Below are 57,671 nucleotides of genomic sequence, written 5' to 3'. Positions count from 1 at the left end.
ACCAAGGAAGATGCGATGTCCTTTTGCGGCCCAACGGGAAGCCAGGGCTCCGCCTACGTTTCCGCTACCAATAATGGCAATGTTCATGGATTGACTGAGTTGGAAGATGACAAAGTTGGCAAGGATAACATTTCCTTCATATTACTATCTTAATAGAAAGTAATAGTCAAAAAGGATAGTAACAGGCACCTGCAACCTGTTTTTCTCAGAACCAGCGAAGCAACAAGTCGGCAAGCCGACGCTTGAGGCGCGAGTAGGGCGGATAGAACAAGCGAATACCGGTCCAGCCGATCCGCTGTTTCAAAATGGAGCGCTGGTTGCTGAACGTCAAAAAGCCGGCATGTCCGTGTGCGCGACCGAGTCCGCTTCCCTGAAGACCACCGAAGGGTAATCCGGGATGCAGGAAGTGAACGGCGCAATCGTTCCACAACAAAGCTCCCGACCTCCGTTCATCCCGGATCAATTCAAGGTTGGTGCGGCTGCGGGTGAACGCGTAGACTGCAAGCGGAATGTCCTGACCTCCCGATTCCAACAAAGCCGTTTCCAGCGATTCGAATGGTTCCACCGGCAGTATCGGCCCGAAAATTTCTTCCTGCCGGATGCGCATGCTTGACGCTGTTCCGGTGATGATGGTCGGGGCCATGAATCGCTGTTCCGGGCGTGATATTCCGCCGAGTCGAAGCACCGCACCGGACGCGAGGGCGTCATTCAGGAGTTTATGCAGGCGTTCGGCATGTTGCCGGTGGATGAGTCGGCCATAGTCCGGGGATTGTTCGATCTGCTGGGAATCGCCAAAGAGCGCCGTCACCTGTTCACGCAGGATATTCAGGAATGGATCGAAGACCCTTGCATCTACCAAAACGTGGTCCGGGGCAACACAGGCTTGCCCGCAGTTGAAAAATTTGGCAGCGACGATCTTTCTTGCTGCATCTTCCAGGTCGGCATCCGCGCAAACGATCACCGGACATTGTCCGCCGAGTTCCAGGGTTACGGATGCGTTTAACTGAGCTGCTGCAGCGTGCACGATCTTGCCCACCCGGGCGCTTCCGGTAAAGAACACATGATCGAACGGCAGGGTCAATAACTGCTCGGAGACGGTGTGATCACCTTCCTTTACACAAACAAGATCGGCAGGGAAGACGGCCGCGACCATTTGTGTCAGCAGTCGTCCGGTAGCGGGGGCGAACTCGGAAGGTTTCAGTATGGTTGCATTGCCGGCTGCCAGAGCACTGATAAGCGGTCCGACCATCAATAGGAATGGGAAGTTCCACGGGCCGATCAATAAACAAACCCCTTTCGGTTCCTGACAACTCCAGGCACGTGTCCCGATCATGGAGAGTGGCGTACCCACCGGTTGATCGGCCATCCATTCGGGCAAGCGGGACCTCGCATGCCGGATCTCACCCAGTACTCCGTATGCTTCGGTCAGGTCGCTCTCCATTGCCGGTTTACCAAGGTCGTCGGAAAGCGCCTTTCGGATAACCGGAAGATTTTCGAGGATCCATTCTTCCAGCGCTGACAGGTACTTTAATCGGACAGTGATAGGTTTTCGCCTGTAGTTACGGGCGCCCGAACGAAACACTTCGAATTCTCCGGTAGTCAGCGGCATCGAAACCAAAGGTAAGCTTTGCGGGGAGCAGTACTGCCGGATGGAAGGTCGTAAAACGATTTCTTCAACTTTATCCGGACTCAGCCGGTTTGTGATAACTTTACCCAGCTAAATCCACGACTATGCCAATCGGTTCCATTGTGTTTATCTTCTTCGGTGCCATCATCGTTTTTTCCGGACTGCTGACCGTCAATCAGGGTACGATTGCCGTCATCACCCTGTTCGGTAAGTATCAACGCATTCTCGCGCCGGGTTTGCGGTTCAAGATTCCGATCATTGAAAAGGTGTATCGCCGCGTCAGCATCCAGAACCGTTCGGTGGAGATGGAGTTTCAGGCCGTTACCGCGGATCAGGCGAATGTCTATTTCAAGAGCATGTTGCTCTATTCGGTCATGGATTCCAACGAGGAGACGATCAAGAAAGTGGCGTTCAAGTTCATCAGTGAGAAGGACCTGATGCAGGCGATGGTGCGGACGATCGAAGGCAATATCCGTTCGTACGTGGCAACCAAGAAGCAGGCGGAGATCCTGGGTCAGCGTCGCGAGATCGTTGAATACGTAAAAGCCGGCATCGATCATACGCTGGAAGAGTGGGGGTATCATTTGCAGGATCTTCAGATCAACGACATCACCTTCGATCAGGCGGTTATGGAGAGTATGAGTAAGGTGGTGGCCAGCAATAACCTCAAAGCCGCGGCGGAGAACGAAGGCCAGGCGTTGTTGATCACCAAGACCAAAGCGGCGGAGGCGGAGGGCAATGCGATCAAGATCGCGGCGGAAGCGGAGCGCGAAGCAGCACGGCTTCGTGGTCAGGGAGTGGCCCTGTTCCGGGAAGAGGTCGCACGCGGCATGAGCCAGGCAGCGGAGCAGATGAAGCAGGCGAATCTGGATACGAATGTGATCCTGTTCTCCATGTGGACGGAGGCGATCAAGAATTTCGCGGAATACGGAAAAGGCAATGTGATCTTTCTGGATGGATCCAGTGATGGCATGCAACGGACCATGCAACAGATCATGGGCATGGTGAAGGCCAGGGAATAAACTTTTCTCCGGTTTGTAAATGAATTGTCAGGCAGAGGAAATCGGTCGGAGTTTTATTGTGTAATTCCACGATGTGTGGGGCGAACAAGATGCCGATTTTACGCTATGGTTTATTGTGAAATGGGCTGACTGCTCTATTTAAAAGCGATTTTTTTTCGAATTAAGCCCCTTGTCAATTTCATTCGGTGGAATGGTGAGTAAATCCTAGTTTAGTAGGATCTAAAACCCAAAACCAATGAACACAAAAGTATTACTTGCTGCAATCGTTGGCGGAGTCGTCGCTTTTTTATTGGGATGGTTGCTTTTCGGAATTCTCCTCGCGGATTTCATGGACAAGAACATGATCCACTACGAGGGGTTGATGAAGGGGGAAGGCGAGATGAACCTGGCACTCATGTTCGTCAGCAACCTGTGTGTTGCATTCCTGCTGGCCTGGCTGGGTAATCGAACAGGTGTTGATACCCCGGTGGCAGGATTGAAGCTCGCTGCTGTTGTAGGATTCTTCTTCTACCTCAGTGTCGACCTGTCGTTCATGTCGATGATGAACTTGTTCACATCGCCGGTAGGATTGGTAGTCGATGTTGTTTCCAATACCGTCTGGGCTTCCGGAATCGGAGCGGCGGTGGGCTTCATGCTCGGTCGCGGAAAACAATCGGCTTCCTAAAAGATCACGTTTGGATGATGCGCTCGGACCAACCGGTTCGGGACAGGAATGGTATTGCCTGAAATGAAAAAAGCCGGCCAATTTGGCCGGCTAAAAACCAGGTAAAAAGAAAATTTCACCGTTTGAATGGAAACCATCGCTGCGACCCGAGGTTTCCTGTCGAGTCACGGAACTTGGAGGTGGATTGAGCTGAACTGCCCGTGACTGCAACCTGGTGATTCAAATGTACTGCTGTGTCCTCCGAAGGGGGATGGACACTGAACGGGCGGCAGCTTTTTCGGATAAGTGGTGGCAGTTGATGTACGGCCGGCCGGCTCTTCAATTCGGTTTTCCGAGCTTTTTCCAGTCTTCCTGGAAAACGACGTTCGGATCGAACAAGGGGTCGTTGCTCAGGATATAGGTTCCGTCGCTTTTACTCCAGGCTTCATTGTAACCTGCAGTGAGTTCCAGCTTGTCTCCCGTAGCGGGATCGGTCCATTGCTCGACACCGCGCAATACCCGGCCCGATTCCTCCATGATCCGGTCCTGGCTCTGTTGCGTAGATTCCCAGGTTTCCATCCGCATTCGACTGATGTCTTCGTTGGCCTGCCGGGTGATCTCCGCGCGTTTGGCATTCTCGCGTTGTTCAACTTTTGCGATGTTGCTGAAGGTTTGTTGAACGGCCGCTTGCCATTCGGGATTGATTCGGAGGCTCGACAACATGGTGCTGAGGATCTTTTCAGCCTCGGCCATCTTTTCTTTCGAACCCCTGACCAGGATGCGTTGTTCGGACGAGCATTGGTAACCGGCACTGTAGCCACCGGTGAGGTAATTGGGGAAACTGCTGATCACCTGATTCACCGAGCATAGCGCCTTACCGAGGCTGCCATCGGGATACCGGAGGTCTGCGATGACAGCCGTCGGTCGATAATTGACGGCCTGGACACCCGCTGCACGCAGGAGTTCCGTGCCTTTCCTCGCCTGTGCTTCCATCAACGGTTGAAGCGTCTCGTTCGTCTTGAGTGAAACGACCTCGGGATCTCCGATCTCATGCAGGAACACATTCCGGAGGTAGTCGCCCGCGTCGAGCGGCTGCTGGTAATCGCATCGCTTGAAGCCACTCGCAGCATTGTTTTGCATCGCCTGCAGCATGGTCGGATCGTCGTTCCATTCCCAACTGCGGGTAGGGAAGAAGTCGATGGAAATCGCGCCATCCCCCGAAGTGAAGTGAACCCGGTTATTCACCACTTCCTGCATGCAAGTGTGTCCGACCCTCCAGGTGATACCACCCTCGGTTTTCCATCCCTTGGGTACCAGCAGTGAGTAAGCGGTGACCGGCTGTCCGAACCCCTGTTCATCCCGGATCCTGACGCGTTCAAGAATGGTGTAGTCTTTACCCTCGATCCATTCTTTTTTTCCTTCGGAGAATTCCTCGGCAGTACCGGGTGAATCGGGAGCTTTGCATGCCGATAGTTGGAGGAAGATGGCGCCGGCCAGGATGAAACGGTAATACATGTTGAATAGCTGGGAAGCTGGAAATGGTGAATGCATACAAAATAGAATTCCGCGCTTTCTCAGCCAAATCGACTGTGAGAATCCTGAAAAAGGAAGACTTCATCATATTTAAATACCTGTAAATCAATTTTATAACATGGTTAGGATGAAAAAATGACAATCATCATCTTGTTTAGAATGATTCTAAATAGATATTTGCCCTCCCTAATCCCTTAGCTCTATATAATGAATCGTTCGATCGCGCTGCTTCTGTTTTTATTGGGGTTTTCTCATTGTACCCTTGCTCAGTTCATGACCCGGGAGGATTCGCTGAATGCCGGACTATCGCCGAACAGCCGTAGTGTCATTTTATCTGCCTACGGTGAAGCCAAGTATGCATATCATGCTGACAACGGAACAGCGCAGGCCAATCTCACACGCAACATTCTCTTCGTCGGTTATCGGTTCAATCCGAAGATCTCGTTCTTCTCCGAACTTGAGTTGGAAGACGCGAAAGTAGACGGAAGTGGAGGGGAGATCTCGCTGGAGCAGGCTGTACTGAAATTCGATCTCAACCGGAACCATTACCTGCTGGCGGGTTTGTTCATTCCCCGCATCGGGATCATCAACGAGAACCATTTGCCTACTACCTTCAACGGCAACGACCGGCACGAAGTGGAGACGCGTATTCTTCCGTCTACCTGGAGAGAGATCGGCGTAGGTTACTATGGCATGAGTGACCGTATCCCCGGTTTGAACTGGAGCCTCGGTATCATGAACGGTTTGGATGCATCCGGAATAAGCGGTTCAAATGGTATTCGGGATGCCCGCTTTGAAGGTAGAAGAGCCACCGGGTCCAATCTTGGAACGACCGCTTCGCTTCTTTATTACTACCGAAACTTCAGGTTCCAGCTAAGCGGATACTACGGGGGAACGGTAGGACTACCAGCCCGTTCGGCGGATAGTCTCGGACTCGACAGTGGCCCGTTCGGCACGCCGGTCGCGTTGGGTGAGTTCAATCTGCAATACCGCCGGAGCGGATGGACGATCAAAGCCCTCGCTTCTACGGTCTCCGTACCGGATGCAGATCGTTTGAATACCGCATTCGCGAAGAATGTGGCCAGCTCGATGTATGGTTACTTTGTCGAGGCGGGGTATAACCTGCTGGAACGTTCGAAGAAACAAAACAAGCAGCGACAGTTGATCGTCTTTTCCCGCTACGAAGGTTTGGATCAGATGGCCAGTGTACCGGATAACGGAATCCGCGATGAGCTATATCATTTGCAATTCCTGATCATGGGGTTGACCTATCAGCCGACCGGTGGGGTAGCCATCAAATTCGATTGGAAGCACGTCACCTCCGGCGAGCCGGAACCTACCTTGAATTTTAATCCTTCTCCAACCGCGCCGGGAATCGAACGGGTCAACGATTTCCTGCAACTCGGGCTGGCCTACAGTTTCTGATATGAGCAGTCGCCGGAACTTCATCAAGACATCCTGTCTCGCCTGCGCGCAGTTCGCGGGCCTGACGGCCGTGCTTGCCAGCCTGCAGTCGTGTTCGTCCATTCGCATTCTGGAAGCCGGTATTTCCGGAGGTTCCATAGATGTTCCGTTCAGTTCCTTTGAACCGGAGGAGCACCTGAAGATCGTACGGGTACCCCAGCAGGTTTATGACATCTTGCTGGTCCGTCAACCCGGACAAACGGCTACCGCGCTCTTGTTGCAGTGTACGCATGAAGATACCCGCCTCGTGGCAACCAACTCGGGCCTGTACTGCAACCTGCACGGCAGTTCCTTTTCGCTGAGCGGAGATGTGAAGGCTGGTCCGGCGATCCGCCGACTGAAGCAATTCCCCGTTACCGAGCATACCGACCATTATACGATACAGTTCAATTCCTAACCACCCCCAAACCGTGAAACGATATTTCCTCCCTGCTATCGTTTTGCTGGGCCTGCTGGGCTCCTGCAAGAAAAGCGATGATACAACACCCGGAGACTCCGGGATGACGAACGAACAATTGGAGTCCGCCATCCTGTCGGATTTTTCCAGTCATGTCGCTCGTGCGAATTACAACGAGTTGGAGCAATTGCTCGACCAACTGCATACCGACGCGCTGGCGTTGCAGCAGACCACGGATGCAACGAATCTGACAGCCGCACGATCCGCCTGGCGGGCAGCACGGGCCGCCTGGGAAAAGAGCGAAGCTTTTCTTTTCGGACCTGTCTCTACCGAGAATATTGATCCTTCAACCGATACCTGGCCGGTCGATTACCTTTCCCTCGATTCATTGTTATCCTCTACGCTGGATTTCACTCCGGCCAACATTCATGCATTGGGCGATGAATTGAAAGGCTATCATCCGGCCGAGTATCTGTTGTGGGGTACCAATGGCGATAAGCAGGCAGGTCAGTTCACTACGCGTGAGTTGGAATTCCTGGTCGCTTTGACAGCCGACCTGAAAGACAAAGGCACAGCCCTGCGTTCCAGTTGGGACGCTTCTCAATCGGGTAATTACGGTGAGGTCTTTTCCAGTGCGGGAAGCGGCAGTACGGTCTATGCTTCCCGACGTGCCGCATTCGAGGAATTGGTGAACGGCATCACCGGAATCTGCGACGAAGTCGCCAACGGGAAGATCGCGGAACCGTTCCTGGCTCAGGATCCCAGTCTGGAAGAATCTCCATACAGCAACAACAGCCTGATCGATTTCACCAATAACATGATCGGTGTTCGAAATGTCTACCGTGGTGATTTCAACGCCGACGGCAAAGGGTTGCAGGATTATCTGCAGGCGAACAACCTGTCGCTGCACAATACGATCACGGCCCAGATCGACCAGGCGATCGCATCTTTGAATGCGATCACGGTTCCGTTCGGTGAAGCGATCATTTCCCAACCGACCCAGGTTCAGTTGGCCATTGATCAGATCAATACCCTCAAGACCACGCTGGAGGACCAGTTGTTACCGTACTTGCAACAGAACATCGTTCGATGAGTAGCGTTGACAGGCGGAACTTATTCGGGGCGCTCCTGGTATTCGGCTTCGTTGCCGTTCTCGTAAGTTGTCGGAAAGCCGAGCCCTGGGAGGAGGAAGCGTTCGATGAGCGTTTGAGCGGAGGCGCCCAAACAGTCTTCACCGAAGGGGTGGGAGCATTTTCACAGGCCTTTCCCACGCTTTCCGGATGGCGCGAAGAGTTCCACGAACTGGGCGACCAGCACTTCGAAGCAACTTTTGTCGCTGCGCCAGCTCCTTTGTTTCAGGGATTGGGTACCATCTACAACAGTAATTCCTGTTTCAACTGCCACATCAACGACGGTCGTGGAAAGCCGATCCAGCAATCGGAGCCGATGACCAGCATGTTGTTCCGCACCAGTGTGCCGGGCAGGGATCCGCACGGCGGTCCCTTGGCTGCGCCGGGTTTTGGCGGGCAGTTACAGGACAAAGCGATCTTCGGCGTAGCGGCGGAGGCCGGTGTGCAAGTCATGTGGGAGGAAACGCCTTTCGTGTTTGCCGACGGAGACACCGTACAATTGCGCAGACCGGTCTGGACACTGGTATCGCCCTATACCGGCTTGCCGGCAGGGTTCATGTTATCGCCAAGAGTCGCACCTCCGGTCCACGGCCTGGGACTGCTGGAACAAATTGCCGGTAGTGAATTGCTGGCGCTTGAAGACGAGTCGGATCTTGATGGTGATGGAATCTCGGGCCATGCCAACCGGGTCTTTGACGCGGTAACCAGGCAACAAACGATCGGCCGCTTCGGTTGGAAAGCGGAGGCGCCCAACCTGGAACAACAGGTAGCCGGTGCATACAACGAAGACATGGGGATTACGAACAAGGTGTTCCCGGTTGAAAGCAGCTATGGCCAGCCTCAATTCGACGGACGAAGCGATGAGCCGGAAGTACCGGACAGCATTTTCAATTCGGTGGTGTTCTATGTAAAAACACTGGCCGTGCCGGCGCGCAGGAATGTGACGGATCCGGTGGTTCGTCGTGGGAAGGAATTATTCAACGCGGCTAATTGCAGCGGCTGTCATCGCACCAGTTTCACTACGCGAACGGATATGTATTTCCCGGAAGCTTCCGGACAAAAGATCCATCCTTACACGGATTTGCTGTTGCACGATATGGGGCCGGGTCTGAGCGACGACCGGCCGACTTATTCTGCATCCGGTAGCGAGTGGAGAACCCCACCCTTATGGGGCATCGGTCTCACGCAGGTTGTGAACGGACATAATAACTTCCTCCATGACGGCAGGGCACGAAGCCTGATGGAAGCCATCCTCTGGCACGGAGGTGAAGCAAGCCGATCGGTGGATTTCGTTCGAAACCTTGGCAAGGAAGATCGGGAAGCGTTGCTGGCTTTTTTGAAAAGTCTGTGATTCGGAACTAGTAACTGGTAACTGGTAATTAGACTGGAAAAAACGATCGAAGATTCGTGATCCCGGGGCGACTCGAACGCCCAACCGGCTGCTTAGAAGGCAGCTGCTCTATCCAGTTGAGCTACGGGACCAATTAATTTTCTGTGTTTTGTTTACTACCTCAACCGTCCCGGTAGAACCGGGATGCTCTATCCAGTTGAGCTACGGGACCAATTAATTTTCTGTGTTTTGTTTACTACCTCAACCGTCCCGGTAGAACCGGGATGCTCTATCCAGTTGAGCTACGGGACCAATTAATTTTCTGTGTTTTGTTTACTACCTCAACCGTCCCGGTAGAACCGGGATGCTCTATCCAGTTGAGCTACGGGACCAATTAATTTTCTGTGTTTTGTTTACTACCTCAACCGTCCCGGTAGAACCGGGATGCTCTATCCAGTTGAGCTACGGGACCAATTAATTTTCTGTGTTTTGTTTACTACCTCAACCGTCCCGGTAGAACCGGGATGCTCTATCCAGTTGAGCTACGGGACCAATTAATTTTCTGTGTTTTGTTTACTACCTCAACCGTCCCGGTAGAACCGGGATGCTCTATCCAGTTGAGCTACGGGACCAATTAATTTTCTGTGTTTTGTTTACTGCCTCAACCGTCCCGGTAGAACCGGGATGCTCTATCCAGTTGAGCTACGGGACCAATTAATTTTCTGTGTTTTGTTTACTGCCTCAACCGTCCCGGTAGAACCGGGATGCTCTATCCAGTTGAGCTACGGGACCAATTAATTTTCTGTGTTTTGTTTACTGCCTCAACCGTCCCGGTAGAACCGGGATGCTCTATCCAGTTGAGCTACGGGACCAATTAATTTTCTGTGTTTTGTTTACTGCCTCAACCGTCCCGGTAGAACCGGGATGCTCTATCCAGTTGAGCTACGGGACCAATTAGCTATCCAGATGAGCTACGGGAACAGGTAGCTATCCAGTTGAGCTACGGAACCAAATTGTTCCCTTTGGGAAGAAGTCGGGGCGGCAGGATTCGAACCTGCGACCTCCTGGTCCCAAACCAGGCGCGATGACCGGACTACGCTACGCCCCGAACTAAACTATTCCGGGTTTCAAGTCAAGGAGTTGGAGTTGCCGTTCAACCGAAGGGTGAATCGAAATGGGAAGAAGGATACTTTCCCCGAACAACTCGAAACCCGAAACCCGAAACCCGGAACTTGTCTTGCGGTGAGGGTGGGATTCGAACCCACGGTACGCTTTAACACGTACGACAGTTTAGCAAACTGCTCCTTTCGGCCTCTCAGGCACCTCACCCCCTTAAAGGGACGGCAAAAATAAGCAATAGCCCTTTTTTTGCCAATTTTTTTCGTGCCTTGTATCAATACCAGAAGGCTGATTTCCAGATGGTCGTGTTTCCGACCTGATCGGTGGCGGTTATTTCTACCGGATGTTCCCTGTTTTGAGTAAGGTGGGCGATGTCCGCGATCAGGAGATCATTCTTGGCATCATACTCGAACAAATGCCATTTGCCGTCGATCATCCCGCGGTAGGATTTGATTCCGGATAACGCATCTTTCATCTTGTACTGGACGATGAGACCACGGGATGTGTTCAGGTCGGCTGGAACATATTCTTTGGAAACAACCGGAGGAACCGTGTCCAGCATCACACCATAATTCCCGAACTTTTTGGTCCGGGCGGTCACAAAATCGTTTTCCCAGTAGCTCGCAAGTGCCAGCGGACGTTTGTCGTCGTCCATGCGCACGACGACCGCCTTGCTTTTAAGCGAGTCGGCTACAGACACATTGGGTTTTATGGCAACGGTGATCGGTAACCCCAATGCGACCTGATCGTTCCCGATACGAAACTGGGAGGAGATGAGGGTCTCGTTCTTGCTTTCATGGTCCGTATAGAAGAAGTTATCGAAAACCGCACCGTTCGGAATCGTCACGTCCAGATTGGCCTTGTGAACGGCGATCCCTTTCTGATTGGAAACCAGGACGGAGCCCTCCGGGCGAGGCAGGTAAGGATTGTTGAATAGGGTAGAATAGGCGATTACCTGGAACTCGATCTGCGAGGCGTTACCGGCGAAGTCGCGTGCAATGAATTTCAGATCGTGAGCGGCATCGTCACCAAAGATGCTGTAACCGGTCGCGTTGGTGTCGCTGTAAATGAGCGAAAAGTGGTTCCCGGGCAGGCGATGGCAGCGTTCGATGGTATAACCATCGCGAACTTTGGAGAGATAGTCGATGTGCGCGTTCACGTACCGTTGCTCGTCAAAGTCGAGCCGGTCCATCCGCCACTGATAGGCGAGTTGTCCGTCTACGTAGAACTCGGCTGTGTAGATCCCCAGGGTCGCGGCAGAACCATCGATCTGGTCAACGGTTTCGAAACCGAATGCGATGCTGCCGGATGCCTGGATGAAGTCGGCCGTATTGAGGATGTACAATCCTTCCGTCGGAAGGATTTCATAGGTGATGGCGGTATCGCATTTGTCGAGCATGCCCGCTTCACGTACCGGGAAGATCCGAAGATTCTTGAGGACCGGCGCGATGTTGTCAGGCACATTCCAGCCGAATAGCAGGGGGTTGATGGGTTGTTCGGTCACCTCGTCGCGGATCTCAAAGTGAAGATGGGGGCCGGAGGTATTCCCTGTATTTCCCGAGAGGGCAATGATCTGGCCTTTCTTTACCTTCAATTCATTCTTCTTTGGGAAGAGTTCGACTTCGTAGACTTCGTTCTTGTCCTGTTGTTTTCGAACCAGGGAGGCGACCGGCTCTTCGAATGATTTTAGATGCCCGTAAACGGTCACAAAACCGTTCGGGTGGGTGATATACAGGGCTTTACCAAAGCCGCGGCTATCCACTTTGATCCTGGAGATCCAACCATCGGCGGAAGCTTTGACCGGCCATCCTTCCATTTCACCGGTTCCGAGATCGATGCCGGTATGAAAGTGATCGGGCCGGATCTCTCCAAATGTTCCAACGACCACCAGGTCGCTGTCGAGGGGCGGAGAGAAGTAATTTTTCGGGTAATCGGTCTGGCCGTACGTGCAGGTAGAGGCGCTCAAGAAGAGCAGGGTGGCCGAAATGAAGCGTCGGAACATGAAACAAAGAACGGGAATTCCTGACGTTCGATGGGATGGAAATGAGATGAAATCACGCCTTGCTGCCCCATTTCTTTACTTTGCCTGAGCATCCTCATCTGGCTGATTTTCTGAACAATCGCTGTTCATAATTTATGTGATAATTCAGGAGGAATCCGTACTTTCGGGGCTTATCTTCCAAGAAACGTTTGTCATGACCCAACCGAACGACGTTCAGCACCAGGTCGGCGAGCTCGAGAACCGCATCCATAAATTCATACATTTGCACGATACCCTTCGTGCACAATGTCAGGAACTGCTGTCCGAGAATCGACGGTTGCAGTTGGAGTTGGACGAAGAGCGGGCAAAAAGCAGGCGTGTGGAAGAAGGGTACCGGAACCTGCAGGACGTTGAGCAACAAGCGGCACGTCAGCGGGTGGCGGGTATTAAACGCAAGATCGGTGACATCATCGGCGAGATTGACCGCAATCTTACCCTGATCGATGTCCAACAGCATAAGTGAATCAACCCTCCATGGGAGAATTACTGTCGGTCAAAGTTTCCATTGGTAATCGCACCTATCCACTCCGGATCACCCGGGAGGAGCACGAGCGCGTGACCCAGGCTGCCGAGCTGATCAATAAGCGGATGAAAGAGTTCGAAGAACTCTACGCCGTGAAGGATAAGCAGGACCTGCTGGCCATGTGCGCATTGCAGTTTGCGAATGAATCAATGGGTCATCATACAGCCTCGGCCTCGTCAGGAAAAGACGAAGTTGGCGACCGGATTGAGTATTTGACGCTTTTGGTGGACGAATATCTGTCCAAAGAAGCGCCATCCCAATAAAGGGTATCGTTCTTTGAAGTCGAATCGGTGTGAACCGGTCGTCCTGTCGAAGTGATTCGCCGGATCGTCCCTTGCACCGAGTCGGGATAATATCCCGCATCAGTTCCGATTCACTTATAAAAACTCAACACTTCAATACCATTGGAGCCCAACTCAGTGGTTAGTATGGCAGGCTGCACTCCCGCTTCGCGGGAATCCTCCGGGACAGCAGAAACCAGAGAAACCAGGAGGTTCCAACCCTGTATCGCGGGGTTTTCTATGAGTTCCGGGACAGATGCGGGTTTTTTATTGACCATCGGGTAACCGGTGGAATTGTCAACCAGCGGCATAAGCCGCCTCAACATAAGTAAGCACCTATATGGATAGCCAAATCATCATTCTGATTGCCGAAGGACTGGTAGCCATGATCATCGGGTTTCTGGTTTCACGATATGTCATGGCCAGGACCATGAAGTCGAAGGAGACCGCCGCCGAATCAAAGGCCCAGTCGATCATCAAGGAAGCCGAACTGGAAGCGGAAGTCATCAAGAAGAACAAGATTCTCGAGGCCAAGGAACGATTCATTCAACTTAAAGCCGAACACGAAAAATCCATCGGCGAAAAGGATAAAAACATCGCTGCGGCTGAGAATCGCATCAAACAAAAGGAGTCGCAGTTGGCCCAAAAGGTCGAGCAGACCCAGAAGAAGCAACAGGAGTACGATACGCTCCAGGCCAATCTGAAGAACCAGTTGCAGATCCTTGAGGGTAAAAAAGAAGAACTGGCCAAGTTGCACCAGCGCCAGGTCGAACAACTGGAAAAGATCAGTGGACTGAGTGTTGATCAGGCCAAAAGCCAACTTGTCGAAGCCCTGAAGGCGGAGGCCAAGACGGAAGCCATGTCGTCCATCAAGGACATCATGGAAGAGGCCAAACTTACCGCGAATAAAGAAGCAAAGCGGATCGTCATTCAAACCATTCAGCGCGTTGCAACCGAACACGCCGTGGAGAATGCCGTTACGGTATTTCCGATTGAGAACGACGAAGTGAAAGGCCGTGTCATCGGCCGGGAAGGCCGGAACATCCGGGCCCTGGAGGCAGCTACCGGTGTGGAGATCATCGTCGACGATACGCCGGAGACGATCATTCTCTCTTGTTTCGACCCCGTACGCCGGGAGATCGCCCGCCTAGCGCTTCACCAACTGGTTTCCGATGGCCGGATTCACCCCGCGCGTATCGAGGAAGTCGTCGCCAAGGTAAAACGTCAACTGGAAGAAGAGATCGTGGAAGTTGGTAAGCGAACCACCATCGATCTCGGTATTCACGGACTTGCCCCGGAACTGATCCGGATGGTGGGCCGCATGAAGTACCGTTCTTCCTATGGTCAGAACCTGCTCCAGCACAGCCGCGAAGTCGCCAACTTGTGCGCAACCATGGCGGCGGAACTCGGATTGAACGCCAAGCTGGCCAAGCGTGCCGGCCTCTTGCACGATATCGGCAAAGTTCCGGACGACGAACCGGAATTGCCACACGCGATCCTCGGCATGAAACTCGCCGAGAAATACAAGGAGAACCCGGAGGTTTGCAACGCCATCGGTGCTCACCACGATGAAATCGAAATGAACAGCCTGATCTCGCCGATCGTCCAGGTGTGTGACGCCATTTCCGGTTCCCGTCCGGGTGCGCGACGCGAGGTGGTGGAATCCTACATCAAACGCCTGAAAGAGATGGAGGCGCTTGCCTTGTCGTACCCCGGAGTAGAGAAGACCTTCGCCATCCAGGCCGGTCGCGAACTCCGCGTTATTGTCCAAAGCGAGAAGCTCAGCGATAAGCAATCGGAGGTTTTGTCGTTCGATATCGCTAATCGCATCCAGAACGAAATGACCTATCCCGGCCAGGTCAAAGTAACCGTCATCCGGGAGACCCGTTCGGTTAATTACGCCAAGTAATACGATAACTTTGACTGGTAACCCTCGACCCTTCGGGCGCGGAGGTTACCAGTTTCATTTTACGCCGCCGCTCTCCCCATGAACCAGGAACCATTCGACCTGATCCTCGAACCGAGGCGCAGTGCTGGAAACTACTGGCGCGACCTGTGGCAGTATCGGGGCCTTTTCTATTTCCTTTCCTGGCGTGATATCCTGGTCCGTTACAAGCAAACAGTCATCGGTATCGCCTGGAGCGTGATCCGGCCCTTGTTGACCATGATCGTCTTCACGATCGTATTCGGAAGGCTGGCGCAACTACCGAATGAAGGCGTTCCGTACATCTTGTTGGTGTGCGCGGCCATGTTACCCTGGCAATTCTTCGCCAACGCTTTTACGGAATCGAGTCAGTCGTTGATTGCCAATGCTCCCATGTTGACGAAAGTCTATTTCCCCCGCCTGATCATTCCGGCCAGTGCAGTGGTGGTGGCGCTCGTGGACTTTTTCATTTCCCTGCTGATCTTGCTGGGACTCATGGTGTGGTACCGGTTTGTGCCGGGCTGGCAGGTCGTCTGGTTGCCAGCTTTTCTACTCATGGCCATCCTGGTTACCATGGGCGCAGGATTTTTTATCGCCGCCTTGAATGTCAAGTACCGTGACTTCCGATACATCGTACCGTTCATTGTTCAGTTCGGCTTGTATGTGTCGCCGGTCGGTTTTAGCAGCAACGTCATTCCCGCCGATTGGCGCTGGCTGTACGCCTTGAATCCGATGGTGGGAGTAATCGACGGATTTCGCTGGTGTCTGCTGGGAGGGAGTTTCCGGCTGGAACCCACCAGTTTTGCAATCTCCATAGCCCTTACCATCCTGCTCTTCGTTTTCGGCTTGTTTTATTTCCGCCGGATGGAGCGATCCTTCGCCGACGTAGTCTAAACCATGTCTGTCGCCATTCGAGCTGAGCACCTTACCAAACGGTATGTCCTGCGCCACCAGGTTCGGGAACCCTATACCGCATTGCGGGATGTATTAGCTCGTAAAGCCCGACAGGCCGGTAAGGCGCTACTGGGGCGGAACGAGCAAATCATCACGGAAGATTTTCATGCGCTGAACGATGTGAGTTTCGATATTCTGCAAGGGCAACGGGTCGGCATCATCGGTCGCAACGGAGCAGGAAAGTCGACCTTGTTAAAGATCATCAGCCGCATCACCGAACCATCCGAAGGCCGCTTGTTCATCAAAGGCCGTGTGGCGAGTTTGCTGGAAGTAGGGACCGGCTTTCATCCTGAACTGACAGGCCGTGAGAACATCTTCCTGAACGGTTCCATACTGGGCATGACGAAAGCGGAGATCTCCCGGAAGTTCGACGAGATCGTCGCCTTCTCGGAAGTGGAACGCTTTCTGGATACGCCTGTGAAACGTTATTCTTCGGGTATGTATGTCCGGCTGGCATTTGCTGTTGCTGCGCATCTCGAGCCGGAGATCCTCCTGGTCGATGAAGTGTTAGCGGTAGGAGATGCGGAGTTTCAAAAAAAGTGTCTTGGGAAAATGCGGGATGTAGCGCAGTCGGGGAGGACCATCCTGTTTGTGAGCCACAACATGGCCGCGATCCAGAACCTCTGTGATACGGCGATCTATTTGCGAAACGGACAATTGGTAGAGATGGGAGAGAAGGATCGGGTGATCGCGACATATCTCCGCTCGACCGCTGATCTGCATTCCATCCAACTGGCCGATCGAAAGGACCGGACCGGAAGCGGCGCTGTCAGATTCGATTCGATCGAACTCTGTGATGAACACGGCCAGCCTGCCAGTGCCTTGCAATCCGGTAAGGCGGGATCGATCCGGCTGCGTTTGAAGAAGTCGCCAGCTGTTTCGGTGATCCGCAACCTCCACATCGCGGTCGGTATCGACGACGAGATCGGACAACGGATCACGAACCTCAACAATGAACTGACGGGAAACTACTTTTCTGAAAGTTCCGTCAACGAACCGGTCATCGACATCCTGATGGACAAAGTGCCCTTTCGGCATGGCCAATATGCCATAACCTTGTACGCGACAGTGAACAACGAAGTGGCCGACTGGATCGGAAATGCCGGCACGATTCCGGTTGAGCCGGGTGATTTTTTCGGGTCCGGGAAATTATTGCCGGACGGGCAGGGAAATTTCTATGTAGGACACCGTTTCAAACTACACTGATCGTGCTTTATTCACTCCGACTTTATCTACGGCAGATCAGCCGCTACCGCCAGCAGGGTGCTGGTGCGGATGACCTTCGTTTTTATAAGCAGTGGATCAATTCACAGGGTGGCTCCTCCATGGAATCGCGGCTCCCGTGGCTTTCCTTTCGAGCCATTGAGTTGTTGGAATCCAGGATCAAACCGGAACATCACGTTTTCGAGTTCGGCGGAGGCGGATCGACCTTGTTTTTTCTCGATCGTGTTGCTTCGGTCGTTACCGCGGAGCATGATACGGTCTGGTTTGACAAGTTGAAATCATCGATCGATCCGACATTGGGAAAGCGATGGACGGCCTTGGCAAATCCTCCAGAAGCCGGAGACCTTGTGAAACATCCCGATCCATCGTTACCGGAACATTATCATAGCAGCGATTCGAATTATCGGGGAATGAATTTCAGAAACTACGCCTCTTCGATCGATGCTTTCCCAGCGGAGCGATTTGATTGGATCCTTGTTGACGGCAGGGCGCGTCCATCCTGCCTGTTGCATGCGGTTTCGAAGTTGAAGCGAGGCGGATATCTGATCCTGGATAATTTCGAACGAGCTACTTATCACCCCGCCGCACGCGAAATTTCGAAAATGAGTTTCCGGCTCGTGCTGGACCGGCAAGGCCCATGTCCGTTCACACCGGACTTTACACGAACTGCTATTTGGCAGAAAGTTGATGTCTGATCTGGCACCCATCCTGATTTTCTGCTTTGATCGTCCGGATCACCTTCGACGCGTGTTGGAGAGTATCACCAGAAACCCGGAGTCGGCTTCTTCGCATTTGATATTACGGATGGATGGTGCACCGGCAGGAGCCTCGCCGGATCGATTGGCTCGTATGGATTCCGTTCGCCAACTCCTGCGGGAACGTGCGTGGTGCAAGTCGGTGGAAATTCACGAATCCGAGCGAAACATGGGCTTGGCAGGATCGGTGATGGAAGGGGTAAGTGATGCCGTGGCCCGATTTGGACGGGTGATTGTCCTGGAGGACGACCTGGAGTGCTCTCCATTTTTTTTGCAATTCATGAACAGGGCACTGGACGTATATGCGGATGATCATCGTGTAATCAGTATCAGCGGTTACATCTATCCGATCAAGGCGACTTTACCGGAGACGTTTTTTCTCCGCGGCGCCGATTGTTGGGGCTGGGCTACCTGGAAAAGAGGCTGGGATCTGTTTCGTTCGGATGGAAATGCCTTGTTGTCCGAACTACAGTCACGCCAGCTATCTGCCGCTTTCGACTTTGATGGTTCCTATCCCTACACGGAAATGCTGACCGATCAGGTAAATGGGAAGAACGATTCCTGGGCGATCCGGTGGTATGCTTCAGCTTTTCTCTTGGGAAAGTTGTCGCTTTACCCTGGCCGATCGCTGGTGCAGAACCTCGGTATCGATGGTTCCGGTACTCACAGTGGTCGATCTGATCGCTGGCAGGTGCCACTGGCTGAGTCTGCCATAGCGGTTGAACGGAAGGAATCTGTGGAAGACCCGTTCGTAGTAGAACGGCTGCAGGATTATTTCCGGGCGTTAAATCAGCCGGATCCCTTTTGGAAACGTGTTGTTCGCAGACTTCGACGAATGATCTAAGCATGTTACGCTCCAGGATCCGAGACCTCTTGCCGGCATTCGTCATGCGCTGGTATCGCCACCGGCGGTGGAAGCAAGGTCTTTGGCCCAAATCCGAATGGAGGGGCGACTATCCTTCATGGGCCAGTGCCGAAGCTGATTCACAAGGCTACGAGAACGCCATGATCCTGGAGCGGGTCACCGCAGCCACTCGTGCAGTGCAGGAAGGTAGGGCAGCTTTTGAACGGGATGCAGTCACATTTCCTGAGCGTGCCTTTGATCCGGCGGTGCTGGCTGCTTTGCAGGCGATGGTTGCTGAATCCGGAGGGACTATCGAGCTGATTGATTTTGGTGGTTCACTGGGCAGCTTATACTATCAATATCGGCCTTTGCTGAACGGCGTAAAAGAACTCCGCTGGGTCGTGGTGGAACAACCGCATTTTGTGGAGCGCGGTAAGTCCATTACGCCTCCGGGTGAGTTGTCGTTCACACATTCCCTTTCGGAGATTCCGGGAGGGGAGGTTAACCGCGTATTATTGCTCGGAAGCGTTCTGTCCTATCTGCCAGACCCCTGGGAATTCATCCGGGAAGCACAAGTCTACCGTTTTCGTTTCATCCTGATCGACCGGACAGCCTGTATACGAGGTCGGCCGACGCGTCTGACCGTTCAGTATGTGCCGGAAACAGTTTATCCGGCCAGTTATCCCGCATGGCTTTTCCGGGAGACTGATCTTAAAAATGCGTTCAAATCGGATTATCAATTGCGGAGCGATTCAGTGTCGCCCTTTTCATCCCTGCGTATCCAGGAGGATGGCGCGGAAGTGGAGTGGAAGTCCTTCTTCTTTGAACGAAAGCGTTAATTTGCAAAGCGATGTCGGCTCATTGGAACTTCTGCACCTTATTCAATACCGCCTATCTGTCACGTGGGCTGGCGCTCCACGCATCGTTGAGTAGCGTCTGCCGGTCTTATCATTTATTCGTTTTCGCGTTCGACGACAACTGTTATGAGTATCTGAAGAACAGCGGACTTCCGAATCTGACGGTCATTTCACTTCGGGAGTTTGAAGATGAGCAATTGTTATCCATCAAAGGCTCACGTACCGCAACGGAATATTGCTGGACCTGCACGGCCTCGACAATACTTTATTCGATCGAGCGGTTCGGATTGGATCATTGTACTTATCTGGATGCTGACATGGAATTCTATTCCGATCCTGCTTCGTTGTTTTCGGAATGGCAGCATGCATCCGTCATGATCACCGAGCACCGGTATACTCCCGAATACGACCAATCCGCCGTGAGCGGTCGTTATTGCGTTCAGTTCATGGCCTTCCGGAACGATACGCGCGGCATGCAAGTCTTGCGTGATTGGAGAAATGATTGCATCAAGTGGTGTTATGCCCGTGTGGAGGATGGAAAGTTCGGTGATCAAAAGTATCTGGACTCCTGGCAGGAGCGCTACGAAGGTGTGCATGTATTACAGCATCCGGGTGGAGGTGTCGCTCCCTGGAATGTTCAGCAGTATGATGTCTCCATCCAGGACGGTGTTTTAATGGTTACCCATGCGACAGGCTCGTCCCCGGTTCCACTGGTGTTTTACCATTACCACGGACTGCGTTTTTACGAGGCAGGATTGGTCATGCTTGCCGGCGAGCTGTATGAAATCGATGGATCGGTTGTTCGTCACCTCTATGCGCCTTATGTCGGTCGTTTGTTGTCGTTGGGTAATCAGGTTAAAAGCCTCCATCCGTCCTGGGATCCCTTCGGAGTGAGTGGCCGGTCTCCAAAGCCCCCGTTGAGCCCGTGGATACTCTTTTTGTATTATTTTAACGACCTTCGTCGCTCTATTCGTAATATCGACGGAAAACTAATCAGGTGGAGGAAAAGGCATCAACATGTCTATCATAGCCGTCAGTTTATCCGTTGACCCCGTATGGCTCGTCTGATCGATCTCAAAACCTTCACTGACACGCGCGGTAACCTGACGGTCATCGAAAAGGTGATCCCATTTGATATTAAACGCATCTTTTATATCTACGGGGTAGACGACAGCAGACGGGGAGGTCATCGGCATCGGAAAACTCTGCAAGCCGCAATCTGCATCCAGGGAGCCTGTACGATCTATAACCACGACGGGTCTGCGGAACAGGTATTCCGGTTGGATCGTCCCGATAAATGTCTGATCCTGGAACCGGCGGACTGGCATACGATGTACGAGTTCACGCCCGACGCCATCCTGATGGTACTGGCATCCGAGTTTTTCGATCAGGCCGACTACATTTTCGAACCCTATCCTGCGGTGTCATGATCGAATACGAGAACCTGAGAAAGGCCAACGCTCCGTTCTTCGAGGAATATCGGGCGGTCTTTGAAAAGACCCTGCAGAGCGGTTGGTACATACTCGGCGAGCAGGTCAAATCGTTCGAGGCGGAGTTCGCAGGCTATTGCAGTGTGCAGCATACGGTAGGCGTCGCGAATGGATTGGATGCTATGATCCTTGCCTTGCGTTCCTATAATTTTTCTCCGGGAGATGAGGTTCTGGTTCCATCGAATACGTACATCGCATCCATACTGGCGATTCTGCATGCGGGCTTGAAGCCGGTATTGGTCGAACCCCGCTTGTCCACCTACAATATCAATCCGGAAAACATCCGCGAAAAGATCAGCAAGCGTACCCGTGCCGTGTTGGTGGTACACCTCTACGGGAAGTTGTGTGAAATGGATGCCATCCTTTCCATCGCCCGGGAGTATGGTCTGGCCGTAGTTGAAGATTGTGCCCAGGCCCATGGAGCGAGCTTACGTGGGAAACGGGCCGGGAGCTTCGGTGATTTCGGGGCCTTTAGTTTTTATCCGACCAAGAACCTCGGAGCACTCGCCGATGCCGGAGCCGTCACGACCGATGATCCGAAGAAAGCGGAAGCGATCCGCACACTTCGGAATTACGGTTCTGAAAAGAAGTATTATAACAGCATAGTCGGTTACAATTCGCGGTTGGATGAGCTGCAGGCGGCTTTTCTACGAGTCAAACTCGCTGCATTGGACAAGATCAATGCGCATAAACGCAAACTGGCTGCCATCTATCAGGCGGAATTATCCGATGCTTATGTTAAGCCCGTGAAGCAGGAGGATTACCTGGATGTCTTTCATATTTATGCTATTCGACATCCCAAGCGTGACCAGTTGCGGACCTTTCTGTCGGAGAACGGTATACATACCGAAGTGCATTATCCGGTCGCTCCCAACCGGCAATTGGCAATGCGCGGGATCCTGGATATGACCGATACCCCGATCGCACAGGAAATACACGAAACCATACTCAGCCTGCCGATCTCTTTCTTCCACACGGAAGATGACATTCGGCAGGTTGTCGGGGTGATGAACCGCTTTTGACATGAAGCGTCTTTCGGTCATAACGGTCAACCTGAACAATGCCCGTGGATTGCGGAAAACGTTGCAAAGCGTGATCACCCAGTCGTGGAACGATCGTGAAATCATCGTGATCGATGGCGGCTCGAACGATGAAAGTTTGGCGGTGATCGAAGAGTTCCGTTCGCACTTGTCTTTCGTCCACAGTGGGAAAGACGCTGGCGTCTACGATGCACAGAACAAGGGGATCGCACTCGCCTCCGGCGAATATTGTCTTTTTCTGAATTCGGGTGATTATCTGGCCTCACCCGATGTTTTAAGCGCGGTTTTCAGCCGTCGACGGGATGAGGATATCTTGTACGGCAACATGATCATTTATTATGGAAATGGGAAGACCCGCCTGGGCCGTATGCCGCGAAGAATCACCCTGGAGCAGATGATCGGAGATACGCTTTGGCACCCGGTGAGTTTTATCCGCAGGACCTTGTTTGAGAAGTATGGTAAGTATGACCTCAGCTTCAGGGTGGTGGCGGATTATCATTTTTTTCTCCGGGTGCTCCTGGTGGAGCAGGTGAGCTATTACCATACTGGTGTCACCGTTTCAGTGTTTGATACTTCCGGCATGAGTTCTCAGGGGAAGTATCGTGCCCAACAACTGGAAGAACGACGCCGGGCACAGGAGTTGTACTTTAAGCCGGAAGTGATCGACCGGGCATTGCATCGGTATCGTCGCAAGTTTCTGTTGAACCGCGTCTTGCGCAGGATAGGATTGAACTGATCATGGGACCGAAACAACCGGAAATCTCCATCATCATTCCTTGCTATACCTATGGAAGGTATCTGCCGGAAACGTTGAAGTCGCTCCTGGATCAGACTTTTTCTGATTGGGAATGTGTTCTGGTCGCCAATGGTTCTGATGCGTTGACACTGCAGGTTATTCAGGTCTTTGTCGATAAGGACTCCCGATTTCGCAAACTGTCCACGCAGAACCACGGGCCATCCGCGGCAAGAAACGAAGGGATTCAAGCATCGCGCGGACGCTATATTCAGTTGTTGGATGCCGATGATATACTGGAGAACCGGAAGTTCGAGGTTCAATCTTCCTATTTACATGCGCATCCGGAAACCGGCGTGGTGTATGGTGAAGTGCGTTACTTTACTGACGGAGCACCGGAACAATGGAGAAGGTCGCTGCACCTTCCGGATCGGGAATGGATGCCAAAGGTTTCCGGAAAGGGAAGCCTATTGGTGAATACATTGCTTCGGTACAATATTATGACCATCCATGCACCGCTCGTTCGACGGGAAATGATGGATATGGTCGGCTGTATGGATGAGGCATTGTCGGGGTTTGAGGATTGGGACCTCTGGTTACGAATGGCCATGTCAGGCGTGCAATTCACTTTCCTTCCGGTCGCCGGGTCGCTTTCGCTCGTCAGAACGCATCCTGGCAGCCTCAACCAGGACCGATCGACCATGCGGCAGTACTTGTTGCGTGTGTGGGAGAAAGCCCTGGAATCCGGACAGTTGAATTTGAAGCAGCGTGTTTACGTATGGTCAAGAATGGAAGAAGAGTTCGGTGAAATGGTGCTGGCAAGAAGGACCGGTCAGGCCATGCTTTCTCCCCGAAGCCGGCTTGTCTTATGGGCAGGCGTACCGTTCATTTATCCGGTAGTGAAGTTGGGTCGTTATTTGCGTAACCTGTCAAAGTCTTGAAAATGGCCGAGGCGCAACGACAGCTCTTAAGTATCGTTATAGTCAGCTACAATGTACGCGAGCTTTTGGAAGCCTGCCTCCGCAGCCTTCCCATGGGTGGTGTGGAAGAGCCTGAAGTATGGGTGGTGGACAATGCATCCACCGACGGAAGTGTTGAGATGGTTCGTCATTTGTTTCCGACGGTGAACCTGATCGTGAATCAGGATAATGCAGGATTCCCGAAAGGGAACAACCAGGCGATCGGTCGATGTTCCGGTAAGTTTATTTTGCTGCTGAATCCCGACACAGTAGTGAAGCAGGACGCTTTCAAGATCCTGATCAGCTACCTCGAGGACCATCCGGAGGCCGGACTCGTTGGACCGAAGTTGCTGAATGCGGATGGAAGTCATCAGTATTCGGTGATGCCTTTCCTGCGTCCGCTGGAGATTATCCTGGAAACTTTCTTTTTACATGGTTGGTACCGAAGTAAGAGGGATCACAGGATGCAGGGTGATCAAGCGCCACGACCGGTGGATGCCTTGAGCGGCGCGGCTATTTTGTTACGCCGGGAGGTCTTCGACCGAATCGGACTGCTGGATGAACAACTCTTCTGGACCGAGGACATGGAATTCTGTTTACGTGCTCACCAGGCGAGAATAGGTGTCGCCTATATGCCCGAGGCGGAAATTGTTCACCACAGTGGAGCCAGTGGTAAGAAAAACCAACGGGTCATGGTCTCCAACCAGGTGTTATCCAAAATCCGCTATTTCTCCCGCAATCACCCGGCATTGGTCTTTTGGACCTGTTGGTTCTTTCGGCTCCTGCACATAATCAGTCGGTTGCTCATCTTACTGCCATTGTCCATCTTTGCTTTGCGCTACCGGGAAAAGCTGGATGCCTATGCGTTTACGTTGAAGCGTTTTATCCGGGGCGATTATTGACCGTGGCACCCGATGCGTTGATCCTACTGGTGAATTATCGTCATGAAGACGAGGTAGTGACCTTTATCCGGGAACAGTTACTTCAGCAAGAACAGGTCGAGTTGACCATCGTAGTATGTGATAACGGAAGTACGGATAGCGATGGTTTCAGGAAGCAATTATCGGCTTGGAAGCAGGTTCATTATTTTTCAGCCGGAACCAACCTGGGATATTTTGGCGGTGCTGCAGCTGGTTTGAAATACTTTACGCAAACGATAGGCGAGCTTCCTTCCTGGACCATCGTTTGCAATACCGACGTGGAACTTCCCGGACGTGATTTCTTGTACCGGTTATTTTCGCTATCCCGGGGCGCATTGGTGGCGGCTCCCGCGGTTCATTCGACCTTGAGCGGGCATCAACAAAATCCTTTCCGGGAGCAACGGGTATCCTTATCCTACCTGAAGTTTATGCGTGCCATTTATTCTTTCTATCCACTGTATTTTCTTTACCAGCTATTGGCCTATGTGAAGCGATTCTTTCGGAGAGCGCGTACTGCAGAGGGCGTGACGCGTAATGTCTATGCAGTGCATGGGACCTTTTTCGCTTTTCATCGAACATTTTTCGCTCAGGGCGGCTCCCTGCAGTACGGATCATTTCTATTCGGCGAGGAACTTTTTGTCGCCGAACAGCTTGCCGGCATGCAGTCGGCCTGCCGGTATGTTCCGGAATTGCAGATCGAACACCGGGAACACGCTTCCACCGGTCGTTTCAAGTCACCGGGAATGGTGAAGTACATGAAGGAAAGCACCGACTACCTGATCCGGGAGGTATACCGTGGATAAGACACCCTTTGTCAGCATCATCATTCCGTGCAGGAACGAAGGCCGCTTCATCGGAAAAGTGCTGGAGAATATCCTTTCCCAGGATTATCCGGCTTCGCACCTGGAAGTACTCATCGCCGACGGCAGGAGTGAAGACGATACCCGACAGCAGGTGGAAGGATTTGCACGACGCTATCCCTTCATTCATCTGCTGGATAATCCTGCACGCGTAGTGCCACACGCGCTTAATGCCTGTATACGGCGGAGCAGGGGCGAAGTGATCCTGCGCATGGATGCGCACGCGATCTACCCGAACGACTACGTGAGCCGGTTGGTCAGGGCCCTGCTCGAAAACCGGGTTCAAAATGTCGGCGGTGTATGGGTAACGGAACCAGGATCGGATACGCCAATGGCCGAGGCCATCGCGCTTGCTTCAGCGCACCGATTCGGGATCGGAAATGCCGACTATCGGCTGGGTGGCGGCACTCCGCGACTGGTAGATACCGTCCCGTTCGGTTGTTTTCCGCGACCGCTTTTTGAGGAGATCGGATTGTTTGACGAGGAGTTGGTCCGAAATCAGGACGATGAATTCAATGGAAGAATCATCCGTTCCGGAGGTAAGATACTTTTACTGCCGGACCTTAAGATCCGGTATTTCGCCCGTGAACGTCTGTCCAAGATCCGCCGGATGTTCTACCAGTACGGTTTATTCAAACCGCTTGTCAACCGGAAACTCGGAAAACCGGCGACTGTCCGTCAGCTCTTTCCTCCATTGCTGGTGGCCGGAATCATGTTGCCTCCCGCGATCGCATACTGGATTCCAATGATCGGGTTGTGCTGGCTGGGAGGATTAATGGCTTACTTAATGATGGTCGTTTATTTTTCCCTTCGGCTCTCAAATGGGAACGGCTATTTGCTGGGGGCGCTCATTCGGGTCTTCCCAACCATTCACCTGAGCTATGGAATAGGGTATTGGATCGGTATCATACGATTCCTGATCTTCCGGAAAAATCAACATGGAAAAGTACACGATCCGGGAATCAGTCGTTGATAGCCCCACATTCAGCAATATGAAACAGGATACACCGACGGTACAGCCTATACCCAACGCTCCCTGGCGCCGGCTGAAACTCTGGGCTTTGCCGTTGCTGGCGCTGACCCTGCCGTTCGGACATGGCGCCGTCACGGTCGCGATGATCCTTTTCCTGTTAACAACGATTCTGAATAGCAATGCTCAGCCGTGGATAAAGGAATTTCGGTTGTGGTACTTACTGCCAGTCGCCTTTCTGGTGTTGCATGTAGTAGGCATGGCTTACTCCGACAATCGCTCGTTCGGGCTCTTTGACATCCAGGTAAAATCGGGGCTGTTGATTCTGCCGATTTGTGTGATGATGCACGGCAGGTTATCAGCGCAGGATTGGCAACGATTCGTACGCGCCTTTCTTGCCGGGCTGCTCTTGGCATTCGTCGCTTGTCTCCTTCCTGCAATCCGTACCTGGAGTGCCACCGGGTCGCTGCATGGATTTTTTTATCAGGATTTCAGTCGGTTCCTGCATCCTTCGTATTTCGCCTGGTATGCCGACACGGCCGTCTTGCTACTCTGGCTGAACCGTGCGGATCCGATCTTGAAAGGCGCCTTGCGAAGAAGTCTGCTGCTCATGCTCTCACTCCTGGTCTTCCTCTGTAACAGTAAGGCTGGATTTGCAGGATGGTTTTTTGTGACCGCGTTGGGAGCCCTGGTAACTGGTCTTAAGACCAAATCGTTCCGTCTCTTCGTTGTGTCCTTGTTACATATCCTCATTTTCGGACTCGCAATATGGAAAGTCATCCCGCCGGAGGAGAATCGGGTAATGGCCATGCAGCAGAACCTCTCCCAGGATACGATTTCCGGAAGCGACGGACGATCGACCTCGGCGCGATTGCATGTTTGGTCGGCTGCTTGGTCACTGATTCAGGAAGCTCCGGTGACCGGCTATGGAACCGGCGACGTAAAAGATGTGCTGCTGAAGCGATATGCGGAACGAGGCCTGATCTCCGCGGTCGAGAAGAAACTCAATGCGCACAACCAGTTCTTGCAATCATGGGTTGCGCTTGGCCTTTCCGGTGTTTTGCTGCTATTGGCCATGCTGGCAGGTGCAACCTGGCGGTTTCGAAGGGATCCCCTCTTTGCCGGATTTCTGCTACTGACCTTCTTCAATTTCCTGGTGGAAAGCATGCTTGAAATACAGGCTGGCGTGGTCTTTTGGGCGCTTTTTTATTCCGTATTTTTGAACCTCCAATCTCCTGAAGGTTCGTATGAAGATCATCAACCTGGTAGGCGCCCGTCCCCAGTTCATTAAAGCCGCCATGCTGAGCCGCGCGCTGCGTCGGCAACGTGGAGTGGAGGAGATCATGGTTCATACCGGGCAACATTACGACGCCTCCATGTCGGATGATATCCTGAAGGAATTGGAGTTTCCGGTCATAGCCCATAACCTGGGGATCAATCGACTTTCACACGGAGCAATGACCGGCAGAATGATCGAGTCGCTGGAGCAGGTATTTCGACAGGAACGCCCGGATGCGCTCATCGTGTATGGTGATACGAACAGTACCCTGGCTGGTGCGGTTGCCGCCGTCAAACTGGGTATCCGGATCGCCCACGTGGAAGCCGGCATGCGTTGTAACAATCTTCACGTACCGGAGGAAGCCAACCGGGTTGTTGCCGACCGTTTGTCGGAATGGTTATTTACCTCCTCCGACCATGCGCGACAGAACCTGATCCGCGAAGGCTACGATAATCTTCCGGTGCAATTGATCCATTCCGGCGATGTGATGTTGGACGCGTTCCGGCATTTCCAGCCGATCGCGCAGGAACGTATTTCCTGGCCCCAAGAGATGCCACAGGGGGACTTTGTCTTGTGTACGGTTCACCGGGAAGCGACTACCGAGCACCCGGGCAGACTGCGGGAAGTGTTTGAAGCGATCGAGCGTGTGCATCAGCGCATCCCGGTAGTGCTTCCGCTTCATCCGCGTACCCGCGAGCGTATCGGAGCACTGGGCATCAAGACTTCCGCCATTTTAACGGAACCTGCATCTTATCTGCAAATGCTCGTGTTATTGGATCGTTGCGCTTTGGTCATGACGGATTCAGGAGGGTTGCAGAAAGAAGCGTTCTTCAGTAAGAAGCCTTGTGTGACACTTCGGCCGGAAACCGAATGGATCGAACTGGTCGAACATGGTTACAATAAAGTGGTTGGCACCGATCCGCAATGGATCGTCAATCATGTGTTCTGGATGTTGGACAATCCGCCGGAGTTCCGGCATCATTTTTATGGGGATGGTCATGCTGCCGATCTGATCGCGGCTCAGTTGATCAAGCCTTCCATTCATTCCGTCAGAAAAGATCAACCCGCCAACCTTGCATGATACCCTTTTCACCACCCCGGATCGACCAGGCGATCGTTGATGAAGTCGTGGCTGCGCTGCGGTCAGGCTGGATAACAACCGGCCCCCGCACGAAACGTTTTGAGCAGGAGCTGGCCGCTTATTGCAAAGTGCCGGCTGTGCTCTGTTTGAATTCTGCCACGGCCGGCCTGGAATTGATGCTCCGTTGGTTCGGCGTCGGTCCTGGCGATGAAGTCATTCTTCCTGCTTATACCTATAGTGCCACTGCCAATGTGGTCGTACACTGCGGAGCGACACCGGTCTTTACCGATGTGCGCGATGATTTCAATATGGACCCGGAGGCGGTGGCAGTCGCGATCAACGAGCGGACCAAAGTGATCATGCCAGTCGATTTCGGCGGATGGCCGTGCGATTACCGCGCGCTGAACGAGCTTGTTCGGCAACCCGATGTTCGCGCGAAGTTCAGGCCGAACTCAAACGTGCAAGCGACACTCGGAAGAATACTCGTCTTATCGGATTCCGCTCATTCACTTGGTGCTTGGTATCACGGACAGCGAGCCGGGTCTCTCACGGATTGCTCGGTCTTCTCCTTTCATGCGGTGAAGAATCTCACGACGGCAGAGGGGGGAGCGGTTGCACTGAATCTTCCTGTGGGATTCGACAATGCGGCCATCTACCAGGAACTTTGTGTCAAGTCCCTGCACGGACAAAACAAAGATGCGCTGGCGAAAATGCAGAAGGGCAACTGGCGATACGACATTGTCGAAGCCGGTTATAAAATGAACATGACCGATCTGCTTGCTGCGATCGGTCTCGTGGAGTTGGCCCGGTACGACCGCGAAACGCTTCCCAAACGGAAAGCGATTTGCGAGGCATATCGGCGCGAACTGGGAGTTTATTCCTGGGCGGAGCTGCCCCTGCAAGCTGACCCGGATTGCGAATCGTCCTATCACTTGTTTCCCCTTCGAATTCGTGGAATCGATGAAGCGACCCGCGACCGGATCATCCAGCGCATCGCCCAGGAGGATGTTTCCGTTAACGTGCATTTCATCCCGGTTCCAATGATGAGTTTCTACCGGGGGATGGGATACGATATCCGGAATTATCCGAATACCTTTCGGAACTATGAGCGGGAAATCTCGCTTCCCGTCTTCTATGATCTTACGGATGAACAACGCTCGACTGTGGTCGAGGTTGTCGCCAGAGCCGTTACGGCCGAACTCGACCTGGCAGTACTACCTAAAACCTGATATCACCCGACTATGACCGCAAGTCACATCAAGTCATGGATTCGCTCCATTTCTGTAGCATCAGTCTTCTTCTGGCTCCTGCTCAGCCTGCACATCAGCGCCCAGCCCCCAAAACCGGGCGATCGCGTCCGGGCTAAGCAGATCCTGGAATGGATGAAAGCGGGAGAGTATGGCAAAGTGATCGATCAACTCGACAGTTCCGCCGCCGCGAAACTGGACACCGCTAAGTTGTCCTCGGTGTGGAACAACATGCTACGGAACGCGGGTCCTTTCCGCGAAGTGCAATCCACGACCGATGAGCAGCAACCTGGCTATACCATGGTCATTCAGCGCTGTCTCTTCGGTGAGAAATCGATCGACTTCAAGTTGGTTTTTGGCGGAAACGGGAAAGTCAAAGGTCTTTTCTTCCTCCCTGCCGATTCAAAGGAGCGATACAAACTGCCTGCTTACTATGACAGCACAAAGGTCTCGGAGCGGTCGGTTATCATTGAAAACGGACCGTACAGGTTGCCCGGAACACTGACGTATCCGAGCAAAGGAAAATTTTTTGCAGCCGTGGTGCTGGTGCACGGTTCAGGACCCAATGATCGTGACGAGTCAGTGGGGGGCACGAAAATTTTCAAAGACCTGGCCTTGGGTTTGGCGACCAAAGGTGTTGCCGTATTGCGGTACGAGAAACGCACCCGAATCTACCGGGATAAGTTTACCAGCCGTTCCGATTACACAGTCGAGGAAGAAACCATACAGGACGCCGTCGCCGCTGCCGAGTGGCTGCAACGGGATTCCCTGATCAATCCCGACAGGGTGTATGTCTTAGGACACAGTCTGGGGGCGCATCTGCTGCCGAGGATTGCTTCCGGAATGCGAAAGAAGTCGGCCGGATATATTGCCTTGTGTCCGAATGCCCGCCGACTGGAAGAGCTGTTCGTGGATCAGGCGAAGTACATCGTTGCGCTGGATGGGAAGCAGGAAAAGTACCAGCAACTGCTCGACAGCCTGGAACGCGAGGCCGGTATCATCAAAGGACTTCATGCGGATTCAAAAGATACGCTGGCGCATCTATCGTTGCCGGCCAGTTACTGGATCGATCTGAACAGGTACGATGCGTTCACCGCCTTTCGTGAAATGAAGGGACCCTTGTACATCATGCAGGGTGGACGGGATTATCAGGTAACGACGGATGACTACAAGCTCTGGGAGGAGAAGCTGAACGGGAGAAAGCCTACCGCGATGAAATTGTATCCTCAACTCAACCACTTCTTCATCACCGGCGAAGGGAAGAGCAAGCCGGCTGAATACAATAAGAGCGCGAACTTTTCTGAAACGGTGTTGAATGACATCTATAATTGGATCAGTAAGGATGTTTATTGAGGAACCGGTATGTTCCATCGTTTCCTGATCCGGTTTGCCGACATCCTGTTTTCCGGCTTAGGTCTGGTTGTTCTGGCGCCCTTGCTGGTCCTGCTGTCGGTTTGGGTGCGGCTGGGTTCCAGGGGCGCGATCATCTTCCGACAGCAACGTATCGGGAAGGACGCAGTGCCTTTTACGTTACTGAAGTTCCGGACGATGTATCCCGATGCCGACAAGAAAGGATTGATCACGGTTGGCTCGCATGACCCGCGCATCACCCCGGCGGGGAAGTTTCTGCGAAAATGGAAACTCGATGAATTGCCACAATTGTGGAACGTGTTTCGCGGCGACATGAGTCTGGTCGGTCCCCGTCCGGAAGTTGAACGCTATGTCGCCCTGTACACAGCGGAACAACGGGAAGTGCTGCGCGTAAGACCGGGCATCACCGACAAAGCTTCCATCGTCTATGCTGATGAAAACGAACGACTCAGCAAGGCCGGAGATCCCGAAGCTCATTACCGGGAATTCATCCTGCCGGACAAGATCCGCTTGAATATGGAATTCATCCGCAAACCGACTTTTGGCCATTATCTCCGGATCCTGTGGATGACTTTTACCCATCTCTTTTTTCGATCATCCGCCGGTCAGTAGAGCCTTCATTATCAGATGAAAAACAACCAACCGCGGAAACAAAATGCCGATGGCAGTAGTTTAAGGATGCAGAATCTGGGATGAATTCAGTGTAATTCTTCCATTTTCCGCTTAAAAACGTTAAATTTGCATTCCACCGGAATTGTCCGGATTTTCTAAAGGGAAATTTTTTACCACCTATACAATGCGTATCAAGATCTCTTTTCTCAAGGTGCATGGAAGCAGTGGTACCGTTCCGCTTCACCACCAAAAGATCATCTCCGCTTTCATGGATGAAGTGATTCGTGAAATGCCGATCAGTTCGCCCTTCTACAATTTCTCTTCCCTGAAGGGAACATCGAAAGTGCAGAACGGACAGATCCGGTTCCTGTCTTCCAAAGTCTCGCTGGTGCTATCCGCACCCGACAAAGAGTTTGCGGAAGAATGGGTGCGCCGGATATTTGAGCGACGCCTCGTGTCGTTCGCTAAACTGACCCTGGTACCCAAGGCCTCGGAGGTCATCCCGGATCCTGACTTCAACCAGGTGATGAAGTACGTGTGTATTTCGCCCATGGTTCCGCAGGGACCGTTCGAGAGCGACCCGGAGGGAAACATTCCGGATCCTTTGGATCCCAGGGAGCAGGACTTCTCCGATGCTTTCTATGATGTACTGATGGAAAACATGGAGCGGGCCGGATTCACGCCGCAGCAACTGCATGACTTCGCCGAATTCGAGATCACGCCGGACCCGGGATACATTCAGAAGATCCTGAATACGCACAAGAAGTTCGCGCGTATCTATAAGAACAACGACAGTTTGCCGATCTTCGGTTACCTGCTGCCGTTCGCATTGCACGCGCATCCGCAAGTGCAAAAGTTCGTCTGGGATTGCGGCATCGGCATGTACACCAACCAGGGTTATGGCATGGTGGATGTCGTCGGTGGCCTGTCGCAACGTATGGCGGAAGAAGAAGATACCAGCATGAATTTCGGTTCGGGCGACTCCGAACAGTAGGAATTATTCATTCGATCTAAATAGGCGGGAACCAGGTTATGAGTCTCGCCTATTTTTATTCGAACAAACAATTTAATTCATCTTGTCTGATACTTTTGCGAATTTAATAGCTAGTTGTTCGCCGTCAACAGTTACTACAAGTGTGTATATGCCTAATTCGAGATTTTGAACAGGTATATTCTCATCTCTAACAATTTCATTGAATTGATAATTTTGATATAGCTTTGAGAACCACACCCTTCCAAAAGAATCATAAATTTGGGCAATTGCTGAACCCTCTTTTTTGAAGAAGATTTGTAAGGTTGCAGGAAAGTATGCGGCAGCAGTTGGATAAAAATCGATTGCGAAGTTGCCACATACGGTTCCACTTGTCCAACTCCCAAAGATTAACCCGCCCCAATGTTCTGCCGCGCAATCATTTCGGTAGGTTAAATTATCACAACCGCAAACTGGGTTAAAGGTTCGGCCGCATGGGAAATATGAATCGGGAATTCTTAACGAGTCCTTGCAATAAACGAAGCTCTGCTGGGCATCGCTCAGAAAGGGCGCCAGCGCCAGCAGGAAGAGGAGGTACCACCTTTTCATCGGTTTCGTAAAGATAATCACTATTCAGGCCCGGGGCAATGTGCTCCGGTGGCAAATTCAGTTGCTTGAACTTCCTTGCGCACCTCTACCTGTCCGGCGATGACCGTGGTCTGCTGGTCGGGAATTTTATCGCGGACCATGTTAAGGGCCGCCGGAAAGACGAGTATCCGGATAACATCCGAAAGGGAATAGAGTTGCACCGTGCGATTGACGGATTTACGGATGCTCATCCGATTGCCGGCGAATCCAGACGACGGCTGTACCCAACCTACGGCAAATACAGCGGGGTGATCATCGATCTCTATTATGATCATTTCCTGGCCGCTTCCTTCGACGCTTACTCCGACCGGAAGCTCAACGAATATGCGCAGTGGGTCTATGCGGTGTTGCAGGAGGAGGAACGATGGCTGCCCGAGACGGTCAGACAGTTCCTGCCGTTCATGATCGAACGAAACTGGCTGCTGAGTTATTCGAGCGTCGAGGGGATCGGCAGAACCCTGGCTGGTTTGTCAAAACGTGTCCGCTTTGAGAACCGGATGGATGAGGCCGTCCATGAATTGCGCGCCGATTATGCGGCGTTTCAAGAGGAGTTCGGACGCTTTTTTCCTGAGTTGATTACCTTTGCAACCAGCCGGTCCTGATCCATGCTGCTCTATGTGAAAGTGAAGCCGAATCAGCGGATCGACCGGGTCGAATGGGTATCCGGCGAGTGGGTCGTCCGACTGGCCGCCCCGGCCATTGACGGAAAGGCAAACGATCAGCTTGTTCGTTACCTGGCAGAGGTTTTAAAGCTTCCAAAATCAGCCATTCTGCTGAAAAAAGGGCATACTGCCCGGATCAAATGCCTCGAAATCCCCCTGGAACCCGAGGAGGTAAGGAGGAAGTTGGAAGCGGTGGCAGCTGGAGCTTAGCCCGGAATGCACACGAAATTGTGAATATTCGACTCAGGCCGAAAGCCCGGAATCCCGCAAGGGACGGTACTTTTAGGCGTTTAAAGCCCGGTGGACGGGCTTTTTTAATACTGGAATAACCGATTAAGGATATGGCAGAAAAGCAAAAACCGGAACACGGCTACACGGAGGACAGCATTCGCTCGCTTGACTGGAAAGAGCACATCCGCACCCGCCCCGGTATGTACATCGGTAAGTTGGGCGATGGCTCGGCGAAAGACGACGGCATTTACGTACTCCTGAAGGAAGTCATCGATAACTGTATCGACGAGTTCGTCATGGGTTACGGCAAAACGATCGAAGTATCCATCGAGGATGGACATGTCGATGTTCGTGACTTCGGACGCGGTATTCCTTTGGGCAAAGTGGTGGAGTGCGTATCGAAGATCAACACCGGCGGCAAGTACGATTCCAAAGCGTTTCAAAAAAGCGTTGGCTTGAATGGCGTCGGTACCAAGGCGGTCAATGCCCTTTCGAGCGGCTTTCGGGTGCAGGCGATTCGTGATGGTCGTACGAAGGTGGCGGAATTCAGCGCCGGCAATCTCCTGAAAGAAGAACGCGAGAAAGCGTGCGATGAGAAGAACGGTACGCGCATCTCCTTTGCGCCCGATGCTTCCATCTTCCGCAACTATCGTTATAACCACGAGTATGTGGAGACGATGTTGTGGAACTATGTGTTCCTCAACCGGGGGCTTACAATCCACTACAACGGGAAAAGTTTCTTTTCCGAGAACGGACTCAAGGACCTGCTGCAACGGAACCTGTCGGACGAGACCCTGTATCCGCTCATTCACCTGCGAGGCGACGATATCGAAATCGCCTTTACGCACTCTACGGGATACGGCGAGGATTACTATTCATTCGTGAACGGCCAGCACACGACCCAGGGTGGCACGCACCAAGCGGCCTTCCGGGAAGCCATTGTCAAGACGGTGCGCGAATTTTATAAGAAGGAGTTCGACGCCAGCGATGTGCGTACCTCCATCGTTGCGGCTATCAGTGTCCGTGTTCAGGAACCCGTATTCGAATCGCAGACCAAAACAAAACTCGGCTCACTCACCCGCGAGCCAAACGGGGTGCAGATCCGTACCTGGATCAACGACTTCGTCAAAACCGAGCTGGACAATTTCCTGCATAAGTACCCTGAGACCGCGAAGGCCCTCGAGCAGAAGATTCTGCAAAGCGAACGCGAGCGAAAAGAAATTGCCGGGATCAAGAAACTGGCCAACGAGCGGGCCCGCAAGGCCAACCTGCACAACCGGAAACTTCGCGACTGCAGGGTTCACCTGAATTCCCGTCACATCGACCGACAGGAATCCACCCTCTTCATCACCGAAGGTGACTCCGCTTCCGGTTCCATCACCAAGTCACGGGATGTGAACACCCAGGCGGTATTCAGCCTGAAAGGTAAACCCCTGAACTGCTACGGCCTGACCAAGAAGGTCGTCTATGAGAACGAAGAGTTCAACCTGCTCGTGAACGCGCTCAACATCGAAGAAGGGATGGAGGAGTTGCGTTACAACAAGATCGTGATCTCGACCGATGCCGATGTCGACGGGATGCACATCCGATTGCTCCTGCTCACGTTCTTCCTGCAGTTTTATCCGGAGTTGGTCAAGAACGGCCACGTCTACATCCTGCAGACGCCGCTCTTCCGGGTGCGGAATAAGAAAGAGACCCGCTACTGCTACAGTGAACAAGAACGTGTACGGGCGATCGAAGCCCTGAGTCCAAAGCCGGAAATCACCCGCTTCAAGGGTTTGGGTGAGATCTCACCCGACGAATTCGCGCATTTCATCGGAAAGAATATCCGACTCGAACCGGTGATGCTGGGACAGGAAGAGACCATTCACCAACTGTTGGATTATTACATGGGAAAGAATACCCCGGACCGACAGGAATTCATCATTACCAATCTGCGTATAGAGAAGGACGAGGTCAAGAAGACCGAAGAAATCGAGGCCTGATCCGCAGTATGCTTTAGACAATGGCGAAGAAGAAACTACAGGAAGAAACCAAACCCGCTGCCGCACCCGCTGGTCACGAGACCCGGATGATCCACGTCAACGGAATGTACCAGAACTGGTTCCTGGATTATGCATCCTATGTAATCCTGGAACGCGCCGTCCCGCACATCAACGACGGCCTGAAGCCGGTGCAACGACGTCTCATGCACTCGATGTGGGAGATGGAAGATGGCCGGTACAACAAAGTGGCCAACATCATCGGCCACTGCATGAAATACCATCCCCACGGCGATGCTTCCATCGGCGACGCCCTGGTACAGATCGGACAGAAAGACCTCCTCATCGATACCCAGGGTAACTGGGGGAATATCTACACAGGCGATAGCGCGGCAGCGCCGCGTTACATCGAGGCACGGCTCTCGAAGTTCGCCCTCGAGGTGGTCTTCAACGAAAAGACAACGAACTGGCAGCTCAGCTACGATGGCCGAAACAAGGAGCCGATCACACTGCCCCTCAAGTTCCCATTGTTGCTCGCACAGGGCGTGGAAGGCATCGCGGTAGGTCTCGCCTGCCGCATCCTGCCGCACAACTTCGTTGAGTTGCTGGAAGCGTCGATCGACCTCTTGCGGGGCAAGAAAGTCAACATCCTGCCGGATTTTCCGACGGGCGGCATCGCTGATTTTTCGAAATATAACGAAGGCTTGCGCGGTGGCCGGATCCGCATTCGCGCACGCATCGAGAAGAAGGACCGCAAGACACTCATCATCCGGGAGATCCCGTTCGGTACTACCACGACGAGCCTGATCGATAGTATCCTGGCCGCCAACGACAAAGGCAAGATCCGGATCAAGAAAGTCGAGGATAACACAGCGTCCAATGTCGAGATCGTGCTTACGTTGCATAGCGACTCGATGGAGGATCTTGATAAGACCATTGACGCGCTTTACGCGTTCACCGACTGCGAGATCAGCATTTCACCTAATGCCTGCGTGATCGTCGACGATAAACCGAAGTTCCTTACCGTCAACGAAATCCTTCGTCACAATACCGACCAGACGCTCAACCTCCTCAAGCGGGAGCTGGAGATACGGAAGTCGGAGTTGGAAGAGGAGTGGCACTTCAGTTCGCTGGTCAAGATCTTCATCGAGAAACGCATCTACCGTAACATTGAAGAATGTACGACCTGGGAGAGCGTTATCGAGACGATCGACGAGGGACTCAAGCCGTACAAGAAGAAATTCAAACGCGCGATCACCCGTGACGATATCATTTCGCTAACCGAGATCAAGATCAAACGGATCTCGAAGTACGATGTGAAGGAGCAGGACGAAAAGATCCGCGGCCTCGAGGCCCAACTCGAAGAGGTGGAGCACCACCTCGCGCACATCCGGCAATACACCATTAACTGGTTCAAAGACCTGCTCAAAAAGTACGGAAAGGGTCGCGAACGGAAGACGAAGATCGACACGTTCGAACAGGTGGTCGCTTCGGAAGTGATCATCAACAACCAGAAGCTGTACGTGAACCGCGACGACGGTTTTGCGGGCTTCGGTATGAAGAAGGACGAGTTCGTATCGGAATGCTCCGACCTCGACGAGATCCTGGTCATCCGCGGCGACGGTACGATGATCGTCACCAAAGTGGACGACAAGAAATACGTCGGGAAGGATGTTCGCTACATTTCGGTGTTCCGGAAGTCGGAGCCTGAACCTGTGTTCAACCTCATTTACCAGGATGGACGGGGCGGCAACATCATGGTGAAACGATTCACGGTTGGCGGTACCACCCGTGACAAGGAATACGTGCTGACGAAAGGGAATGATGGATCCAAGATCCTCTACCTGTCCGCGATGCCGAACGAAAGCGGAGAGACCGTGCGTGTAATCCTGCGTCCTAAACCGAAACTGCGCATCACCCAACTTGATGTAGACTTCAATCAGTTTGAGGTCAAAGGACGCGGAACCATCGGAAATATCCTGACGAAGAACTCCGTCCAACGGGTGACCAAGATCGCTGAAGCACCGGCTACGCCACCGGCTAAACAGTTGACCATCCCGGCCGGGGAAAGTAAAGCCGGCAAGGCAGAGGCGACAAAACCTGCTACGAAATCGGCGGCAGCGAAAAAGCCTGCTCCGGTTGTCAAAGGGAAGAGCCCCTCGAAGGCGCCAAAAAAAGCCCCACCGCTCAACGCAGAAAGCGCGGTCACCGTTGAGTGGGATCTATCCGCCGGAAGTACAAACACCCGGTCAGATCGTGCCCGAATTCTCGAGGAAATTGAAGAGAAAACCGAGAAGCGAAAGAAGAATCAGATGAAGATGGATTTCTAAAGGAACGGTCCGGCGGGTGCAGTCCCGATCCGGACCGCTCCTTCAATATCCCTTCATATCGATCGTTGTAATTTCAGTCCCAGTCCCGTCACATGAAGCGCCTGTTGCTACTCGCATTTGCCCTGCTCACGCTGCTGAACGCGCGAGCTGCGTTTCTGTTGATCCCGATGGACGAATCGCAGACGAATCACCTGAAAGCGTACGGCATTGCCTATTATGTTCTTCAGCGTGATTTGGACGTCCAGTGGCTGCTGAATTACCGGGGCGGCAGCTTTCTGATACGGCAAGTCCCGGCTATCGAGCAGGAGTGCAGCATCCGTGGGGTGAGTTTCCAGGTGATTGCCGACGCGCAAGCAGCGTCCATCCTGGCGGCGATATCCGATCCTGAAGTCAACCAGGATGTGGTGAAATTGGAGAAGGCGCCGAAGATCGCGGTGTATTCGCCCAAGAACAAGATGCCCTGGGACGATGCGGTCACCCTTGCCCTGACGTACGCGGAGATCCCCTACGAGGTGGTGTATGATGAAGAGGTGCTACAGGGGAAGTTGCCCTTGTACGATTGGCTGCACCTGCATCACGAAGATTTTACCGGTCAATACGGCCGGTTTTGGTCCGCGTATCGGAATGCACCCTGGTACCAGGAAGACGTGCGGATTCAGGAATCCATGGCAGCCAAACTCGGTTATCAGAAGGTGTCGCAAATGAAACTGGCCGTCGCCCTCAGGATCCGGGATTTCGTGGTCGGCGGTGGTTATCTGTTCGCGATGTGTTCGGCTACGGATTCGTATGACATCGCGCTTTCGGCGGAAGGTGTTGATATCTGTGAAAGCATGTTCGACGGTGATCCGGCCGATCCCAAGATGAACAGCAAGCTGAATTACGAGAGTACCTTCGCTTTTCGCAACTATAAACTCAGTACGAATCCGTCGGAGTACGAATTCAGTGATATCGATAATCAACCCCCACAGCGACGGATCGGTCGCACGGAGGATATGTTCACGCTCTTCGACTTTTCGGCAAAATGGGATCCTGTTCCAACCATGTTGTGCCAGAACCATGAGCAGGTGATCAAAGGGTTCATGGGACAGACCACCGCGTTCAAAGAGAAATTCATCAAACCCGGCGTGCTCATCATGGGGGAGACAAAATCGGAGAACGAAGCCCGGTACATCCATGGTGAGTACGGAAAAGGTACCTGGACCTTTTACAGCGGTCACGATCCGGAGGATTATCAGCACCAGGTAGGTGATCCTGTCACCGATCTTGCCCTGCATCCCAATTCCCCAGGTTATCGACTCATCCTGAACAACGTACTTTTTCCTGCTGCCAAGAAGAAGAAGCAGAAGACGTGAAGGGAACTGGAGCTAGTAATTAGTAACTAGTAATTGGTAACTAGTAATTGGTAACTAGTAACTAGTAACTGGTAATTAGTAATTGGTAACTTGTAATTAGCCTCAAATTTCTTAGTTACTAATTACCAGTTACTAATTACCAATTTTCACTGATCAAAAAACATCCACCTTACACCAAAATGAAACACCCGTCCTGGTTGGGGATAGCCGGGAACCAGTTCGTAGGCTTTTGCACCTAAACCGTCGGTCAGGTTGGTGAAGCGCAGGAAAATGCCTGCTGTTTTGATTTTCAGATTGAGGAATAGATCGGTACGCAGGTAACCTCCGGTGGTACTTGTTTTTTGAAGATAGTAGAGGGAGGTGGAAGGAGAGTAAGCGGCCCCGTTCCATTCGCTGAAATACCAGGCATTGATTCCGGTACGCAACACCAGCGCTTTGTTGAAGAGTGCATCTTCGAAAAAAAGCGCATGCTGCAGCAGCAGCTCCGGAACGCGAAGCTGATCGGTTGCGTCGAATGATTGGAATCGTACGATATTGCCGAATCCCCATTTCCGGAACCGGAATTCCTTCGAAAGTTCCGCCTGGACTCCGTTGACGCTTCCGCTCAATTGTGCCGGCTTTTGATCATACCCGACATACAGGTAGTCTTCCAGTTGTAGCGCACGGGCGGTAAGGCCTAGTCGCCATTTTGGAATCTTGATTCCAGCGCAAATAAGTCCAACTTGCTGGGAAGTGAAATCATTGTCCCATTGCAAGTGGTTGCCGGAGTAGCGCTGAAAGATGAACGGAACCGCTGTCTGTTCCTGGGCAACGGCGGCATACCAGTCGAGATCATGCAAGAGCTTTCCTGCTACTTGCGCTTGCCATTCCCGGTTTTCCTGGTCGCGCCCGCTGATGACCTGTGCGGCATGTAACCTTACCCGGATCTTCGTTGAATCCCCGCCCAATCTGATCGTTAGCCCTGCTACCTGGTTGTACCAGTCCGTGGCAGCGGACTGATAGGCGTTGATCCGTTGATCTTCCACGTACACTTGAAAAGACAGTGGCACTGCAGCATTCCGTGCCGAGACCCGTTCCAGTGCAATGCGATTCGACAATTGATCGGTCAGGCTTGAGTCGTAGGATTCCGAAGTTTTCAGGAAGAAATCAGCGTAGTAGCTGCTATCGGATGCGTTGTCGAGGTAGGTAAATGAATCACGGCGATAACGTAGGCTCCAGCCAAGGCGCCAGGGAACGAACAGCGAGTCCGTTGCATCGCCATGACCGAAATTGTAATATTGACTGAGGTAAAGTTCTCTTCTTCGGATCCGTTGATCGGCATCCGAGAGCCGGATAGCGGAACCTTTCAATCCAAGGTTGTCGACGCTTCCTGCAAGGAATGCGGAATCATTACTCAGCCCTCCGTTCACCTGGTTTTTAATGCGCATCCAGGAAGTGTGCGCGAACAACCGATAGCGCCGGTTGGGACTTTCGTAGGAACCGAATAAGGAGATCCGGTTAAAGTAAGTGTCACCTTCCGGCAGGAATTCCTTAACCGTAAAGCGATCGATCGTCAGTCCCAGGTTAAGTTGCCGGTTGACATTCTGCGTATGCAGAAACCGGATGCCACTTTCACGAAAAGCACCTTGCCAGAAATCGATGCGGCTATACCGTTTGTTGGTGCGGTAGTAGGATTGTTCCTCCGGTCCGGAACCGTAGGCGGAGTATGCATTGATGCCGAGGGAGGTGGTGAGTCCGGTCAGCGGTCGGAACCAGATGGAATTCAAGGCTGATCCGGTGTTTCCAAGGTGCACCGTTTCACCATTATCCGTAATAAACACCTCGTGCAATCGGCTAACGGAGGTATCGGGTGCCCGTTCACTGATCTGTCGATCACGATAGTCGGCCTCCGTCTGATAACGGATCAGGGTGGGTACCCGGGGTGTGGCGGCTATCGAATCTTTAGCTTCCTGCGACCTGGCCAGTCCGGCAATCAGGCAAAAGAAAAGGAGGAATAGCTGGCGGATCATTTGAAAGGTGAGCCCGAAATTTCGGTAAATGTAAGCTATTTTGGCGCTTTTCGGCCTAAACTAACAGGTTTCGGGTAAATTCTGGATGCAAGATGAATAGGTGAATGCTTCACCGGAGCCTCTGGTATCGGTTACCTTGATGGGTATTCAGCTTCATCGATGAAACGCCCATTACTCATCGGTGTTATGCTGGCAGTGCTCCAGACTGCCAGCCTTACCGCCGCAACCGTGTACACACGCGCCAGTGGAAACTGGACGAGTACATCCGTCTGGTCATATACCGACGGTGGGGCTTCCTGCGGTTGCACGCCTACGGGCGCCGACGTGGTCTACATCAGGCACGTCGTCAATCTGAACAAACACCTGACGAACGGATCCGGTACGCTCGGGGCAGTCACTGGTAGCCTGAACATCCTGCCGGGAGGTATCCTCAGTGGCAGCTTCTCTTATGATATGGATGTACGCTCCGGTGGATCGCTGTATGTCTGTGGATGGTTGTTGATCCGAAACCTGTCCTTTTACAATGGCTCATCGGTTAATGTGTGCGCCTCCGGAAACCTGCTCGTGAATGGCAGTTTCAATAACAGGAACAACAGTGATAATGTCAGGATCGATGGCAGCATGACCATCCTGGGTAGCTATACAAACGGCAATGGAGGCATCATCTCCGGATCCGGAACAATCGTGGTCTTTTTCGGACCGGTCAGCAATCCGGGTGATACGTACGGTTGTGTGAACACCAATCCATGCAGCTCATTTCCGTGCAGTATCCAATCGCCCTGTGGCGGTACCCTGGCAGTATCCTGGGTCGGGTTCACGGCCGTCCCGGACGGCGACAGCGTCCAACTGGCCTGGACAACAGCTTCGGAGGAGGGTAGTGTTCGGTTCGTGGTACAACGATCGTTGGATGGTGTACATTTCGAAGACCGTGCTTCCATGGCTGCCAGTGGATATAGCAGCGCACAGCAACACTATTCAACGCGGGATGGTGAACTGCCGGAAGGCTGGGTCTATTATCGGATCAGGGAGGACGCGGTGGTGGGAGAACCTTCCTATTCAGAAGTCGTGGCTGTCCGTCTAGCCGGTTCTTCGGAATTCACCTTGCTCACCGACCCGGTGTCAGGGCGTGATCCGCAACTTCTTACCGCATCTGAATCAGCATTACCCATGCAGTTTCGCTTAACCGATCTGTTTGGTAACCTGGTAGGCTATTGGGAAGTGCCGACGGAAAAGGATAAAACCCGGTATCCGGTATCCACCGACTTGTTGAACCAGACGGGAATCTACGTCCTGACTGTTACGCAAGGGCCGAGGACCTTTTACGGAAGGTTCTTCTATGCGATCGAATAAGGTTCAGCCTTGCTTTTCACCGTCAGGCATGATTACGGCCATGACAAGGTAGAGCAGTACCCCCGTTCCAAATAGCAGCACAGCGGCAACGAACAGGATGCGGAAGATCACAGGATCCTGGTTAAAATATTCACCCAGCCCTCCGCAGACTCCGGCGATCTTTTTGTCTTTTCTGACGAGACGTTTTTGCATGGGAACGAAATTTATTCCCGAATTTACGATTCGATTTTCATTCCGCTATGCAGGGCTTTCTTTCCAAACTTGCCGAAACAGTCGTGCAGCAACACGGGACCGATCTGTCCCGTATCGCCCTGGTTTTTCCGACCCGGCGGGCAGGCCTGTTTTTCAAAAAGGAACTCGCTGCCAGGCTGCAGGGGCCTGCCTGGTCGCCCCGCATTTTTGCCATTCAGGATTTCATGGTGTCGCTTTCCGAATCAAGCATTCCGGATTCGGTGACACTCTTGTTCGAGTTGTTCTCGGTATACCGGAATTATTTTCCCGACGAGCCGTTTGAACGGTTTTATCCCTGGGGAGAAGTCATGTTACGTGACTTCGAAGAGATCGACCGAAACCTCGTGGATGCGGAGAAGATCTTCACCCTGGTATCCGATCTGCGAAGCATAGATGCCGCGTTCGCTCTGGAGGAAGATGACCTCGAGCGTTTCCGAGGATTCTGGAAAAACTTCTTCGGTCGGGAGTTGTCAGGGATCAAGTCGGAGTTTCTCCATACCTGGAAAAACCTCTTGCCCATTTATCGGGACTTCCGGAAAAAGCTACAAGATAAGGGACAGGCATACGAAGGATTGGCCTACCGGCTCGCGGCGGAGCAACTCCGGGGAGATGGGAAACCGGCTGTGGAGTTCGATTCCGTGATCTTCGCGGGGCTGTATGCCCTAAGCAAGTCCGAAGAGGCTATCATCGAACATTTTGTTGATCAGGGAATCGGCGCAACCCACTGGGATACTGATCGCTACTACCTCGATGATCCCGCTCAGGAAGCCGGGTACTTCCTGCGCAGCAGTCCGCTATTCCGGGAGCCGCGTAACTGGGTGGGCGACGATCTGCTCCGTCAACCCAAATCATTCGAAGTAGCCAGCATTCCACTGGAGGTGGGACAAGCGAAGTATGCCGGAGACCTCCTGGCCGGGTGGGTGAAGGAAATGGGTTTTCTTCCGGAACGCACCGCGGTCGTTTTACCCGATGAGCACTTGCTGTTTCCGGTGCTGTATTCGATACCCGAAGATTTCCCCTCGATCAATGTCACGATGGGCTATCCCTTGCGGCTGACGCCTTTGTATCGCCTCCTGGAATCGCTCATCGCGCTCGTGCGCAACCGCAGGTCCGGTAAGGAGGATGCCGGAAGTTATTACTTCCGGGATGTCGAACAGATCCTCGGCCATCCGTATGTCCGATTGCTTGACCCGGAAGGATTGCGTGACTGGCAGCAACGTCATCGCGACAAACGGTGGATACGCATCAGCGAGTCCGTCTTGCGTGAGAACGTGCCTCCGTTCTTCTCCCGGTTCTTCAAGAAGGTCGAAGGAATGCCCGCGCTGTTCGCCTGGTTCCGTGAGATTCTCCGTGCCGTGCTGGAAGCCATGCAGGAACAGGAGTTCCGCTTTCACCGGCTGGAGTCCGAATTTGTCTTTCATTTCCACAAGCAACTCAGCAGGCTGGAGGAGTTGGTACGTGACTTGCCCGTCGAACAGTCGCTCGAAACGTTCTGGACGCTCTTCCGCGAAGTCGTGCACTCGGCAAGGATTCCTTTTACCGGTGAACCGTTGAGCGGTCTGCAGGTGATGGGGTTTCTCGAAACCCGTGTGCTCGACTTTGATAACATCATCGTGCTTTCCGTGAACGAACAAAGCCTTCCTTCGGGAGGACAACATCCATCGTTCATTCCGTTCAACCTCCGGAAAGCGTTTCGACTGCCGACACAGGAAGAGCAACACGCCGTTTCGGCTTACCACTTCTATCGCATGTTGCAGCGGGCGAGACGGGTGGTCTTTACTTACAATACCGAATCGAAGGGCCTGACGAGCGGTGAACCATCACGCTTCCTGCTCCAGCTCGAACATGAGTTGGTGCCTCGCAGTCAGGGCGCGATTTCCTGGGAACGAAAAGTGATCACGACACCTATCCGGGACGTGCATCCGCTACCGGTTACGGTACGGAAGGATGCTGATGTGCTGGATAAACTCCAACGTTATGCCACCGCACCGGGAAAACGTCCGGAAGCCTCCGCCCGTTTCTCCGCATCCGCGTTGAGCACCTACATCGCATGTCCGCTACGGTTCTATTTCCGCTATGTGGCCGGTTTGCAGGAAACCGAAGAAGCGGAAGAAAACCTGGAAGCGGCGACCTTCGGATCGGTCTTGCACCGTGCCTTGCAAAATTTATACAAGACAGGGAAGCGCTGGGAAGCCGCAGGTGTACGCGCGCTCCGGAAGCGCATAGAGGAGCAGGTGGATGAAGCCCTGCACCATGAGTTCATTTCTTCCGACCAGTTGGAAGGAAAGAACATCCTGCTGCGGAATGTCATCGTGGAACTCACCGGCAGGATACTGGAAAAGGACGAAGCCTACGCGCCATTTGAGATACTCGGCTTGGAAGAGCCGGTGGAAGGTCGACTCGCGTTGGATGACAAGAGGACCGTGCATTTTCACGGATTCATCGATCGTCTGGATCGCGGCGCAGATGGCGTCCGGATCATTGATTACAAGACCGGGCGAGTCAAGCTGGAATCGACTGTCGATACGGAAGCATTGTTCTCGGATCCTGCTGCCAAGGAACAATTTCAGGCAACGCTCTATGCCTGGATGGTGTTGCAAGGCGGCGCATACGACACGGTCAAAGCTGCTTTGATTACCCTGCGTGAAATGCGGGAAGGCGTACGGTACCTTAACGAAGGGGAGGCATTCTCCTCCGTACAATTGAACGAATTCGAAGAACGTCTCCGAAGGTTGATCCGGGAGATCCTGGAACCGGATGTTCCATTCGCGCAAACGGACGACGAGGAACGTTGCAAATATTGTCCGTTCCGGGAAATCTGTAATCGCTGAAAAAAAAACAGCCTGCCGGATCCGGCAGGCTGTTTACATTTCCAAAATGACCGATTACTGAAGAACCACCTTCACATAATCGGTAGTACGGTCACCAGCCAGGTAAGCGAAATAGACCCCACGCGGCAGGTCCGCGACGTTGAGGCCGATCCGGTTAAGGCCGGTTATTGAATTCACCTGCTGACGAATCACCTGGCGACCCGAAAGGTCGATCAGCGAGATCTGGAAATTCTCGGATTCATTCACGCTTTCAAAGTCGATTTGCAAAAGGTCGGCCGCCGGGTTAGGGAACGCGATCATGTTCCTGCCGGTGCTGACCTGGTCCGGATTGAGTCGCAGCGCGTCGCTGATCATCGGGTCGTTGCCCGTCGGAACCGGGGGCAGTGATTGTACGACATAGACGGAGACCGGAAGTGAGGTCGAGAAGCAGTTACCGCCACTGTAAGCGCGTACCGAATAGGTTCCGGCCGTACTGACTGTAATCGAACGTGTCGTAGCGCCGTTGGACCACAGGTATCCGCCGGCAGTCGTGGAAGTAAGCGTTACCGTCTGACCGGAGGCCAGAATGTTCGATCCGCTCAACGTAATGGAAGGAGCAGTCGGCGGGGTGCAGCCGTTCGCGGAAACGTTCACGGCGTTCGAGGTGGCTTTGCAGCCGTTCGAGCCGGTGATGGTCACACGATACGATCCCTGGGTGGTAATCGTGACGCTGCGCGTAGCGGAACCGTTCGACCAGTTGTAGGCGTTGGCGCTGCTTGAAGTCAGCACAACACTCGTATGCGATGCCGTCAGGGTTGTAGATCCGCTGGCGGTAATGGTCGGGGTTGCGGGAGGAGAAAGCAGCGTCGTGGTGTAATTGGACGATTGCGCGAAACAACTCGGTCCGCCATAGGCGCGTACCCAGTACGTGCCGGCTGAACTGACCACGATGGAACGCGACGTAGCGCCGTTCGACCAGAGATAACCGTTGGCCGAGGTGCTGGTCAGCGTAATCGCCGTTCCCTGGCAAATGGCCGTGGTGCCGCTGGAGGTGATCGTCGGAGTCGGGTAGGTGGAGGTAACCGTAACAGCCGTATTGGATGAGGTGCCGGAGCAGCCACCCGAGGTGACCGTAACGTTGTAGTTGCCCGACGTGGTAACGTTGATGGATTGCGTAGTGGCACCGGTGGACCAGCGATAGGTCGAACCAGAACTGGCGGTGAGCGTTACACTGCTGCCCGGACAGAAGGTCGTGGGACCGCTTGCGGTGATCGTAGGCGTAGTACCGGTACCGGAGGCATTAACGACAACCGGCGATGACGTAGCGCTTGCGCCCGAAGCATTGGTAACGCGAACTGTATAAGAACCCGAACTGCTGACCGTGATCGAGCGGGTGGTTTGTCCACCCGGGCTCCAGAGATAAGCGGATCCTGAATTGGCCGTCAGTGTAACCGAGCCGCCGGAACAGAAGGTGGTCGGACCACTGGTCGTAATGGTAGCTACCGCGCTCGTGGTGGCGGGCATATAACCGTAATGGAACCAGGTATAACCCTGCAGGCTGATCCGCGATTTCCAGGAACCGGTTTCGGCAAGGTAAGCATTGGAGTAGGTCGTGTACGGCTTGGTTACCGAGTTGGAAGCAAGCCACGGTCCCATGAAGGAGGGTTCCGAAGAAAAGATCGGGAGGATGGTGACGGTTGCGGAAGTCGACGCGGCGTCGATCAGGCGGTTGCGCGAATAAGAGTAAACGTCCACATCCGTCGGACGGTAAGCGTGGAGCAACAACCGGTCGGTGCGGCTTACCACCTGCTGCATATGTCCGGTCGTGGGCCAGCCCAGGTAGTACTCGGAAATGCGGCCGTTAGCTGCGGCTGCCGAATCGATTTTCTTGAACTCGTTCCAGGAAAAACGCCAGGCACCGGCGGAATCACAGGAGTAACCGTTCGGGGTGAGATACTTGCTGCAATAGAGGCTGGCTACGCTGGACGATACCCACCACTCGAATTCGAAATTGAATACTTCGAATTTCTCCGCGCTGGAGGTACGGCCGTTGTTATAGGGAATGATGTAATCCCGGAAGAAAGAATAAACCTCCCCCGATGCGCCGAATTGCGTGATCCCGTAGTTCTGACGGGCACGGCTCATGAAAGCGGCGAGTTGGTTCTTTTTGGTGGTGCTGCTGAAGTCGAACGACCCCAGATCGTAGAAGATGATGTAGTTGAAACCATTCCCCGAACAATAATTGAGGATGGTATTCTCCGTCGTGGTGTTGCCGCACCAAACGTCTACATCCTTCAGGTACAGCGACCGGAAGTTGCTCGTTTGTGCATTGGCTGTCAAACCTGCTCCCAGTACCAGCCCGAATACCAGGGGAAAGATGCGCTTCAGCAATTGAACCATGTTGTTGATTTTCCTGAGTGTGTGTGTTTGCCGATTCCGTTGATCCGAACCACTGACCTTGCGGTCATCACTCATCCGGGTTAGTCGCAATGCCCGGACCTCCTGAATTCAGCGGGAGCGAAGATAATCAGCGTTTATCCTCGTGATTCTGAGGCAAAAATGGATATTAACGATGTTGACTCCCGGTTCACCTAACCTCCAATTTTTAAAAATTTGAAGGCTTTTTTCTCCTTGAAAAGCACAACAATTTGGAAGAAAAATGAAACTCGACCACTTGGTGTGTTGATAACTCGAAATGTTAAAATTTGGGGAAAAGCAAAAAGCCCGGGATTTCCCGGGCTTTTTGGATGGATTCGTTTGGCGATCAATGGTTCACGCTCAGGCGGGCCGAGTAGAATGTGTCGGTGGTGCGGACGCTCACTACATACAGTCCGGGCAGCAGTTGGCTGGTTTCCAGCATCACGAAGTTGTCGCCTTCGACCGACTGGACTTGCTGACTCAGGACGATTCTTCCGTTGAGGTCAAAGATGTCGACTTGCGCGTTTGCCTCTTCCTCGGCAAGGAAGTACAGTTTCACCTGGTAGTCGGCAGGATTCGGATAAACGGAGAGATCGATGCCCAGTTCACGCGACTCGAGTTCGGTGCCATCGTCGAGCCGGCGAAGCGCCAGTTCGTTGTGCGGGAGTTCGGATGCGTTCATCGGCGTGAAGTACTTCTTGCTCGAATACGAACTCGAAGTGGTGCCGCAAACCGTTTTTACGCGCCAGGAATAACGCGCGCCGGCCGTCAGGTTGTTGATGGTGGTCGAGGTCTGGTTGCTGTACGGCATCCGGATATAGTTGTACGTATTGGTGCCTTCCCGCTTGTAGCGGACCACGATGGTATCACATTGCGAAACGGCGTTCCAGGTGACCTTCACGCTGGTAGAGGAGAGGATGGTAGAGGTGAGGCCGCTGGGAGCGGTCAACTGACAGGCAACGGTTACGGGTACGGAGACCGACTGGCTTGCCGATGTTGCGGAGCAACCATTGCTGTTGGTCACCCGCACACTGTAGTTGCCGGAAGCCGTCGCGTCATAGCCCGCGCCGATCGCGTTCCCGATCGTGCTTCCATTGAGCAACCACTGGTAGCTGCTGATCGTTCCGCTTCCCGCAGCCGCGTTCGCGGTCAGCGGTACACTGGCCGAAAGCGGCGCGCCGACCGTCATCACGACACTCGGGGCATTGAAGACTGTAACGGTCACCGCCGGAGTGGTCGCGGAGACACCTGCTTTGGTAACCCGACAGGTATAGGTTCCGGCCGTGGATACCGAAATGGATGGCGTGGTTGCGCCGTTGGACCAGAGGTAGCTGTCGCCCGTGCTCGCAGCCAAACCTACGCCGCCACCGATGCAGAAGCTGGTACTGCCACTGGCGGTAATGATCGGATTGAAGGTCGTGGTGGCACCACCGGTACCGGGGACGGGTTTCGGCATATAGCCGTAGCAGAACCATTGGTATCCCTGAAGGTTGATGTGCGCTTTCCAGGCGGAGTTGTCTGCGTTGTAATCAGTCAGGTATTTGTTGTAAGCTTCGATCTGCGCATGCGACTGGATCCAGCCACTGCCCATGAAATCGGGTTCGGAAGAGAAGATCGGTACGACATTCACCGGGAGGTTGTTTCCTGCGAGATAACCCAGTCGCGTCTTGCTGTAACCAAAGACGGAGGAAGGATCAAGCCGGTAGGCATGCACCAGGATACGGTCAACCAGCGGTTGGAGTTCTTTTGCCTGTCCTGCATTGAACCAGCCTACATAGGTTTCGGAAAGGACGTTCAGCGAAGTGGCCAGGGAGTCTACTTTACGGAGGAGGTCTTTGTAGAATTTAAAAGCCCCGGCGGTATCGCAGTTGCATCCTGCAGGTTGCAGATACTGGGTACAATAGTATCCGCCAGAATTCACGGATGAACTGGTCCAGAATTCGAATTCCACGTTGAAGACATTGAAACGTTCGTTCACGTTCGACCGGCTGTTCTGGTACGGCTTCATTTTGTTCACGAAGAAGTTCCAGGATTCGCCCACGGCACCCATGTACGGAATACCGTATTGTTCACGACCACGACGCAGGAACGAAGCCAGTTGATTGGCTTTGGTCGTATTCGTCAGGTCAAAGGAATGCAGGTCGTAAAACGCCAGGTAGTTGAACGAGCTGTCTTGCGCGTACTTGAAAAGGCTGTCTTCCTTGGCGGTATTGCCGAGGATGGAGCTGAATTGATTCACGTAGATCCCCCGAAGGTTCGGGAGCTGAGCGAAAGCGGAACCGGTCAGCAGGTAGCAGCAGGTCAGCAGCGCGAGGGTGTAGAGTTTTTTCATCATGGTGTCTTCGCAGATAAACAACGATTGCAAAGTACCCCGCGTGATATACCCCGATTTGCGAGAGAAACGGGCTCAATTGAAAATGTAAGGTTGTGACGGCTTTCCGATCAAATATTCAGGATTGAGGGTGAAGCCTCGTTTTTTTAAAGAATTCAAAGAACTAAGTGGGAGGAATCATGAATTCCAAGTCCAAGGCAAGGGGGTACAGCACCTGTGCTCGTTCCTATTTTCGGCTGAAATGGTGTTCCCGGAACGGGTATTTCTTCATTTTCCTGTAATCTGATCCCAGTTCGATTTCAGCTTCGTTTCTTTGCGGGACTATGTCGACCCAGCAATTTCGTCCGGCTATCGCGATTCATGGAGGAGCAGGCACCATTCTGAGAAGCGTCATGCGTCCGGAACAGGAGAAAGAATACCACCATGCTTTGAAGGCTGCGTTGGAATCCGGCTACAACATCCTGCAGGCCGGCGGATCTTCTCTTGACGCGGTTGTCGCTGCCGTCGAATCACTGGAAGACTGTCCGCTCTTCAATGCCGGAAGAGGGGCCGTGTTCACCAACGAGGGTAAACACGAGCTGGATGCCGCGGTGATGCTCGGCAATTCACGCGCGGCCGGAGCGGTTGCGTCTGTGAGCGGTGTTCGGAATCCGGTACGACTCGCGCGTGCTGTCATGGAGCATTCGGAACATGTGTTGCTGGCCGGGGCAGGTGCGGAGCAATTCGCGAAAAGCCGCGCGATTGCGTTTGAACCCGAAGACTACTTTTTCACCCGGCAACGGTACGACCAATGGCAGGAAGCCATGCGCGAAGGTGTTGTCCAGTTGGATCACCGGGACGATAAGAAATTCGGAACCGTTGGTGCTGTGGCGCTCGATAACGCTGGCAATGTAGCCGCGGCGACTTCCACCGGTGGAATGACCAACAAACGCTTTGGCAGAATCGGCGACAGCCCCCTCATAGGCGCCGGCACCTGGGCCGATAACACGACCTGCGCGGTTTCCTGTACCGGCCACGGAGAATATTTCATCCGGGCCGTTGCCGCGTACGATGTCGCTTGTCTCATGGAATACAAAGGCATGACGCTCCGGCAAGCCTGTGAAGAGGTGGTCATGCATAAATTGAAACCGGCCGGTGGAGAAGGGGGGCTGATCGCCCTGGACCGTACCGGTGTTCCGGTTCTGATCTTTAATTCAGAAGGTATGTACCGCGGCTGGCAGACAATGCCCGGTGCCCCAAATACCGCGATTTACGGCGATTGATTTGACAATTTACTGATCAGCCGGTCTTTCCCCGCCTGCTCGCGTGTCGTATCTTTAGTGGCTTTCCAAGTCCCGTCTTTCGCATGTCCCGTCTCTGCAGGATACTGTTGTTCTTTTTATTGCTGGCAATAGCGGCAGACGGAACACACATTGTCGGTGGAGAAATGTCCTATCTCTCCCTGGGCGGCAATCAATATCGGGTCACCCTCACGGTTTACCGGGATTGTTACAACGGACAGGCCGGATTCGATAATCCGGCAGCCATTGGCATCTTTGACAGTAACGGCGATCTGGTCGCTTCACTGGATGCCACCATCACCAATTCCGGCGCTGTCGCCAACACGATCAACAGCCCCTGCCTGGTCCCTCCAACCAATGTTTGCTACGAATACGCGGTCTATCAGTTTAGTACGCTGCTACCGCCGATCAGCGGCGGCTATACGATTGCGTACCAGCGGTGTTGCCGGAATTCCACTATCCTGAATCTGGCCAACGTCCAATCGACCGGTGCTACCTACTTCGCCACCGTACCGGATACGCTGGTCGTGCAGGACAACAGCAGCCCTTATTTCAACCTGTTGCCGCCGACCTTCATCTGTTCCGGTGTGCCGTTCACCTTTGATCATTCGGCCACGGACCCGGACGGGGATTCGCTGGTTTACTCCTTGTTTGTTCCCTATGCGGGAGCAGATCCGGGCGATCCCGCTCCATCACCCCCTAACAATCCTCCTTATCAGCCGGTAGTTTTCCAGCCCCCCTATTCGATGAACGATTTCATGGGTGGAGTGCCGATGACCATCGACTATTCGTCAGGCTTGTTAAAGGCGACTCCGAACATGACCGGTCAGTTCGTTTATGGCATCGTCGTAAAGGAATACCGGAATGGCATCTACATCGGCGAAACATTTCGAGACTTCCAGGTCAATGTAGTGCCTTGTCCCACCATCACCGTAGCGTCCATCTTTTCGCCGACGATCGCCTGCGGCTCCTTGCAGGCCGACTTCGTCAATACCAGCGCAGGAGCAGCGACCTACTTTTGGGATTTCGGCGATCCTTTGCGGAGTGATGATACCTCTTCGTTGGAGAACCCTTCCTGGGTATATCCGGATACCGGCGAATACACAGCAACGCTCATTGCTTACTCTTCCATCGATCCGGCCTGCAACGACACGGCCTATGGATTGGTGAAAGCCTTCCCGCCATTCAATGCCGCAATCCGGATACAAAACCAGCGATGCTCACCGGTCTTTACGTTCATTGACTCGTCCTACGGCATTGGTGGAACTTCGAATTACTGGCAATGGACATTCGGCGACGGGCAGGTCGCGCCTACGGAAGCGGCTACCCATCAGTATGCCGCTCCCGGTCAATATAACGTGACGCTCATTGCCTCCACCGACTCGGGCTGTACCGATACTACCTCGCGACTGATTCATGTCTTGCAACTTCCGGAGCCTTAGTTCAGCCTGGAGCTGGATACCTGCAGCTTCCTGTTGCGAACACGGAATACTTCAGCGTATGCTTCCACCTATCAGTGGAATTTCGGAAACGGCATGGACGCGACCGCCGGCGACACCAGTTTCGTTTTTGCTGACGATGGTCTCTATACCATCACGCTCGAAGCGGTAACCGATTCCGGTTGTGCCCGCAGCACTTCCGCCGCGCTCTTCATTCCGCCATTGCCGGTAGCCGACTTCACGTGGGAAGTCGCGGAATGTGATTCCACCGTCCGGTTCGACAACCGTTCCGCGGATGCCCTGACATTTGACTGGGAGTTCGGCGATGGCGCGACAGCATCCGGGGAAAATGTCAGCCATACCTACGAAAAGGCCGGCAGCATTCCGGTTACCCTGATCGCACGGTCGCGTTATGGATGTCTGGATACCCTGGTGCAGGACATTTCCTTCACCAGCTACAAAGGCGCGGCCTTCGACTGGCAGCTTGATAGTTGTTCGGGTGAATTGCAGTTCTTCAATGTCACGCGCAACGCGGTGACGTATCGTTGGGATTTCGGCGACGGTACGATCAGCTTACAGGAGACACCCGTGCACAAATACCAGGCGAACGGTTCGTACCGGGTGTTGCTGACGGTAAATGGAGAATCAGCCTGTATCGATACGGTTTCCGACCTGACGGTTTATGAGTCGCCGCTCGGGGAGCGGTTGTTTGTGCCGAACGCTTTTACACCGAATGGCGATGGCAAGAACGAACGATTTGCCATCTCCGTTTATCGGCCCTGCGACCACTATGAATTGTTCGTCTTTGACCGCTGGGGACAAGAGATCTATCACGCCGAGGACGCTGTCACGGCCTCCTGGGATGGCACCATAGCAGGAAGGCCGGCCGAAACAGGTCTGTATGTCTACCTGCTGCGGTCGGCCTCCGGAAATCGTACCGGTACCATTACACTGCTTCGCTGATCAACGCGTCACCAGCTTCCCGGCCTTCTCGTATCCGTCTGGATGGGTGAGGCGGTAGAGGTAGATGGTTTGCGGGTGGGGGGCGAAGTTGAAGGAACTGCAATCTTTGGTACTATAGATCAGTTTCCCTTCCGTACTGAATAATTCTATTTGTGATGGTAGTTGGCTAGTTGCAGGTATGGAGAGTGATAATTGAAGGTTAGCATTCTGAACAATCTGCCAGGAAGCCACCGGAGACTTGATGTCCTCAATTCCAGATGGATCAAATGGTCCATACTCATATACGGCATCGGAGCCATCTGCACCTTGTACGATTCCGGTGGCTACATAGGCTTTGTTGCTCAGCGAGAAGGTTGCCGGATGTCTGCAGCCTGGGCCCGGTAGTGAATCGATCGGGGACCATTGATCAGATACGGGATCATAGGAGAAGAAGTCACTGAAAAAGTCAACACCATCTCCACCTGTGCCCACATAACCAAGTCCATTCTGCGTAAATGCGGCAGCTCCATAGCGCGCAGGACCAGGAAAATCAGCGACTTGATTCCAGTTATTTACGTTTGGATCATAAGCGAAAAAGTCGACGTTGCAACCACCGTCATATCCAAGTCCAAGGTAACCTATTCCATTGAGCGCGAAACCTGAAGCACTCTGTCTGGCTGAACCCGGAAAATTTGCTTTTTGTGTCCAGGTATCGGTGACAGGATCATACACCCACCAATCATTTGTATAGGGAAGATACCCCGTCCCGCAATACGCCTTACCGTTCAACACAAGAGTAACAACTGTATAACGTGAAGCACCGGGAAAATTTGCCAATGCGGTCCATGAATTGGTAACAGGATTGTAGCGCCAGAAATCGGCCAATTGTCCGCCGCTCGGGTTGGCCCAACCGAATCCGACAAATCCTTGTTGATTAACACTGAATGCTGCCGCAGCAAATCGGGATACACCCGGCAGATCGGCGATTTGCGTCCAGGTGTCGTTTTGAAAATCATACGACCAGCAATCTGTGACTGTCCATGTACCGTCGTATCCAGTACAAAGATATCCCGTGTTACCGATGCTGAATCCTACGGCTGCATTGCGAATGCCGCCCGGGAAGTCATTTTTAACGGACCATCGATAGGAAGCTTTGGCAAATGGTACATTGACAACGAGAAGCAACGCCAAAAAAAGTTTAGTGCAAATTGCAGTATGATTTTTCATTATGTGCTGAGTTTAATGCTCTAATATAATGGAAATATTGCATTCACCATAAATTTTATTGTGAATTAAAGAAAAGGTCATCGATTAACCCCTGGAGAGCGATTTTCCTCTTTTCTAATGGGTAATTATCCATGATCCTTTGTCTGGCTTTTAATCCTGCCGTAGGATCAACAGGATGATCAATGATTTGTTGCAGCAATTTTACCAGACCGGCAGGCGATCGTTCCTGAAGTACATAACCGGTATCCCCGATAATTTCAGGAATGGAAAATACGGAAGAGCCGATAGGAATACATTCGCAAAGCATGGCTTCGCAGAGTGCATTTGGAAAGCCTTCAGCCAATGATAATTGGAGATAAAACTGAGCCTTGTTCAAGTGGACTCGCAATTCTGATGGCGAGCAGGGCTCAATAAAATCGATATTGGAAGGAGCGCTTAATGGTATTTGTCCTTTTCCAATACCAATAATTATAAAATGTGCATTTGGAAGTGCAGTAGCGGCTTCAAGGATTAAATCGATGCCCTTTAGCTGTGCTTGAAACTTATAGTTAAGCCCTGAAGTAACCGTCGCGAAGCTGGCTTGCTTCTCGGGTTGAGCGGAGCGGAAAAATCTACCATCGTCATAGCCATTCGGGATACTGAGATGGCGCGTCTTTATTCGTGGTATGAAATGAGAAATTCCCTGAGCCGGTGCGCCACTTTTATCATACGTATATCGATGAAACCAAAGTGTTTCGTGTTTTGGGGAGATATAATTTGCATTGCGAAACGAGAAGATGGTGGCTTGTTTCAGCAGGGGCTTTTGTAAATTCCCGTAACCTATTGTGGGGAATGCGTGGCAATCTGTTCCTCCAGAGATGATTAAGCTCTTTTTGCCAAAGATCTTTGAAAAGACGACAGGGAGGACGGTGTGATAGCCGGCAAATTGACACACATATCCTCGGGTTTTGAATAAATAAAAAACGATGAAGTAAAATTGTTTTAGTGCAAGCAGCGGTGTCGTCCACTTGGATTTAGCGTGGAAATTGAAAGCTCTTACCCTGCACTTTTCTTCAATGATCTGAATGTCCTTCTGTACGAAGGTGGAAGCGCCTACATAGAAATAAAGTAACAGCGGGCGCTTATCCTGGTTCATTGTATCAATAGAGCGCTTTACTCAATCGAAGCTTGATGCTTCTAAATAGAACTGAAGCCTTCGACTTTTGCCGAATATTCTTGAGCGGGGTAT

At 52.9% G+C, this 57,671-nt stretch carries 50 protein-coding genes and 3 tRNA genes (2 of these 53 cut by a window edge); 38 read left to right on the top strand and 15 right to left on the bottom strand.

The annotated features are described in order from the left end of the window. Both IPJ96_10405 and IPJ96_10400 read right to left on the bottom strand, forming a co-directional pair. Positions 1-87: the 5' portion of an NAD(P)-binding domain-containing protein gene (locus tag IPJ96_10405; protein MBK7910760.1), read on the bottom strand. The gene continues 531 nt to the left of window position 1, outside the view; only the first 87 of its 618 coding nucleotides appear in the window; its start codon is at positions 85-87; the stop codon falls past the left edge of the window. Positions 88-205: 118 nt separating this feature from the next. After that, a complete protein-coding gene (locus tag IPJ96_10400; protein MBK7910759.1) occupies positions 206-1,609 on the bottom strand; it encodes an aldehyde dehydrogenase family protein in 1,404 nt (467 codons plus the stop codon). A 122-nt stretch (positions 1,610-1,731) separates the two neighbouring features. Here IPJ96_10400 and IPJ96_10395 point away from each other — a divergent pair, with 122 nt between their 5' ends. After that, positions 1,732-2,649, top strand: a complete 918-nt coding sequence (locus tag IPJ96_10395) for an SPFH domain-containing protein (GenBank protein MBK7910758.1) — start codon at positions 1,732-1,734, stop codon at positions 2,647-2,649. Between the two features lie 235 nt (positions 2,650-2,884). Then, positions 2,885-3,313, top strand: coding sequence for a DUF1761 domain-containing protein (locus IPJ96_10390; GenBank protein ID MBK7910757.1), 429 nt, complete (start codon positions 2,885-2,887; stop codon positions 3,311-3,313). Positions 3,314-3,631: 318 nt separating this feature from the next. On the opposite strand, the gene IPJ96_10385 is transcribed toward IPJ96_10390, so the two are convergent. Next, on the bottom strand, positions 3,632-4,843 hold the full coding sequence (locus IPJ96_10385) for a hypothetical protein (GenBank protein MBK7910756.1): 1,212 nt from the start codon (positions 4,841-4,843) through the stop codon (positions 3,632-3,634). Between the two features lie 189 nt (positions 4,844-5,032). Between IPJ96_10385 and IPJ96_10380 the strand changes: the two genes are divergently transcribed. From IPJ96_10380 to IPJ96_10365, 4 genes are read left to right on the top strand one after another with little or no spacing between them, the layout of a single operon-like run. Next, entirely contained in the window at positions 5,033-6,250 is a 1,218-nt protein-coding gene (locus tag IPJ96_10380) for a hypothetical protein (protein ID MBK7910755.1), read from the top strand. Position 6,251: 1 nt separating this feature from the next. Continuing rightward, entirely contained in the window at positions 6,252-6,686 is a 435-nt protein-coding gene (locus IPJ96_10375) for a Rieske (2Fe-2S) protein (GenBank protein ID MBK7910754.1), read from the top strand. Positions 6,687-6,699: 13 nt separating this feature from the next. Further along, complete coding sequence (locus IPJ96_10370; protein MBK7910753.1) at positions 6,700-7,779, top strand: peptidase M75; 1,080 nt, start codon at positions 6,700-6,702, stop codon at positions 7,777-7,779. Then, positions 7,776-9,167: a c-type cytochrome gene (locus IPJ96_10365; GenBank protein ID MBK7910752.1), complete on the top strand. Its 1,392-nt coding sequence runs from the start codon at positions 7,776-7,778 to the stop codon at positions 9,165-9,167. The genes IPJ96_10370 and IPJ96_10365 overlap by 4 nt, the downstream gene beginning before the upstream one ends. Before the next feature lie 57 nt (positions 9,168-9,224). Here the strand turns inward: IPJ96_10365 and IPJ96_10360 are convergent. The 4 genes from IPJ96_10360 to IPJ96_10345 form a co-directional block, all read right to left on the bottom strand. Next, a tRNA-Arg gene (locus IPJ96_10360) sits at positions 9,225-9,298 on the bottom strand. Between the two features lie 881 nt (positions 9,299-10,179). Beyond that, positions 10,180-10,254: transfer RNA gene (locus IPJ96_10355), tRNA-Pro, on the bottom strand. 132 nt (positions 10,255-10,386) lie between these two features. Continuing rightward, a tRNA-Ser gene (locus IPJ96_10350) sits at positions 10,387-10,475 on the bottom strand. A gap of 64 nt (positions 10,476-10,539) precedes the next feature. Then, a complete protein-coding gene (locus IPJ96_10345) occupies positions 10,540-12,267 on the bottom strand; it encodes a M23 family metallopeptidase (protein ID MBK7910751.1) in 1,728 nt (575 codons plus the stop codon). A gap of 193 nt (positions 12,268-12,460) precedes the next feature. Between IPJ96_10345 and IPJ96_10340 the strand changes: the two genes are divergently transcribed. The 22 genes from IPJ96_10340 (at position 12,461) to cas6 (ending at position 33,224) form a co-directional block, all read left to right on the top strand. Then, positions 12,461-12,769, top strand: a complete 309-nt coding sequence (locus tag IPJ96_10340) for a hypothetical protein (protein MBK7910750.1) — start codon at positions 12,461-12,463, stop codon at positions 12,767-12,769. 11 nt (positions 12,770-12,780) lie between these two features. Then, positions 12,781-13,092 carry a cell division protein ZapA gene (locus IPJ96_10335; protein MBK7910749.1) on the top strand — a complete coding sequence of 104 codons (312 nt, stop codon included), beginning with the start codon at positions 12,781-12,783 and terminating at the stop codon, positions 13,090-13,092. A 358-nt stretch (positions 13,093-13,450) separates the two neighbouring features. Continuing rightward, entirely contained in the window at positions 13,451-15,019 is a 1,569-nt protein-coding gene (gene rny, locus IPJ96_10330; GenBank protein MBK7910748.1) for a ribonuclease Y, read from the top strand. 78 nt (positions 15,020-15,097) lie between these two features. Then, positions 15,098-15,928 carry an ABC transporter permease gene (locus IPJ96_10325; protein MBK7910747.1) on the top strand — a complete coding sequence of 277 codons (831 nt, stop codon included), beginning with the start codon at positions 15,098-15,100 and terminating at the stop codon, positions 15,926-15,928. Between the two features lie 3 nt (positions 15,929-15,931). Next, positions 15,932-17,194, top strand: a complete 1,263-nt coding sequence (locus tag IPJ96_10320) for an ABC transporter ATP-binding protein (GenBank protein ID MBK7910746.1) — start codon at positions 15,932-15,934, stop codon at positions 17,192-17,194. Between the two features lie 2 nt (positions 17,195-17,196). After that, complete coding sequence (locus IPJ96_10315) at positions 17,197-17,907, top strand: hypothetical protein (GenBank protein ID MBK7910745.1); 711 nt, start codon at positions 17,197-17,199, stop codon at positions 17,905-17,907. Further along, a complete protein-coding gene (locus tag IPJ96_10310) occupies positions 17,900-18,811 on the top strand; it encodes a glycosyltransferase (GenBank protein MBK7910744.1) in 912 nt (303 codons plus the stop codon). The genes IPJ96_10315 and IPJ96_10310 overlap by 8 nt, the downstream gene beginning before the upstream one ends. A gap of 2 nt (positions 18,812-18,813) precedes the next feature. After that, complete coding sequence (locus IPJ96_10305; protein ID MBK7910743.1) at positions 18,814-19,650, top strand: methyltransferase, TIGR04325 family; 837 nt, start codon at positions 18,814-18,816, stop codon at positions 19,648-19,650. An 11-nt stretch (positions 19,651-19,661) separates the two neighbouring features. Further along, complete coding sequence (locus tag IPJ96_10300) at positions 19,662-20,717, top strand: glycosyl transferase (GenBank protein MBK7910742.1); 1,056 nt, start codon at positions 19,662-19,664, stop codon at positions 20,715-20,717. Positions 20,718-20,723: 6 nt separating this feature from the next. Continuing rightward, entirely contained in the window at positions 20,724-21,098 is a 375-nt protein-coding gene (locus tag IPJ96_10295) for an FdtA/QdtA family cupin domain-containing protein (protein ID MBK7910741.1), read from the top strand. Next, complete coding sequence (locus IPJ96_10290) at positions 21,095-22,180, top strand: DegT/DnrJ/EryC1/StrS family aminotransferase (protein ID MBK7910740.1); 1,086 nt, start codon at positions 21,095-21,097, stop codon at positions 22,178-22,180. Before IPJ96_10295 ends, IPJ96_10290 begins: the two co-directional genes overlap by 4 nt. Position 22,181: 1 nt before the next feature. Then, positions 22,182-22,934 carry a glycosyltransferase gene (locus tag IPJ96_10285; GenBank protein MBK7910739.1) on the top strand — a complete coding sequence of 251 codons (753 nt, stop codon included), beginning with the start codon at positions 22,182-22,184 and terminating at the stop codon, positions 22,932-22,934. Between the two features lie 2 nt (positions 22,935-22,936). After that, the gene (locus tag IPJ96_10280) at positions 22,937-23,872 is read left to right on the top strand and encodes a glycosyltransferase family 2 protein (protein ID MBK7910738.1); all 936 of its coding nucleotides are present in this window, start codon (positions 22,937-22,939) and stop codon (positions 23,870-23,872) included. Continuing rightward, positions 23,869-24,792 carry a glycosyltransferase family 2 protein gene (locus IPJ96_10275; GenBank protein MBK7910737.1) on the top strand — a complete coding sequence of 308 codons (924 nt, stop codon included), beginning with the start codon at positions 23,869-23,871 and terminating at the stop codon, positions 24,790-24,792. Before IPJ96_10280 ends, IPJ96_10275 begins: the two co-directional genes overlap by 4 nt. A 29-nt stretch (positions 24,793-24,821) precedes the next feature. Further along, the gene (locus IPJ96_10270) at positions 24,822-25,613 is read left to right on the top strand and encodes a glycosyltransferase (protein MBK7910736.1); all 792 of its coding nucleotides are present in this window, start codon (positions 24,822-24,824) and stop codon (positions 25,611-25,613) included. Beyond that, complete coding sequence (locus tag IPJ96_10265; protein MBK7910735.1) at positions 25,606-26,643, top strand: glycosyltransferase family 2 protein; 1,038 nt, start codon at positions 25,606-25,608, stop codon at positions 26,641-26,643. The genes IPJ96_10270 and IPJ96_10265 overlap by 8 nt, the downstream gene beginning before the upstream one ends. After that, positions 26,609-27,931: an O-antigen ligase family protein gene (locus IPJ96_10260; GenBank protein ID MBK7910734.1), complete on the top strand. Its 1,323-nt coding sequence runs from the start codon at positions 26,609-26,611 to the stop codon at positions 27,929-27,931. The genes IPJ96_10265 and IPJ96_10260 overlap by 35 nt, the downstream gene beginning before the upstream one ends. Continuing rightward, positions 27,888-29,000, top strand: a complete 1,113-nt coding sequence (gene wecB / locus IPJ96_10255; GenBank protein MBK7910733.1) for a UDP-N-acetylglucosamine 2-epimerase (non-hydrolyzing) — start codon at positions 27,888-27,890, stop codon at positions 28,998-29,000. The genes IPJ96_10260 and wecB overlap by 44 nt, the downstream gene beginning before the upstream one ends. After that, positions 28,997-30,229 (top strand): DegT/DnrJ/EryC1/StrS family aminotransferase, encoded by a 1,233-nt coding sequence (locus IPJ96_10250; protein ID MBK7910732.1) that lies wholly within the window; start codon positions 28,997-28,999, stop codon positions 30,227-30,229. The genes wecB and IPJ96_10250 overlap by 4 nt, the downstream gene beginning before the upstream one ends. Positions 30,230-30,241: 12 nt before the next feature. Continuing rightward, positions 30,242-31,600 carry an alpha/beta fold hydrolase gene (locus IPJ96_10245; GenBank protein MBK7910731.1) on the top strand — a complete coding sequence of 453 codons (1,359 nt, stop codon included), beginning with the start codon at positions 30,242-30,244 and terminating at the stop codon, positions 31,598-31,600. A gap of 9 nt (positions 31,601-31,609) precedes the next feature. Beyond that, on the top strand, positions 31,610-32,230 hold the full coding sequence (locus tag IPJ96_10240; protein MBK7910730.1) for a sugar transferase: 621 nt from the start codon (positions 31,610-31,612) through the stop codon (positions 32,228-32,230). Positions 32,231-32,414: 184 nt separating this feature from the next. Next, complete coding sequence (cas6, locus tag IPJ96_10235; GenBank protein ID MBK7910729.1) at positions 32,415-33,224, top strand: CRISPR-associated endoribonuclease Cas6; 810 nt, start codon at positions 32,415-32,417, stop codon at positions 33,222-33,224. A gap of 72 nt (positions 33,225-33,296) precedes the next feature. Here the strand turns inward: cas6 and IPJ96_10230 are convergent, their stop codons facing one another. Next, a complete protein-coding gene (locus tag IPJ96_10230) occupies positions 33,297-33,809 on the bottom strand; it encodes a hypothetical protein (GenBank protein MBK7910728.1) in 513 nt (170 codons plus the stop codon). A 65-nt stretch (positions 33,810-33,874) separates the two neighbouring features. Here IPJ96_10230 and IPJ96_10225 point away from each other — a divergent pair, with 65 nt between their 5' ends. From IPJ96_10225 to IPJ96_10205, 5 genes are all read left to right on the top strand, one after another. Continuing rightward, on the top strand, positions 33,875-34,450 hold the full coding sequence (locus tag IPJ96_10225) for a DUF479 domain-containing protein (GenBank protein MBK7910727.1): 576 nt from the start codon (positions 33,875-33,877) through the stop codon (positions 34,448-34,450). A 3-nt stretch (positions 34,451-34,453) separates the two neighbouring features. Beyond that, positions 34,454-34,720 (top strand): DUF167 domain-containing protein, encoded by a 267-nt coding sequence (locus IPJ96_10220; GenBank protein MBK7910726.1) that lies wholly within the window; start codon positions 34,454-34,456, stop codon positions 34,718-34,720. 131 nt (positions 34,721-34,851) lie between these two features. Further along, complete coding sequence (locus IPJ96_10215; GenBank protein MBK7910725.1) at positions 34,852-36,726, top strand: type IIA DNA topoisomerase subunit B; 1,875 nt, start codon at positions 34,852-34,854, stop codon at positions 36,724-36,726. A 20-nt stretch (positions 36,727-36,746) separates the two neighbouring features. Further along, positions 36,747-39,053 (top strand): DNA gyrase/topoisomerase IV subunit A, encoded by a 2,307-nt coding sequence (locus IPJ96_10210; protein MBK7910724.1) that lies wholly within the window; start codon positions 36,747-36,749, stop codon positions 39,051-39,053. 92 nt (positions 39,054-39,145) lie between these two features. After that, on the top strand, positions 39,146-40,405 hold the full coding sequence (locus IPJ96_10205; protein MBK7910723.1) for an asparagine synthetase B: 1,260 nt from the start codon (positions 39,146-39,148) through the stop codon (positions 40,403-40,405). 146 nt (positions 40,406-40,551) lie between these two features. Here the strand turns inward: IPJ96_10205 and IPJ96_10200 are convergent, their stop codons facing one another. Beyond that, positions 40,552-42,414 carry a hypothetical protein gene (locus IPJ96_10200; protein MBK7910722.1) on the bottom strand — a complete coding sequence of 621 codons (1,863 nt, stop codon included), beginning with the start codon at positions 42,412-42,414 and terminating at the stop codon, positions 40,552-40,554. A 159-nt stretch (positions 42,415-42,573) separates the two neighbouring features. On the opposite strand from IPJ96_10200, the gene IPJ96_10195 reads away from it, so the two are divergent. Next, positions 42,574-43,764, top strand: coding sequence for a hypothetical protein (locus tag IPJ96_10195; GenBank protein ID MBK7910721.1), 1,191 nt, complete (start codon positions 42,574-42,576; stop codon positions 43,762-43,764). 3 nt (positions 43,765-43,767) lie between these two features. Here the strand turns inward: IPJ96_10195 and IPJ96_10190 are convergent, their stop codons facing one another. Beyond that, on the bottom strand, positions 43,768-43,956 hold the full coding sequence (locus tag IPJ96_10190) for a PspC domain-containing protein (protein ID MBK7910720.1): 189 nt from the start codon (positions 43,954-43,956) through the stop codon (positions 43,768-43,770). A gap of 47 nt (positions 43,957-44,003) precedes the next feature. Here IPJ96_10190 and IPJ96_10185 point away from each other — a divergent pair, with 47 nt between their 5' ends. After that, a complete protein-coding gene (locus IPJ96_10185) occupies positions 44,004-46,826 on the top strand; it encodes a PD-(D/E)XK nuclease family protein (protein MBK7910719.1) in 2,823 nt (940 codons plus the stop codon). Between the two features lie 54 nt (positions 46,827-46,880). Here IPJ96_10185 and IPJ96_10180 read toward each other — a convergent pair whose 3' ends face one another. Then, the gene (locus IPJ96_10180; protein ID MBK7910718.1) at positions 46,881-49,205 is read right to left on the bottom strand and encodes a T9SS type A sorting domain-containing protein; all 2,325 of its coding nucleotides are present in this window, start codon (positions 49,203-49,205) and stop codon (positions 46,881-46,883) included. Positions 49,206-49,569: 364 nt separating this feature from the next. Next, the gene (locus IPJ96_10175; protein ID MBK7910717.1) at positions 49,570-51,558 is read right to left on the bottom strand and encodes a T9SS type A sorting domain-containing protein; all 1,989 of its coding nucleotides are present in this window, start codon (positions 51,556-51,558) and stop codon (positions 49,570-49,572) included. 320 nt (positions 51,559-51,878) lie between these two features. On the opposite strand from IPJ96_10175, the gene IPJ96_10170 reads away from it, so the two are divergent. The 3 genes from IPJ96_10170 to IPJ96_10160 all read left to right on the top strand — a co-directional run bounded on the left by IPJ96_10170 (position 51,879) and on the right by IPJ96_10160 (position 55,237). Continuing rightward, entirely contained in the window at positions 51,879-52,817 is a 939-nt protein-coding gene (locus tag IPJ96_10170) for an isoaspartyl peptidase/L-asparaginase (GenBank protein MBK7910716.1), read from the top strand. A gap of 83 nt (positions 52,818-52,900) precedes the next feature. After that, positions 52,901-54,277: a PKD domain-containing protein gene (locus IPJ96_10165; protein ID MBK7910715.1), complete on the top strand. Its 1,377-nt coding sequence runs from the start codon at positions 52,901-52,903 to the stop codon at positions 54,275-54,277. A gap of 33 nt (positions 54,278-54,310) precedes the next feature. Further along, positions 54,311-55,237 carry a PKD domain-containing protein gene (locus IPJ96_10160; GenBank protein MBK7910714.1) on the top strand — a complete coding sequence of 309 codons (927 nt, stop codon included), beginning with the start codon at positions 54,311-54,313 and terminating at the stop codon, positions 55,235-55,237. On the opposite strand, the gene IPJ96_10155 is transcribed toward IPJ96_10160, so the two are convergent. The 3 genes in view from IPJ96_10155 to IPJ96_10145 are tightly spaced (at most 55 nt apart) and all read right to left on the bottom strand, a layout consistent with a single transcriptional unit that may run on beyond the window. Continuing rightward, positions 55,238-56,443, bottom strand: a complete 1,206-nt coding sequence (locus tag IPJ96_10155; protein MBK7910713.1) for a hypothetical protein — start codon at positions 56,441-56,443, stop codon at positions 55,238-55,240. 55 nt (positions 56,444-56,498) lie between these two features. Beyond that, positions 56,499-57,578, bottom strand: coding sequence for a glycosyltransferase family 4 protein (locus tag IPJ96_10150; protein MBK7910712.1), 1,080 nt, complete (start codon positions 57,576-57,578; stop codon positions 56,499-56,501). A 4-nt stretch (positions 57,579-57,582) separates the two neighbouring features. Beyond that, positions 57,583-57,671, bottom strand: partial view of a class I SAM-dependent methyltransferase gene (locus tag IPJ96_10145; GenBank protein MBK7910711.1) — the end only. It continues 646 nt past the right edge of the window; the window shows 89 of its 735 coding nt (coding positions 647-735); its start codon lies beyond the right edge, outside the window — the gene reads right to left on this strand; the stop codon is at positions 57,583-57,585.

The organism is Bacteroidota bacterium (assembly GCA_016713765.1).
Classification (GTDB): domain Bacteria; phylum Bacteroidota; class Bacteroidia; order AKYH767-A; family 2013-40CM-41-45; genus Pollutiaquabacter; species Pollutiaquabacter aromativorans.
This window is presented reverse-complemented; position numbering and strand designations above follow the sequence as displayed.

What these genes read in the sequence shown, in the direction of transcription:
- rny (MBK7910748.1), top strand. Translation starts at nt 13,451, where the DNA reads ATGGATAGCCAAATCATCATTCTGATTGCCGAAGGACTGGTAGCCATG.
- IPJ96_10305 (MBK7910743.1), top strand. Translation starts at nt 18,814, where the DNA reads ATGTTACGCTCCAGGATCCGAGACCTCTTGCCGGCATTCGTCATGCGC.
- IPJ96_10220 (MBK7910726.1), top strand. Translation starts at nt 34,454, where the DNA reads ATGCTGCTCTATGTGAAAGTGAAGCCGAATCAGCGGATCGACCGGGTC.
- IPJ96_10385 (MBK7910756.1), bottom strand. Translation starts at nt 4,843, where the DNA reads ATGCATTCACCATTTCCAGCTTCCCAGCTATTCAACATGTATTACCGT.
- IPJ96_10175 (MBK7910717.1), bottom strand. Translation starts at nt 51,558, where the DNA reads ATGATGAAAAAACTCTACACCCTCGCGCTGCTGACCTGCTGCTACCTG.
- IPJ96_10375 (MBK7910754.1), top strand. Translation starts at nt 6,252, where the DNA reads ATGAGCAGTCGCCGGAACTTCATCAAGACATCCTGTCTCGCCTGCGCG.
- IPJ96_10325 (MBK7910747.1), top strand. Translation starts at nt 15,098, where the DNA reads ATGAACCAGGAACCATTCGACCTGATCCTCGAACCGAGGCGCAGTGCT.
- wecB (MBK7910733.1), top strand. Translation starts at nt 27,888, where the DNA reads ATGAAGATCATCAACCTGGTAGGCGCCCGTCCCCAGTTCATTAAAGCC.
- IPJ96_10280 (MBK7910738.1), top strand. Translation starts at nt 22,937, where the DNA reads ATGGGACCGAAACAACCGGAAATCTCCATCATCATTCCTTGCTATACC.
- IPJ96_10195 (MBK7910721.1), top strand. Translation starts at nt 42,574, where the DNA reads ATGAAACGCCCATTACTCATCGGTGTTATGCTGGCAGTGCTCCAGACT.
- IPJ96_10215 (MBK7910725.1), top strand. Translation starts at nt 34,852, where the DNA reads ATGGCAGAAAAGCAAAAACCGGAACACGGCTACACGGAGGACAGCATT.
- IPJ96_10165 (MBK7910715.1), top strand. Translation starts at nt 52,901, where the DNA reads ATGTCCCGTCTCTGCAGGATACTGTTGTTCTTTTTATTGCTGGCAATA.
- IPJ96_10290 (MBK7910740.1), top strand. Translation starts at nt 21,095, where the DNA reads ATGATCGAATACGAGAACCTGAGAAAGGCCAACGCTCCGTTCTTCGAG.
- IPJ96_10245 (MBK7910731.1), top strand. Translation starts at nt 30,242, where the DNA reads ATGACCGCAAGTCACATCAAGTCATGGATTCGCTCCATTTCTGTAGCA.
- IPJ96_10250 (MBK7910732.1), top strand. Translation starts at nt 28,997, where the DNA reads ATGATACCCTTTTCACCACCCCGGATCGACCAGGCGATCGTTGATGAA.
- IPJ96_10170 (MBK7910716.1), top strand. Translation starts at nt 51,879, where the DNA reads ATGTCGACCCAGCAATTTCGTCCGGCTATCGCGATTCATGGAGGAGCA.
- IPJ96_10365 (MBK7910752.1), top strand. Translation starts at nt 7,776, where the DNA reads ATGAGTAGCGTTGACAGGCGGAACTTATTCGGGGCGCTCCTGGTATTC.
- IPJ96_10230 (MBK7910728.1), bottom strand. Translation starts at nt 33,809, where the DNA reads ATGAAAAGGTGGTACCTCCTCTTCCTGCTGGCGCTGGCGCCCTTTCTG.
- IPJ96_10345 (MBK7910751.1), bottom strand. Translation starts at nt 12,267, where the DNA reads ATGTTCCGACGCTTCATTTCGGCCACCCTGCTCTTCTTGAGCGCCTCT.
- IPJ96_10320 (MBK7910746.1), top strand. Translation starts at nt 15,932, where the DNA reads ATGTCTGTCGCCATTCGAGCTGAGCACCTTACCAAACGGTATGTCCTG.
- IPJ96_10300 (MBK7910742.1), top strand. Translation starts at nt 19,662, where the DNA reads ATGTCGGCTCATTGGAACTTCTGCACCTTATTCAATACCGCCTATCTG.
- IPJ96_10185 (MBK7910719.1), top strand. Translation starts at nt 44,004, where the DNA reads ATGCAGGGCTTTCTTTCCAAACTTGCCGAAACAGTCGTGCAGCAACAC.
- IPJ96_10395 (MBK7910758.1), top strand. Translation starts at nt 1,732, where the DNA reads ATGCCAATCGGTTCCATTGTGTTTATCTTCTTCGGTGCCATCATCGTT.
- IPJ96_10155 (MBK7910713.1), bottom strand. Translation starts at nt 56,443, where the DNA reads ATGAAAAATCATACTGCAATTTGCACTAAACTTTTTTTGGCGTTGCTT.
- IPJ96_10295 (MBK7910741.1), top strand. Translation starts at nt 20,724, where the DNA reads ATGGCTCGTCTGATCGATCTCAAAACCTTCACTGACACGCGCGGTAAC.
- IPJ96_10335 (MBK7910749.1), top strand. Translation starts at nt 12,781, where the DNA reads ATGGGAGAATTACTGTCGGTCAAAGTTTCCATTGGTAATCGCACCTAT.
- IPJ96_10260 (MBK7910734.1), top strand. Translation starts at nt 26,609, where the DNA reads ATGGAAAAGTACACGATCCGGGAATCAGTCGTTGATAGCCCCACATTC.
- IPJ96_10205 (MBK7910723.1), top strand. Translation starts at nt 39,146, where the DNA reads ATGAAGCGCCTGTTGCTACTCGCATTTGCCCTGCTCACGCTGCTGAAC.
- IPJ96_10310 (MBK7910744.1), top strand. Translation starts at nt 17,900, where the DNA reads ATGTCTGATCTGGCACCCATCCTGATTTTCTGCTTTGATCGTCCGGAT.
- IPJ96_10210 (MBK7910724.1), top strand. Translation starts at nt 36,747, where the DNA reads ATGGCGAAGAAGAAACTACAGGAAGAAACCAAACCCGCTGCCGCACCC.
- IPJ96_10285 (MBK7910739.1), top strand. Translation starts at nt 22,182, where the DNA reads ATGAAGCGTCTTTCGGTCATAACGGTCAACCTGAACAATGCCCGTGGA.
- IPJ96_10340 (MBK7910750.1), top strand. Translation starts at nt 12,461, where the DNA reads ATGACCCAACCGAACGACGTTCAGCACCAGGTCGGCGAGCTCGAGAAC.
- IPJ96_10380 (MBK7910755.1), top strand. Translation starts at nt 5,033, where the DNA reads ATGAATCGTTCGATCGCGCTGCTTCTGTTTTTATTGGGGTTTTCTCAT.
- cas6 (MBK7910729.1), top strand. Translation starts at nt 32,415, where the DNA reads ATGCGTATCAAGATCTCTTTTCTCAAGGTGCATGGAAGCAGTGGTACC.
- IPJ96_10150 (MBK7910712.1), bottom strand. Translation starts at nt 57,578, where the DNA reads ATGAACCAGGATAAGCGCCCGCTGTTACTTTATTTCTATGTAGGCGCT.
- IPJ96_10190 (MBK7910720.1), bottom strand. Translation starts at nt 43,956, where the DNA reads ATGCAAAAACGTCTCGTCAGAAAAGACAAAAAGATCGCCGGAGTCTGC.
- IPJ96_10240 (MBK7910730.1), top strand. Translation starts at nt 31,610, where the DNA reads ATGTTCCATCGTTTCCTGATCCGGTTTGCCGACATCCTGTTTTCCGGC.
- IPJ96_10400 (MBK7910759.1), bottom strand. Translation starts at nt 1,609, where the DNA reads ATGCCGCTGACTACCGGAGAATTCGAAGTGTTTCGTTCGGGCGCCCGT.
- IPJ96_10200 (MBK7910722.1), bottom strand. Translation starts at nt 42,414, where the DNA reads ATGATCCGCCAGCTATTCCTCCTTTTCTTTTGCCTGATTGCCGGACTG.
- IPJ96_10180 (MBK7910718.1), bottom strand. Translation starts at nt 49,205, where the DNA reads ATGGTTCAATTGCTGAAGCGCATCTTTCCCCTGGTATTCGGGCTGGTA.
- IPJ96_10390 (MBK7910757.1), top strand. Translation starts at nt 2,885, where the DNA reads ATGAACACAAAAGTATTACTTGCTGCAATCGTTGGCGGAGTCGTCGCT.